This window comes from Ornithinimicrobium kibberense (assembly GCF_006519705.1).
GTDB lineage: Bacteria > Actinomycetota > Actinomycetes > Actinomycetales > Dermatophilaceae > Ornithinicoccus > Ornithinicoccus kibberensis.
On record NZ_VFXM01000005.1, the window covers coordinates 1 to 57,237 of the forward strand.

General features: G+C 74.3%; 52 protein-coding genes and 1 other RNA gene (1 of these 53 only partly in view). 18 read left to right on the plus strand and 35 right to left on the minus strand.

The genetic code is table 11. The features are described from left to right. From mobF to FJR00_RS05020, 4 genes are all read right to left on the minus strand, one after another. The coding region (gene mobF, locus FJR00_RS05005) for a MobF family relaxase (RefSeq protein ID WP_141337747.1) at positions 1–3,033 on the minus strand (3,033 nt) is incomplete at its 3' end. A 191-nt stretch (positions 3,034–3,224) separates the two neighbouring features. Next, positions 3,225–4,436 carry a tyrosine-type recombinase/integrase gene (locus FJR00_RS05010; RefSeq protein ID WP_141337748.1) on the minus strand — a complete coding sequence of 404 codons (1,212 nt, stop codon included), beginning with the start codon at positions 4,434–4,436 and terminating at the stop codon, positions 3,225–3,227. A 181-nt stretch (positions 4,437–4,617) separates the two neighbouring features. Then, positions 4,618–4,984: a transfer-messenger RNA gene (gene ssrA / locus FJR00_RS05015) on the minus strand. A 144-nt stretch (positions 4,985–5,128) separates the two neighbouring features. Then, on the minus strand, positions 5,129–5,548 hold the full coding sequence (locus FJR00_RS05020; RefSeq protein ID WP_181409498.1) for a CBS domain-containing protein: 420 nt from the start codon (positions 5,546–5,548) through the stop codon (positions 5,129–5,131). A gap of 140 nt (positions 5,549–5,688) precedes the next feature. Between FJR00_RS05020 and smpB the strand changes: the two genes are divergently transcribed. Then, positions 5,689–6,165 (plus strand): SsrA-binding protein SmpB, encoded by a 477-nt coding sequence (gene smpB / locus FJR00_RS05025; RefSeq protein WP_141337750.1) that lies wholly within the window; start codon positions 5,689–5,691, stop codon positions 6,163–6,165. Positions 6,166–6,180: 15 nt separating this feature from the next. Here the strand turns inward: smpB and FJR00_RS05030 are convergent, their stop codons facing one another. The 3 genes from FJR00_RS05030 to ftsE are packed head-to-tail and all read right to left on the minus strand — an operon-like array spanning position 6,181 to position 9,582. Next, complete coding sequence (locus FJR00_RS05030) at positions 6,181–7,938, minus strand: peptidoglycan DD-metalloendopeptidase family protein (protein WP_141337751.1); 1,758 nt, start codon at positions 7,936–7,938, stop codon at positions 6,181–6,183. Positions 7,939–7,966: 28 nt separating this feature from the next. Beyond that, on the minus strand, positions 7,967–8,890 hold the full coding sequence (gene ftsX, locus FJR00_RS05035) for a permease-like cell division protein FtsX (RefSeq protein WP_141337752.1): 924 nt from the start codon (positions 8,888–8,890) through the stop codon (positions 7,967–7,969). Beyond that, positions 8,887–9,582: a cell division ATP-binding protein FtsE gene (ftsE, locus tag FJR00_RS05040; RefSeq protein ID WP_075957073.1), complete on the minus strand. Its 696-nt coding sequence runs from the start codon at positions 9,580–9,582 to the stop codon at positions 8,887–8,889. The genes ftsX and ftsE overlap by 4 nt, the downstream gene beginning before the upstream one ends. Positions 9,583–9,883: 301 nt before the next feature. Between ftsE and FJR00_RS05045 the strand changes: the two genes are divergently transcribed. Further along, on the plus strand, positions 9,884–11,461 hold the full coding sequence (locus tag FJR00_RS05045; protein ID WP_337678382.1) for a M28 family peptidase: 1,578 nt from the start codon (positions 9,884–9,886) through the stop codon (positions 11,459–11,461). A 69-nt stretch (positions 11,462–11,530) separates the two neighbouring features. On the opposite strand, the gene FJR00_RS05050 is transcribed toward FJR00_RS05045, so the two are convergent. Then, positions 11,531–12,982, minus strand: coding sequence for an aldehyde dehydrogenase family protein (locus tag FJR00_RS05050; RefSeq protein ID WP_238330316.1), 1,452 nt, complete (start codon positions 12,980–12,982; stop codon positions 11,531–11,533). Positions 12,983–12,984: 2 nt separating this feature from the next. Next, a complete protein-coding gene (prfB, locus tag FJR00_RS05055) occupies positions 12,985–14,097 on the minus strand; it encodes a peptide chain release factor 2 (protein WP_075957069.1) in 1,113 nt (370 codons plus the stop codon). A gap of 63 nt (positions 14,098–14,160) precedes the next feature. Between prfB and FJR00_RS05060 the strand changes: the two genes are divergently transcribed. After that, positions 14,161–14,715 (plus strand): DinB family protein, encoded by a 555-nt coding sequence (locus FJR00_RS05060; protein ID WP_141337753.1) that lies wholly within the window; start codon positions 14,161–14,163, stop codon positions 14,713–14,715. A 13-nt stretch (positions 14,716–14,728) separates the two neighbouring features. On the opposite strand, the gene FJR00_RS05065 is transcribed toward FJR00_RS05060, so the two are convergent. After that, the gene (locus tag FJR00_RS05065; protein WP_337678383.1) at positions 14,729–16,285 is read right to left on the minus strand and encodes a beta/alpha barrel domain-containing protein; all 1,557 of its coding nucleotides are present in this window, start codon (positions 16,283–16,285) and stop codon (positions 14,729–14,731) included. 220 nt (positions 16,286–16,505) lie between these two features. Here FJR00_RS05065 and FJR00_RS05070 point away from each other — a divergent pair, with 220 nt between their 5' ends. Further along, positions 16,506–17,153 carry an arsenate-mycothiol transferase ArsC gene (locus FJR00_RS05070; protein WP_141337754.1) on the plus strand — a complete coding sequence of 216 codons (648 nt, stop codon included), beginning with the start codon at positions 16,506–16,508 and terminating at the stop codon, positions 17,151–17,153. A 39-nt stretch (positions 17,154–17,192) separates the two neighbouring features. Here FJR00_RS05070 and FJR00_RS05075 read toward each other — a convergent pair whose 3' ends face one another. From FJR00_RS05075 to FJR00_RS05110, 8 genes are all read right to left on the minus strand, one after another. Then, positions 17,193–17,858: an HAD-IA family hydrolase gene (locus FJR00_RS05075; RefSeq protein WP_238330317.1), complete on the minus strand. Its 666-nt coding sequence runs from the start codon at positions 17,856–17,858 to the stop codon at positions 17,193–17,195. A gap of 93 nt (positions 17,859–17,951) precedes the next feature. Next, on the minus strand, positions 17,952–18,395 hold the full coding sequence (locus FJR00_RS05080; protein WP_238330318.1) for a pilus assembly protein TadG-related protein: 444 nt from the start codon (positions 18,393–18,395) through the stop codon (positions 17,952–17,954). 11 nt (positions 18,396–18,406) lie between these two features. After that, on the minus strand, positions 18,407–18,808 hold the full coding sequence (locus FJR00_RS05085; protein ID WP_238330319.1) for a pilus assembly protein: 402 nt from the start codon (positions 18,806–18,808) through the stop codon (positions 18,407–18,409). Between the two features lie 56 nt (positions 18,809–18,864). Further along, positions 18,865–19,248, minus strand: coding sequence for a TadE/TadG family type IV pilus assembly protein (locus FJR00_RS05090; RefSeq protein WP_075957065.1), 384 nt, complete (start codon positions 19,246–19,248; stop codon positions 18,865–18,867). Then, positions 19,245–19,475, minus strand: a complete 231-nt coding sequence (locus tag FJR00_RS05095) for a hypothetical protein (RefSeq protein WP_141337756.1) — start codon at positions 19,473–19,475, stop codon at positions 19,245–19,247. The genes FJR00_RS05090 and FJR00_RS05095 overlap by 4 nt, the downstream gene beginning before the upstream one ends. A gap of 82 nt (positions 19,476–19,557) precedes the next feature. Beyond that, on the minus strand, positions 19,558–20,487 hold the full coding sequence (locus FJR00_RS05100; protein WP_075957082.1) for a type II secretion system F family protein: 930 nt from the start codon (positions 20,485–20,487) through the stop codon (positions 19,558–19,560). Next, positions 20,487–21,353, minus strand: a complete 867-nt coding sequence (locus tag FJR00_RS05105; RefSeq protein WP_141337757.1) for a type II secretion system F family protein — start codon at positions 21,351–21,353, stop codon at positions 20,487–20,489. Before FJR00_RS05105 ends, FJR00_RS05100 begins: the two co-directional genes overlap by 1 nt. Next, on the minus strand, positions 21,353–22,582 hold the full coding sequence (locus FJR00_RS05110) for a TadA family conjugal transfer-associated ATPase (protein ID WP_141337758.1): 1,230 nt from the start codon (positions 22,580–22,582) through the stop codon (positions 21,353–21,355). The genes FJR00_RS05105 and FJR00_RS05110 overlap by 1 nt, the downstream gene beginning before the upstream one ends. Before the next feature lie 206 nt (positions 22,583–22,788). Between FJR00_RS05110 and FJR00_RS05115 the strand changes: the two genes are divergently transcribed. After that, complete coding sequence (locus FJR00_RS05115) at positions 22,789–26,625, plus strand: FtsK/SpoIIIE domain-containing protein (protein WP_238330339.1); 3,837 nt, start codon at positions 22,789–22,791, stop codon at positions 26,623–26,625. Here FJR00_RS05115 and FJR00_RS05120 read toward each other — a convergent pair. Next, positions 26,591–26,983 carry a hypothetical protein gene (locus FJR00_RS05120; RefSeq protein ID WP_075957061.1) on the minus strand — a complete coding sequence of 131 codons (393 nt, stop codon included), beginning with the start codon at positions 26,981–26,983 and terminating at the stop codon, positions 26,591–26,593. The genes FJR00_RS05115 and FJR00_RS05120 overlap by 35 nt on opposite strands. Before the next feature lie 217 nt (positions 26,984–27,200). Further along, positions 27,201–27,983, minus strand: a complete 783-nt coding sequence (locus tag FJR00_RS05125; RefSeq protein WP_202876595.1) for a GNAT family N-acetyltransferase — start codon at positions 27,981–27,983, stop codon at positions 27,201–27,203. 114 nt (positions 27,984–28,097) lie between these two features. On the opposite strand from FJR00_RS05125, the gene FJR00_RS05130 reads away from it, so the two are divergent. Beyond that, on the plus strand, positions 28,098–28,682 hold the full coding sequence (locus tag FJR00_RS05130; protein ID WP_141337760.1) for a PGPGW domain-containing protein: 585 nt from the start codon (positions 28,098–28,100) through the stop codon (positions 28,680–28,682). 48 nt (positions 28,683–28,730) lie between these two features. Here the strand turns inward: FJR00_RS05130 and FJR00_RS05135 are convergent, their stop codons facing one another. The 3 genes from FJR00_RS05135 to FJR00_RS05145 are packed head-to-tail and all read right to left on the minus strand — an operon-like array spanning position 28,731 to position 31,640. Further along, entirely contained in the window at positions 28,731–29,297 is a 567-nt protein-coding gene (locus FJR00_RS05135) for a P-loop NTPase family protein (RefSeq protein ID WP_141337761.1), read from the minus strand. 4 nt (positions 29,298–29,301) lie between these two features. Next, the gene (gene miaB / locus FJR00_RS05140) at positions 29,302–30,834 is read right to left on the minus strand and encodes a tRNA (N6-isopentenyl adenosine(37)-C2)-methylthiotransferase MiaB (protein WP_141337762.1); all 1,533 of its coding nucleotides are present in this window, start codon (positions 30,832–30,834) and stop codon (positions 29,302–29,304) included. Positions 30,835–30,893: 59 nt separating this feature from the next. Continuing rightward, positions 30,894–31,640 carry a YoaK family protein gene (locus tag FJR00_RS05145; protein ID WP_141337763.1) on the minus strand — a complete coding sequence of 249 codons (747 nt, stop codon included), beginning with the start codon at positions 31,638–31,640 and terminating at the stop codon, positions 30,894–30,896. 129 nt (positions 31,641–31,769) lie between these two features. Between FJR00_RS05145 and FJR00_RS05150 the strand changes: the two genes are divergently transcribed. Then, positions 31,770–32,318, plus strand: a complete 549-nt coding sequence (locus FJR00_RS05150) for a DUF5709 domain-containing protein (protein WP_075957055.1) — start codon at positions 31,770–31,772, stop codon at positions 32,316–32,318. A 28-nt stretch (positions 32,319–32,346) separates the two neighbouring features. On the opposite strand, the gene FJR00_RS05155 is transcribed toward FJR00_RS05150, so the two are convergent. Both FJR00_RS05155 and recA read right to left on the minus strand, forming a co-directional pair. Next, positions 32,347–33,015 carry a regulatory protein RecX gene (locus tag FJR00_RS05155; protein WP_141337764.1) on the minus strand — a complete coding sequence of 223 codons (669 nt, stop codon included), beginning with the start codon at positions 33,013–33,015 and terminating at the stop codon, positions 32,347–32,349. Next, a complete protein-coding gene (recA, locus tag FJR00_RS05160; protein ID WP_377465730.1) occupies positions 33,015–34,061 on the minus strand; it encodes a recombinase RecA in 1,047 nt (348 codons plus the stop codon). Before recA ends, FJR00_RS05155 begins: the two co-directional genes overlap by 1 nt. A 313-nt stretch (positions 34,062–34,374) precedes the next feature. Between recA and FJR00_RS05165 the strand changes: the two genes are divergently transcribed. The 4 genes from FJR00_RS05165 (at position 34,375) to FJR00_RS05180 (ending at position 38,180) form a co-directional block, all read left to right on the plus strand. Continuing rightward, positions 34,375–35,178, plus strand: coding sequence for a YwiC-like family protein (locus FJR00_RS05165; RefSeq protein WP_238330320.1), 804 nt, complete (start codon positions 34,375–34,377; stop codon positions 35,176–35,178). A 113-nt stretch (positions 35,179–35,291) separates the two neighbouring features. Next, on the plus strand, positions 35,292–36,563 hold the full coding sequence (locus FJR00_RS05170; RefSeq protein WP_075957053.1) for an aspartate kinase: 1,272 nt from the start codon (positions 35,292–35,294) through the stop codon (positions 36,561–36,563). Between the two features lie 5 nt (positions 36,564–36,568). Continuing rightward, positions 36,569–37,678, plus strand: a complete 1,110-nt coding sequence (locus FJR00_RS05175; RefSeq protein WP_141337898.1) for an aspartate-semialdehyde dehydrogenase — start codon at positions 36,569–36,571, stop codon at positions 37,676–37,678. A gap of 31 nt (positions 37,679–37,709) precedes the next feature. After that, positions 37,710–38,180: a hypothetical protein gene (locus FJR00_RS05180; RefSeq protein WP_141337765.1), complete on the plus strand. Its 471-nt coding sequence runs from the start codon at positions 37,710–37,712 to the stop codon at positions 38,178–38,180. Positions 38,181–38,187: 7 nt separating this feature from the next. Here FJR00_RS05180 and FJR00_RS05185 read toward each other — a convergent pair whose 3' ends face one another. Both FJR00_RS05185 and FJR00_RS05190 read right to left on the minus strand, forming a co-directional pair. Continuing rightward, entirely contained in the window at positions 38,188–38,412 is a 225-nt protein-coding gene (locus tag FJR00_RS05185) for a DUF3046 domain-containing protein (protein ID WP_141337766.1), read from the minus strand. 9 nt (positions 38,413–38,421) lie between these two features. Continuing rightward, positions 38,422–39,348 carry an AEC family transporter gene (locus FJR00_RS05190; RefSeq protein ID WP_181409501.1) on the minus strand — a complete coding sequence of 309 codons (927 nt, stop codon included), beginning with the start codon at positions 39,346–39,348 and terminating at the stop codon, positions 38,422–38,424. 72 nt (positions 39,349–39,420) lie between these two features. On the opposite strand from FJR00_RS05190, the gene FJR00_RS05195 reads away from it, so the two are divergent. Then, the gene (locus FJR00_RS05195; RefSeq protein WP_141337768.1) at positions 39,421–41,265 is read left to right on the plus strand and encodes a carboxyl transferase domain-containing protein; all 1,845 of its coding nucleotides are present in this window, start codon (positions 39,421–39,423) and stop codon (positions 41,263–41,265) included. 59 nt (positions 41,266–41,324) lie between these two features. Here FJR00_RS05195 and FJR00_RS05200 read toward each other — a convergent pair whose 3' ends face one another. Together FJR00_RS05200 and FJR00_RS05205 are read right to left on the minus strand one after the other, a co-directional pair. After that, on the minus strand, positions 41,325–43,265 hold the full coding sequence (locus tag FJR00_RS05200) for an ABC transporter ATP-binding protein (protein WP_181409502.1): 1,941 nt from the start codon (positions 43,263–43,265) through the stop codon (positions 41,325–41,327). Then, a complete protein-coding gene (locus FJR00_RS05205; protein WP_141337769.1) occupies positions 43,262–45,214 on the minus strand; it encodes an ABC transporter transmembrane domain-containing protein in 1,953 nt (650 codons plus the stop codon). Before FJR00_RS05205 ends, FJR00_RS05200 begins: the two co-directional genes overlap by 4 nt. A 109-nt stretch (positions 45,215–45,323) precedes the next feature. Between FJR00_RS05205 and FJR00_RS05210 the strand changes: the two genes are divergently transcribed. From FJR00_RS05210 to FJR00_RS05235, 6 genes are all read left to right on the plus strand, one after another. Then, a complete protein-coding gene (locus tag FJR00_RS05210) occupies positions 45,324–45,524 on the plus strand; it encodes a hypothetical protein (protein ID WP_075957048.1) in 201 nt (66 codons plus the stop codon). A 25-nt stretch (positions 45,525–45,549) separates the two neighbouring features. Next, positions 45,550–50,463, plus strand: a complete 4,914-nt coding sequence (locus FJR00_RS05215; RefSeq protein ID WP_181409503.1) for an Lhr family ATP-dependent helicase — start codon at positions 45,550–45,552, stop codon at positions 50,461–50,463. 23 nt (positions 50,464–50,486) lie between these two features. Continuing rightward, positions 50,487–51,320 (plus strand): DMT family transporter, encoded by an 834-nt coding sequence (locus FJR00_RS05220; RefSeq protein ID WP_238330322.1) that lies wholly within the window; start codon positions 50,487–50,489, stop codon positions 51,318–51,320. Positions 51,321–51,393: 73 nt separating this feature from the next. Further along, the gene (locus FJR00_RS05225) at positions 51,394–51,972 is read left to right on the plus strand and encodes a peroxidase-related enzyme (RefSeq protein WP_075957045.1); all 579 of its coding nucleotides are present in this window, start codon (positions 51,394–51,396) and stop codon (positions 51,970–51,972) included. 30 nt (positions 51,973–52,002) lie between these two features. Beyond that, on the plus strand, positions 52,003–52,188 hold the full coding sequence (locus tag FJR00_RS05230; protein ID WP_141337772.1) for a hypothetical protein: 186 nt from the start codon (positions 52,003–52,005) through the stop codon (positions 52,186–52,188). A gap of 50 nt (positions 52,189–52,238) precedes the next feature. Next, complete coding sequence (locus FJR00_RS05235; protein WP_141337773.1) at positions 52,239–53,096, plus strand: DNA-formamidopyrimidine glycosylase family protein; 858 nt, start codon at positions 52,239–52,241, stop codon at positions 53,094–53,096. Between the two features lie 28 nt (positions 53,097–53,124). Here the strand turns inward: FJR00_RS05235 and FJR00_RS05240 are convergent, their stop codons facing one another. The 6 genes in view from FJR00_RS05240 to FJR00_RS05265 are tightly spaced (at most 41 nt apart) and all read right to left on the minus strand, a layout consistent with a single transcriptional unit that may run on beyond the window. Continuing rightward, a complete protein-coding gene (locus tag FJR00_RS05240; protein ID WP_141337774.1) occupies positions 53,125–53,589 on the minus strand; it encodes a rhodanese-like domain-containing protein in 465 nt (154 codons plus the stop codon). A 40-nt stretch (positions 53,590–53,629) separates the two neighbouring features. After that, positions 53,630–53,968, minus strand: a complete 339-nt coding sequence (locus FJR00_RS05245; RefSeq protein ID WP_075957041.1) for a helix-turn-helix domain-containing protein — start codon at positions 53,966–53,968, stop codon at positions 53,630–53,632. 3 nt (positions 53,969–53,971) lie between these two features. Continuing rightward, positions 53,972–54,541, minus strand: coding sequence for a CinA family protein (locus FJR00_RS05250; protein ID WP_141337775.1), 570 nt, complete (start codon positions 54,539–54,541; stop codon positions 53,972–53,974). Further along, positions 54,538–55,143, minus strand: coding sequence for a CDP-diacylglycerol--glycerol-3-phosphate 3-phosphatidyltransferase (gene pgsA / locus FJR00_RS05255; RefSeq protein WP_141337776.1), 606 nt, complete (start codon positions 55,141–55,143; stop codon positions 54,538–54,540). Before pgsA ends, FJR00_RS05250 begins: the two co-directional genes overlap by 4 nt. After that, a complete protein-coding gene (gene rimO, locus FJR00_RS05260) occupies positions 55,140–56,633 on the minus strand; it encodes a 30S ribosomal protein S12 methylthiotransferase RimO (protein ID WP_141337777.1) in 1,494 nt (497 codons plus the stop codon). Before rimO ends, pgsA begins: the two co-directional genes overlap by 4 nt. Positions 56,634–56,674: 41 nt before the next feature. Further along, a protein-coding gene (locus FJR00_RS05265) for an FtsK/SpoIIIE family DNA translocase (RefSeq protein WP_377465665.1) crosses the window boundary here: on the minus strand, positions 56,675–57,237 show its final stretch. The gene runs 2,347 nt beyond the window's last position; 563 of the gene's 2,910 nt are visible here — the last part of the coding sequence; its start codon lies beyond the right edge, outside the window — the gene reads right to left on this strand; the stop codon is at positions 56,675–56,677.

Below are 57,237 nucleotides of genomic sequence, written 5' to 3' on the forward strand. Positions count from 1 at the left end.
GCCGAGGATGTCGGTGAGCACCTGCCGCGGCTCCACCACGGTGTCCTGGACCTCGGGGCCGACACCGTCCAGCGAGGGGGTGGGCGTGTCCAGGTAGAGGTGGTTGGTCTGCCGGCCGCGGGAGAGGGCGACGTACAACGCCTGGCGGGTCTCGGTCCCGTTCAGGACGGTGTGGGTGGTGTCCACGGTGGCGCCCTGGGCGCCGTGGATCGTGCTGGCGTACCCCAGCTGGACGTGCTCGGCCACGTACTCGACCGGCAGAGTGAGCCGGCCCAGCCTGCTCCTGCGCCGGTCAGCCTGGCGCTCGACCAAGACGCCGCCGTCTTGCCGGACGGCGAGCACGTGCCACCGGTCCCCGTTCTTGACCCAGGACCCGTCCGTGTCGCGCAGATTTCGGTCGTTGCGTCGGGTCAGGATGGTGTCGCCGGCGCTGGCACGGGTGCCGTCGGCGAGGGGAACCTCTTGTCCTGGGGTGCTCACGGTGGCGTCGAGACGGTCCTGCCGGGCACGCTGATTGAGCTCTCGGACAGTGTCACGAGTCGCGGCCAGCAGCAGACTGCTCCGACCCGCATCCTTGTCGGCGTTCCAGGCTGCGTACGCCGCCTCGACCACGTCCCCGGTGTCGCCGGTGTGGATCCGTCCGTGGTCGAGGTAGTGGTCCAGGGCGGCGGGGTCTCCGTCGCGGATCGCGAGGGTGGCGGCGCCTTCGGAGGGGTCGGTGAACCGGTGCAGCTCCGTCAGGGTGGCGGTGGTGCCGTGCGCGTGGCCTTGCTCGGCCAGGTCCCGGAAGATCCCACCGGCGGCGACGGCGGCCAACTGCTGGTCGTCCCCGACCAGCCGCACGCTCCCACCGGCGTCAACCACGTGCCGGACCACGGCCGCCAGGTCGCGGGTACCGGCCATGCCTGCCTCGTCGATCAGCACCAACGTTCCCGGGGCGACCGCTCCAACCACGGCGGACGTCGTCCCGGTCTCCGGTGAGGCGCTGCCCGCGGGAGTGTGGTGGAGGTACTTGGCGAGGGTGTCGGCGTGGATGCCGGTGGCCTTGCCGAGCTCTTCGGCGGCGACCGCGGTCGGTGCCAGTCCGAGAACGGTGCCGCCGGAGGCTTCCCAGGCCCGGGCGAGTACGCGTAGGGCGGCGGTCTTGCCGGCGCCGGCCGGGGCGAGGGCGACCTGGACCCGGCACCCGCTCGTGGTCAGGTTGCGGATCATCGCCGTCTGCGACCGATCCAGGCTCGGACCGTCCGCAGACTGGTCGGCCAGCACTTCGTCCACGATGAGCGGGTCTGCCTGGCGGCCGTCGCGGCGCAGTCCCAGGGCGAGGAGCTCTTCCTCGGCAGCCAGGATCGCCTTCGAGGTGTAGGTCTGGCTGCCGTGCACCGTGTGGGCGGACTGCCCATCCGGGCGGCGCAGCACCCGCGGCTCGCCCAGCTCCGGCGGCACCCCGACCGGCACCGAGAAGCCCTGCAAGACCCACCGCTCGACCTCGCGTGCGTGTTCCTCGAGCTTGTCCAGGGGGACTTGGGCGGTGCGCAGCTGGCGGAGGGTCTCGGCGCGTACGTGCCACACCTGCCACGTCGCCCGCGACCCCTCCAGCACCTTCAGCACCCTGGCCGCCACCACCTGGGGACGCACGTCCCCACCACGTCCCTGGAGACGTCCCCGGAAACGTCCCTGCTGCCGCGTCCCCACCTCCTGACCTGCGACGATACACGCGTCTTGACCACGTCCCCGGTCGCCTCCCTTACTGGGTCCCTGGTCGCGTCCCCACCTGGCTCCGACCGCCGCGGCCACCACGTCGTCGGGGCTCTGATCATTGCGGGCGAGCACAACCGTAGCCTGCTCCCGCCAGGTCTGCCGTTGCTCGGCCTCGGAGCGCGGTTCGTGCTTGCCCGGTCGCGTCTCCAGGTTGGCCTGCTGCGCCAGCGCCAGCGACTCGACAGTCGTGGGCGTGCGACCGTGGTCGGCCCGGAAGGTGGCGGCGAGCTCGCGCTGCCGGGCCTCGATCGCTTGCCGCCGCGACGACCACGCGGACAGCAACCCGGGGTCGACGCCGTCGATCTCGCGGACCGGACGTTTGCCCTCCTGCCCTGGGCGGTCGGAGAAGGTAACACCGAGCCGGTCGACGAGGCCGGCTTCGAGGTGGGTGTTGTAGTGCTCAGACGCCATGACCTTGGCCTTGAACAGCATCCGCCCGTCCAGGGTCAGCCAGCGTCCCCCCTCCTCCGGCAGGGACTGGACCTTGTTGGAGACGACGACGTGGGTGTGCAGGTCCGGGTCCCCGGTGCGCGAGTCGCGGTGGTCGAACGCGGCCGCCACCAACCCGGTCACCGGCACCTGGCGGATGCCGCCCTTGCCGACACGGGTGAACGCCACCTCGCGCTCCAGCATCGCCAGCGTCGCGCGCACCGCACCGTGGTGCGCGGCCTCCACCTGCTCGGCGATCTCCGGGGAGGCGAGGGCCCACAGGGCCGAGACCGACTTCACCGGCGAGAACGTCAGGTCGAACCCCGCCACCGGCACCTGCGCCGGCCGCGACGCCCGCGCGATGAACCGGGTCAGCTCGGCCTCGTCCACGGGGGCGCGGCCATGCCGTTGCTCGAACGCCCTCTGGGCGACCTGGGTGCGGATCGCTGCCCGCTCCTCCGCTGGAATCGGCGCGTTCCACGCCAGCCCGCGGCTGGTGTTGTGCTCGCTGAACGCGCGGGCCGTGACCTGCCGCAGAGACGTGGCGTCGAAGGTCGGGAACGCCCGACCCAACCCGCCCCACCCCTTCGCGGCCGCCTCGGGCTCGTTAGAGCGGGGATGGCGGCCCTGCCCGAACAGCAGCTTCATCTGCTCCTCGGTGACCACGTCGCCGACCTTGAGGTCCAGCCCGGCCAGACCGGTGCCCAGCCAACGCCCGGGCGCCTCGCCCTTCTCCTCGTAGTAGGCGGCCAGGCCGGCCTGCCGGCGCTCGGTGGCGTCGTGCGCGGCGACCTGCTTCGTCAGGTACGTGTACCCACTCCCCGCGGCGAGCTTGTGCAACGTCATCACGCACACCACAGGCGGACCGAGCAAGCCCCCGGGGTCCACGAACTCCACCGAGTGCACCAGGTGTGTCCTCGATCTTCCTGTGGCAAGGCAGGCGGCAGGTGTGATCGACGCCGGGGTCGAGCGGTGTCGACCGGGCTGATCGAACCTCTCAGGTGCGCACCGGGGAGCTGGGTCCTTCGAGCGACGGCTCACATGTCGGGAGGTGCGGCATGCGGTGGGAGCGCGATGTCCCGGCTGAGGCGCTCGGTGAGCGCCCGGTCACGCTCGGCGGTGGCGTGTTGGTACCGCAGGGCGACGGAGACGTCGGTGTGGCCGCCGCGGTGGAGCAGCTCGGCGAGTGTGGCGCCCTGCTCGGCGTACTTGCTCAGGCCGGTGTGCCGGAGGTCGTGGAAACGAAAGCCTGGCCGGCCTGTCGCCTCGCGAGCGACTCTCCATGCCTTGTCCAGGGCGGTCTGGGAGACCCGGGCGCCGCGCAGCCCTGCCAGGACCGGTGCGGTGCGTCCTGCAGGGGTGTAGGCGTCGAGGTGGCCCCGGAGGGCAGGCAGCAGCGCCTCGGGGAGCGCGACCGTCCGGACGCTGTCTGCCTTCGGCGGTGTCAGCGCGTTGGCCTTGACGTTCCACTGCCGACGGACGTGGAGCACCGCCCGCCGGGGGTCGTCCAGCTGCTCCAGGTCTCGACGCTGCAGTCCCAGCAGCTCGCCGATGCGCAGGGCGCACCAGGCGGCGAGGGGGATGGCGATCTGCAGGTGCGGCGGCATCGCCTCGGTGAAGGCCCTCACCTGCTCCGGCGACGCGACGTCGCCGTGCTCGTCCTCGGGGCGCACGCGCCGGTGCTTGGGCGCGGCCGGGAAGGCGAAGCGCTCCAGTCCCCCGGCCTGCGCCTTCACGGCGGCGTTGAGCATGGACCTCAGCACGATCACGGTGTTGGGCGCCACGCCGTTGACGCGGGCACCAGGGTGTCGTCGGGAGGGGCGGCGGGCCAGGGCGGCGAGGTGCTCGGCGACACGCTCGCTCGTCAGGTCCACGAGCCTGACCTCCCCGAGCTCGGGGAGCACGTGGTTCCTGAGCACCGAGCGGTAGGAGACCACGGTCGCGCGCGAGCGTCGGGGGTCGTCCTCCAGGGAGGCCAGCCAGATCTCGGCCCACTCCCCCAGCGTCATCGCCTCGGTCTCGGCCCGCGCAGCGGCAGCCTGCCGCTCGGCGCGGCGCTGCGTCGGCGGCACGAACCTGCCTCGTGCGACGTCCGCCTTCGCGATGTGCAGGGCGGCCTTGGCGTCGGTGATGGTCTCGAAGACCCCCAGCGAGTGGGTCCTGCCCTCGTGGTCCATCCGGACCCGGTAGCGACCCCGGAACCGAATGATGCCGGGAGGCAACCGGGCTCTGGTGTCCTTCGTGCTCACGTCGTCAGCCTCCAGATCCGGCGAGGGTGTGTCAGCCCTGTGTCAGTTCTGTGTCAGTTTGGGTGGTCATCTGAGGCTACTCCTGACCACCCCTGTCCAGACGCACGAAACCCCCAGATCCCCGCCCTCATGCGGAATTCTGGGGGTTGACGTGCGACAGCCGCACGACGTGAAGGCACGGGAGTGGAGGTGGCGGGAATCGAACCCGCGTCCGTCGCCAGGAATCCAGGGCTTCTCCGGGCGCAGTGCGCTGTGGATTTTCTCGGCCCCAGGGCTCGCGCGCACACGTTCCCTGACAGGCCCAGTCACGTAGGAGTCCCGCGCCGTCCCGTGACGTGACGACGCAGCAAGTCCTCTAGCTGATGCCAGACACTGAGACGAGGACTAGCTCAGGCTGACAGACTTCGGGCTCGCTCAGGCGGCGAGGGCGAAGTCGCTGCGCTTGGAATTGGCAGCTATTGGTTTCGCAAGGAGCGTTGACGAGATGACCTTGCATCCTCGACCCGCTTCCCCTGAGACGCTGAACGACGTCGAAACCGATCACCCCCATGGGGTGCCTTCACGCTGTGCAGTTGTCAAGGTGCCCGTCCGCGACCCCTGGGGGTCACGGGCGGAACATCATCGTACGTGGGTCAACGCCACCGGGTCCACAGAGATTCCCCCGAGGGTGCGCCCCGGCGGCCGGTGGCGGGTCAGCCGCGCCCGTAGACCATCTGGACGAAGTGGGCGACCTTGTCGTCGGACACGTGGCGCGCCAGGTCGGACTCGCTGATCATGCCGACGAGGTGTCCGCCGTCCACGACGGGCAGCCGCTTGATCTGCTGGTCCCCCATCGTGTCCACGATGCGGTCCACCTCCTCGTCCGGGCCCACGGTGGAGACGATCCCCTGGGCGACCGATCCGACCGGCGTGGTGGTCAGGTCGACGCCCTCGGCGACACCGCGCACGACGATGTCCCGGTCGGTGACGATGCCGGACAGTGCGCCCTCCATTGACAGGACCGGCAGGGCCCCCACCCCGTGGTCGCGCATCACCGCGGCCGCGTGGGCCAAGGTCTGCTCCTCGGTGACGGTGTGCATGTCGGCGGTCATGATCTCGCGGGCGGTGCTCATCTCGCTCCCTTTCCACGGGGGTATGCGGTCTCGTACGTCCCACCCTGCCCCGCACCGGGGTCGGCGGCAACCGGACCCGGCGACGGCCGGCGAGAACCGGGGCGACCGCATACCTGCTGCTCACCTAGACTGGCCTGGTCATGCCCAAGGAGACCGGACGCAAGGTCGTCGCGAACAACAAGAAGGCCCGGCACGAGTACCTCATCGAGGACACCGTCGAGGCCGGCCTCGTGCTGACCGGGACCGAGGTGAAGTCGCTGCGGCAGGGGCGTGCGTCCCTCGTGGACGGCTACGCCACCTCCTACGGCGGGGAGCTCTACCTCGAGGGTGTGCACATCCCGGAGTACACGCAGGGCACGTGGACCAACCACTCGGCCCGCCGGCGCCGCAAGCTGCTGCTGCACCGCGACGAGATCGACAAGCTCGTCGCCAAGGCGGACCAGGCGGGGTACACGATCGTCCCGCTGTCGCTGTACTTCAAGGACGGGCGCGCCAAGGTCGAGATCGCGCTCGCCAAGGGCAAGAAGCTCTACGACAAGCGGCAGACGCTGCGGGAGCGACAGGACCGTCGCGAGGCGGAGCGGGCGATGTCGGCGCACCTGAAGCGGCACGGCTGACGGCCGACCGCTTCGTCAGAGCCAGGTGCGCGGATTGACCGGGGTGCCGTTCTCGCGGGTCTCGAAGTGCAGGTGGCAGCCGGTGGACGAACCGGTCGTGCCCTCGTAGCCGACGACCTGTCCGCGGCCCACCGACTGTCCCGGTGACACGGCGAAGCTCTGCAGGTGCAGGTAGGCCGTGGTCAGGTTGACCCCGCGCTGCACGCCGTGGTCGATCACCACGTAGTTGCCGCGGCTGTCGTCGTAGGGGGTGGAGTGCACGACCCCGTCGGCGGCGGCGCTGATCGGGGCCCCGCACCCGCCGCTGAAGTCGATGCCCGAGTGCAGGAGCGTGACGCCCAGGATCGGGTGCAGCCGCATCCCGAACTCGCTGGTCACCGCGCCCGCCACCGGCTGGGACAGGAACCCCGAGGACGACTGCGCCGCGACCTGGGTGACCTGCGCCCGGCGCTCCGCCTCCGCCTCCGCGGCCGCCTGCCGCTCCCGCTCCTGGGCGGCCTCGCGGTCCGCGGCCTCCTGCGCGGCCCGCTCGGCGGCCGCGGCCTCCTGCGCCGCCGCCTCGGCCCGCCGCCGGGCCTCTGCGGCAGCCTGCTCGTCGGCGCGGCGCTGCGCGTCGGCCTCGGCCTGGCGCTGCCGTTCGGCCTCGCGCTCGGCAGCCCGCTGGCGGGCCCGCTCGTCGGCCGCCTGCTGGGCCGCCGCTTCCTCCGCCGCCTTCCGCCGGGCCTCCTCCTCGGCAGCCTTGCGCAGCGCCTCCTCCTCGGCCTTCCGTGCGGCCTCGGCCTCGGCCTTGCGGCGGGCCGCCTCCTCGGCGGCCTTGCGCTCGGCCTCGGCGATCCGCTCCACCTCGGCCTGCTCGTCGGCCTTGAGCCCGTGCCGGGTCTCGGCCAGGTCGGCCAGCTCGGCGGCCAGGTCGTCGGAGCGCCGCTGCTCCTCCGTCAGCTCGGCGGCCACGCGGGCCTTCTCCTCCTCCAGGGCGGCCTTCTCCCGGGCCTGTCGTGCCTCGAGCTCTTCCAGCTCGGCCCGCACGGCGTCGGCCTCGGCGCGAGCCTCCTCCTTGGCGACGACCACGGCCTCGGCCCGGGCGAGCAGGTAGGCGATGTCGTCGCGCACCCCGGCGAGCCGGTCCTGCTCGACCACGTGCTGGGCCTCCTGGTCGGCCAGCGCCCGGATCTGCTGGTCCTGCACCCGGAGCACGGTGCGGGCCATCGACATCTCGTCGACCGCGTCCGACTCCCCGGAGAGGAGCTCGAGCGTGGAGGCGAGCGACCCCATACCACCCTGCTTGTAGCTCTCCCGGGCGATCGCCCCCACCGTCTCCCGGCTCTGCGCCTGCTCCGCCTCGTTGGCGTCGAGGCGCTCCCGGATCTGCTCCTCGTCCACCCGGGCCAGCCCCAGCTCGGTCTCGATGCGCCCGGCCTCCGCCTCCGCGTCGGCCAGGTCGGCCTCGGCCTCGGCCAGCGCCACGCGGGCCGCCTCCACCTGCTCGGTGGTCCGGTCGAGCCGTTCGCTGGCGGCCACGAGCTCCTCGCTCGTGTGGTCCAGCTCCTCGTCGAGCTCGGCGACCTGCGTGCGGGAGCGCTCCTCCGCCTGGCGCTTGCGCTCCTCCTCCGCCTCGACCCGCTCGATCCGGTCACGGATCTCGTCGAGGTCGTCGGCGAGGGCGGGGCCGGCGACCATCACGCTGGCCAGCGCCAGGGCGAGGACCCCGCGGACCCGGGTGGCTGCATACCGACGGCGTCCCCGGACCGGGGACTGGTGGACCGAACCGCTCATCGTGCTTCTCCTCGTGCTGTCCACGGGCTCAGACCCGCACGTGCCGGTGCAGGGCCAACCACGCGGTGACCACGGCCAGCAGGAGTGCCCCACCGACCAGGAACGGGGTGATCAGCCACAGGTCGCGCTCGCCGACCAGGCTGATCAGGCCGCTCTCCCCCGCGAGCAGCTCGGACAGGAACCCGGTGACGCCGTAGCGCACCGTGGCCCACAGGAGGCCGATGGCGAGCGCGGCACCGAGCAGGGTCGCCACGACGGTCTCCAGGATGAAGGGCAGGTGGATGGAGAAGGCCGAGGCCCCGACCATCCGCTTGATCGCGGTCTCCCGCCGCCGGGTCCAGGCGGTGAGCCTGATCGTCGTCGAGATGAGCAGGACGGCGCACACGACCATCGCCACGGCCAGCGCCAGCGCCCCGACGCTGAGGACCCCCAGGAAGGTGAACAGCTTGTCCACGACCTCGCGCTGGTCCTCCACGCTCTCCACCCCCGGGGCGTTCTCGAAGGCGGCCCGGATCACCTCGTACCGGCTGGGGTCGGAGAGGTTGACGCGGAAGGACTCCGGGATCGCCTCCTGGGGGATGGAGTCGATGACCGGACTGTTGCGGAACTGCTCGCGGAAGCGCTCGTAGGCCTCCTCGTTGGACTCGTAGAAGACCTCGGTGACCAGCGGGCTCAGGCCCTCCAGGTCCGCCCTGACCTGCTCGCGCTGCTCCTCGGTCACCCCGCCCTCGCTGCACGAGGCCACCTCGGTGGCTCCCGGGGTGCAGAGGAAGATCGAGACCTCGACCTTGTCGTACCAGAAGCCCTTGGCCGTGCTGACCTGCTGCTGGGCGAGCAGGCCGATGCCGAGGAAGAAGAGGGAGACCATCGTCACCAGGACCACGGAGACGACCATGGAGACGTTGCGGCGCAGGCCGTTGCCGATCTCGCCGAGCAGGAACCCCGGTCTCACGGCGCCACCACCTGCCGGTAGCCGCCCTCGGCCTGGTCGCGGACCACCCGGCCCTCGTGGAGCTGGACGACCCGCTTGCGGAACTGGTCCACGATCGAGGTGTCGTGCGTGGCCATGAGCACGGTCGTACCCGCCCGGTTGATCCGGTCGAGGATGGCCACGATCTCGCTGCTGGTGTCCGGGTCGAGGTTCCCGGTGGGCTCGTCGGCGAGCAGGATCGGCGGCTTGTTGACCATGGCCCGGGCGATCGCCACGCGCTGCTGCTCGCCGCCGGAGAGCTCGTGCGGCAGCCGGCGACCCTTGTCCTGCAGGCCGACGAGCGCGAGGGTCTCGGGCACCCGCTGGCGGATCTCGTGCCGCCGGGCACCGAGCACCTGCAGCACGTAGGCCACGTTCTGCGCGACCGTCTTGCCGGACAGCAGCCGGAAGTCCTGGAAGACCGTGCCGATCTGCCGCCGCAGCAGGTGCACGCGACGCTGCGGCAGCTCGCCGAGGTCGTGCCCCGCCACGAGCACCCGCCCGGAGGTGGGTGCCTGCTCCACGATGACCAGCCGCAGCAGCGAGCTCTTGCCCGAGCCCGACTGCCCCACCACGAAGCAGAACTCGCCGCGCGTCACGTCGAGGTCGACATCGCGCAGCGCCCAGGGGTCGCCCTTGGCGTAGCGCAGGCTGACGTTCTCCAGGGTGATCACGCGGACGGGCTCCAGGGGGCGGTATGCGGTGCTGCTGGGACTGGGGGGACGTGTGTGACGGGCGGGTGGTCGGCGATCACGGTAGCCGAGGGAGGCGGGTCGACCAAGGACCCTCGCCGGGACCGTCGGGATCGGGCCCGTCCGGGGTCGGGTCAAGGAACGGTCGTGACCGGGTAAGGCCTCGTTCAGGACTCGGTCAGGAGTTGGTCAAGACCCTGGAACCGGGGGCCGCGGGTGCCTACCTTGCGACAGGACCCGCGGTCGTTCCGCGGGCCTTCCCCCGTCAAAGGAGACGTACGACGTGAGCACCAGGGAGATCGACGACCGGGCCGCGCGGCCCGGCCGCAGGACCACCCGACGCACGCTGGCCGTCACGGCGACGGCCGCCGTCGCCCTCGCCGGCATGGGAGGGCCGGCCCTGGCCAAGGGCCCGGGCGGCGAGAGCAACGGCAACCCGAACACCAGCAAGAAGATCACCCAGGCGGTCGACGTCGACAACGTCTGGGCGCACCTGGAGGAGTTCCAGCGGATCGCGGACGACAACGGCGGGAACCGGGCAGCGGGCACGGAGGGCTACGAAGCCAGCGCCGAGTACGTGGAGCAGGTCCTGCAGGAGGCCGGGTACGAGACCGAGCGGCACCCCTTCAGCTACCCACGCACCCGGACCGTGGCCGAGTCGCTGACCGTCGAGGGCGAGTCCCTGGGCGTGCGGGTGATGTCCTACAGCCCGGCCACGCCCGACGGCGGGGTCACCGGCACCCTGGCGGCACCGGCCGTCGACCCGGAGGGCTGCGACGCGGCCGCCTACGGTGAGGGAGCCGACCTCACCGGCCAGATCGCCATCGTCTCGCGGGGCAGCTGCGCGTTCGCGGCCAAGTCGCTGGTCGCCGCCGCCGTCGGGGCCGAGGCGGTCCTCGTCTACAACAACGTTCCAGGCATGGTCAACGGCACCCTGGGCGAGCCCGACCCCGGCTACGTGCCCGCGGGAGGCATGACGCAGGCCGACGGCCAGGCCGTGCTCGCCCGGATGGCGGAGGGTCCGGTGGAGGCCACCGTGCAGCTGGAGACGGTCGACGAGGTGGTCAGCACCTTCAACGTGCTCGCCGAGACCTCCCAGGGCCGGGACGACAACGTCGTCATGCTCGGGGCCCACCTCGACGGTGCCCAGGAGGGCGCCGGCATCAACGACAACGCCACCGGGTCGGCGGCGATCCTGGAGACCGCGGTGCAGCTGGCCACGGTCAACAAGCTCAACAACACGGTGCGCTTCGCCTGGTGGGGCGGCGAGGAGGACGGCCTCCAGGGGTCGGACGCCTGGGTCGCCGACCAGTCCGACGACGAGCTGGCCGACATCGCCACCTACCTCAACTTCGACATGGTGGGCTCGCCGAACTACATCATCGGGGTCTACGACGCCGACGAGTCCACCTACGCGGCACCCGTCGAGGTCCCCGACGGGTCCATCGAGACCGAGGACGTCTTCACCGACTACTTCGACTCCATCGGGCAGCCATGGGTGGACACGATGTTCTCCGGGCGCTCCGACTACCAGCCCTTCATCGCGGCCGGGATCCCGGCCTCCGGCCTGTTCACCGGGGCCGACGGCACCAAGACGGAGGAGGAGGTCGAGATGTTCGGCGGCACCGCCGGCATCACCTACGACCCGAACTACCACACACCGGCGGACGACCTGTCGAACGTCAACCCCGAGGCCCTGGACATCATGGGCGACGCCATCGCCCACGCCACGCTGTCGCTGGCCCAGGACACCTCGGAGGTCAACGGCAAGCGCAGCGCCGGCAAGTCCGGCAAGCCGCACCCGCAGGGAGACCTGCCGACGGCGGACGAGGGGGACGAGGGGGACGAGGACGCCGCCTGAGGAGGCACGTCGCCGAGACCTCAGATCGCCGGCGGGCGGCACCCAGACCGGGTGCCGCCCGTCGGCACGTCAGCCGCGCCGGACCAGGCCGCGCAGCTTCTGCATACCCTCCCGGACCACGGCGGCCGGTCGCGCGGCCCGGCCGGGGGCGGTCGCGGCGGCGACGAGCCGGCCCTTGAGCCCGTCGAAGGGCGGGTAGAGCACCCGCAGGGTGTCCGGGCCCAACGGCTTGTCCAGCACCGACCGGTGGTGGCTGAGCTCCTCGACCGACGCCCGCCCGTGGTAGCTGCCCATGCCCGAGGCCCCCACGCCCCCGAACGGCAGCTGGGCCGCGCCGACGTGCACCACGGTGGCACCGAACGCCATGCCGCCCGAGGTGGTGCGGCGGGTGAACGCCTCCCTGACCTCCTCGCGCTCGGAGAAGACGTAGAGCGCCAGCGGATGGTCGCGCGAGGCGATCTGCTCGATGGCCTGCTGGTGGTCCGCCACGGTGATGACCGGCAGGACCGGGCCGAAGATCTCCTCCTGCATGATCGGTGCGTCCGGGTCGACGTCGGCCAGCACCGTCGGGGCGAGGTAGCGCTCGTCGGCGTCGTGCTGGCCGCCGACGACCACGGTGCCGCCGGCGCCCTCGAGCAGCTCGACGAGCCGGGCGTGCTGCCGTGCGTCGACGATCCGCCCCAGGTCCGGGCTCCTGCGGGGGTCGTCGCCGAAGAACTCGTGCACCGCCGCCACCAGCTCGGCCAGCAGGCGGTCCCGGGCCGTGCGGGTGACCAGGACGTGGTCGGGGGCCACGCAGGTCTGCCCGGCGTTGGTGAACTTGCCCCACACGATCCGCCGGGCGGCCGCGCCCAGGTCCACGGTGTCGTCGACGAACGTCGGCGACTTGCCGCCCAGCTCGAGGGTCACCGGCGTGAGGTGCTCGGCCGCGGCGCGCATGACGATGCGCCCCACCCGGCCCGAGCCGGTGAAGAAGATGTGGTCGAACCGCTGCTCCAGCAGGGCGGTCGTCTCCTCGACGCCGCCGGTGACGACCTGGGCGACGTCGGAGGGCAGGTACAGCGGCACCAGGCGCTCGACCAGGGCGGCGAGGCGGGGCGTGTGCTCGCTGGGCTTGAGCACCACGGTGTTGCCGGCCGCCAGGGCCCCCGCGACCGGGGAGGCCAGCAGGTTGAGCGGGTAGTTCCACGGCGCGACGACCAGCACGACGCCCTTGGGCTGCAGCTGCACGTGGGCCCGGGCAGGTCGCAGGGTCAGGGGCAGCGACACCGGCCGGGGCGCGGTCCACTCCTCCAGGTGGGCCAGCAGGTGGTCGATCTCCTCGACGCTGACGTAGGTCTCGGTCAGCCGGGCCTCCAGCCGCGGCTTGCCGACGTCCGCGGCGACGGCCTCGACCAGCTCGGCCTCGTGCTCGACGAGCAGCCGGCGCAGCGCGCCCAGCTGGGCGCGGCGCCAGTCCAGGCCCGCGGTGCTCCCCGAGGTCACGGTATGCCGCAGCGCGGCGAGGTCGGGCCCGCTCACGGTCAGTCCTGCGCGCGTTCCTGGCCGCGCTTCCAGCGGATGCCGGCCTCGATGAAGTCGTCGATCTCGCCGTCGAAGACCGCGTTGGTCGATCCGACCTCGTGCCCGGTGCGCAGGTCCTTGACCATCTGGTAGGGGTGCAGGACGTAGGAGCGCATCTGGTCGCCCCAGCTGGCCTTGACGTCGCCGGCCATCTCCTTGCGCTCGGCGGCCTCCTCGGCCTGCTTGAGCAGCAGCAGCCGGGACTGGAGCACGCGCAGCGCGGCGGCCCGGTTCTGGATCTGGCTCTTCTCGTTCTGCATCGAGACCACGGTGCCGGTGGGGATGTGGGTCATCCGCACCGCCGAGTCGGTGGTGTTGACCGACTGCCCGCCGGGGCCGGAGGAGCGGAAGACGTCGATCTTCAGGTCGTTCTCGGGGATGTCGATGCTGTCCGTGGACTCGATGAGCGGGATGACCTCGACGGCCGCGAAGCTGGTCTGCCGACGCCCCTGGTTGTCGAACGGGCTGATCCGCACGAGCCGGTGGGTGCCCGCCTCGACCGCCAGGGTGCCGAACGCGTAGGGCACCTTGACCTCGAAGGTGGCCGACTTCAGCCCGGCCTCCTCGGCGTAGGAGGTGTCCAGCACGGTCGTGGGGTAGTCGTGCCGCTCGGCCCAGCGCAGGTACATCCGCATGAGCATCTCGGCGAAGTCGGCCGCGTCCACGCCCCCGGCGCCCGCGCGGATCGTCACCACGGCCTCGCGCTCGTCGTACTCCCCGTTGAGCAGGGTGCGCACCTCCAGCTGCTCGACGTCCTTGCGCAGCCTGGCCAGGTCGCGCTCGGCCTCCACCATCGTCTCGGCGTCGCTCTCCTCCTGGCCCAGCTCCACCAGCGCCTCGAGGTCGTCGATCCGGGCGTCCATGCCGGTGACCTTGTCGTGCTCGGCCTTGGCGCGGGACAGCGAGGAGGTCACCTTCTGCGCGTGGTCCACGTCGTCCCACAGGTTCGGCGAGGACGCCTCGGTCTCCAGCTCGGTGATCTGCTCCTGCAGCCGGTCGAGGTCGGTGACGTCCCGCACCGACGCCATCGTCGCGCGGAGCTGCTTGATCTCGTTCTCGAAGTCGACTGCCACGAGGGTCAAGCCTACGCGCTCGGACCGGGCGGACCGACCCGCCCACGACATACCCTCGGGCCCATGGAGCAGAACCGGACCGACGACCAGGGTCGACCGGAGCCACCGCTGGTGGCCGACGAGGCGGCCACGCTGCTGGGCTTCCTGGAGTTCCAGCGCGCGACCTTGGGGTGGAAGACCCGGGCCCTGGACGAGACCGGACTGCGGCGCAGGCTGGACGCCCACCCCTCGCGGCTGACGCTGGGCGGGCTGCTGAGCCACCTGGCCTGGGTGGAGGACTTCTACCTCGCCTCGGGCGCCGCCGGCACACCGATGCCGGAGGAGTGGCAGCGCTCCGACGACGGGTCCGACTTCGTGCGGGCGTGGACCTCGGCGGACACGCTCCCGGCCGACGAGGTCAGGGCCCGGTGGGAGCGCTCGGTGGCCCGGTCCCGGGCGGTGGTGGCCGACCTCCTGGGGCGCGGCCCCGACGCCCTGGACCGGACCTACCCCGCCTGGGACGGCCAGGAGCAGGTCACCCTGCGGTGGCTGCTCACCCACCTGGTGGAGGAGTACGCCCGGCACAACGGCCACGCCGACCTGCTGCGGGAGCTGGTCGACGGGCAGACCGGGGAGTGACCGGCGGCGCCTCTCAGGCGATGGCCACCAGGCGGCCCGACGCGGAGGTGGCGACCGCCTCCTGCAGGTAGGACAGCGCCTGCCGGGCCGTCCACCCCTCGGGGTGGCGCTGGATGAGCACCTGCGCGCCCTCGAGGTCCTGCCCCAGCGTGACGAGGGTGTCCTCGACGTAGCCGTCCTTGCGGTGCTGCCCCAGCCCGATGTTGGCCATCAGCCCGTTGCACAGGCACTTGCGTCCGACCGTGTCCTCGGGCTCGCCGCCCTTCTTGAGGTACATGTGCACCGGCTCGGAGGCGCAGCGGTAGCCGATCTCGCCGTCCTCGCGCTCGTAGGGCTGGCGCAGGTAGGACAGGTCGCACAGGCGCGGGCGGGCCTCGTAGACCTCGACCTGGCTGGCCGTGCCCTCCAGGGTGGCCACCTTGAAGGGGAAGCCGGTCGGGCTGGCGCGCGGGTCGTTGCGCACGTCCAGCTCCCCGGCCCGGAGCCGGTCCAGCATCTGGGCCCGCACGCCGTCGGCCAGGCCGGAGTCGGTCGACATGGCGAACAGCGTGCCGACCTGGACGCCGACGGCGCCGGAGGCCACGGCCTCGGCGACCCGCTCGGGGGTCCCGAAGGCGCCGGCGAGCCAGAACGGCAGGCCCAGCGCGGCCATCTTCTCCAGGTTGGCCTCGTCGCGGGCGCCGTAGACGGGCTCGCCGTGCTCGTCGAGCTGCATCCTGCCGCGGGGCGGGGCCGAGTGACCGCCGGCCGGAGGACGCTCGACGACGAAGCCGTCGGGCCGGATGTCCGGGTCACGGTGCAGGTAGGACGCGAGCTGGTCGACCGAGACGATCGCCAGGAAGTCCGGCCGGACCAGGGCGGGCAGGTCCTCCCCCAGCAGGTCGACCGGGTCGACCTCGACGTGGCGGCGCAGCGTGCCGCCGGCCACGTCGGCGCTGATCCGTCCGGGAGTCCCGGCGGCCAGCGCCCGCAGCAGGGCGGGGATCTCCCGCGGGATGCCCGCGCCCATGAGCACGTAGTCGACGCCCGCCAGCATCGCGCCGAACAGGGCGGTCGGGGTGGCCATCTGCACCTTCTCCAGGGCGTTGATGCCCACGAGGCCGTCGTGCCCCTCCTTGGCCAGCCACACCTCGGCGAAGTTGCCGAGCACGCCCAGCTCCTGACCGGCGCGCGCGGTCTGCAGCGTCAGCTTGGGGATCGGCTTGTAGGGCGTGTCCGGGCGGCGACCACCCTCGATGAAGTACTTGCCCAGCACCCGCTCGACCATCGCCTGCGAGGGGAAGTGCGCGAGCGCCCGCCGGTAGTGCCCGCCCGGGTCGCCGTCCTGCAGCACGCGGGAGAGGACCGCGTCCATCGCGGTGCCGGACACGACCCCGAGGTGGCCGGCGGTGGAGACCTGGCGCGCCAGGCGCCACCCGGAGACGGCCACCCCCATCCCGCCCTGGATGACGACGGGGCGGCGCCGCCCGGTCCCGCCCGGTCCCGGCTGGGCGGCGGGCTCGGGCGCGCCTGAGGGCGCGGCGGGGGCCGGCTCGGCAGGACGGGGGTATGCGGCAGCGACTGCGGGCATGCGGGGGGTCACCTTCGGGTCGGGTACCTACGCAGGCGTAGGTTTCGGTTCCGTAGGTTACGTTAACGTAGGTCGCCGGGGCCTGTCGCCCCCGACGACGGGGCCCGACGGAGCGGACTCCCTCTCGCGAACCTCCCACCTGCTGACCGATCCTGGCGTACACTTGGTGTTCACCAGTTGTTCACCTGACCGGAGGTGCGACATGCAGGCGCGCAGCCCCATGTACGAGCACACCCTGCGCCGGGTCCAGCGCGACCTGACCGAGCGCTTCGCCGCAGGCTTCAGCGCCGAGGAGGTGGCCGAGGTGGTCGCCCGGGGGCGGCGGCAGCTGGAGGAGAACGGGCGCCACCCCGAGTTCATCCCCGCCCTCCTGGAGCACTGGGCCCGCGACGAGCTGCTCGCGACCGCCCGCGCCGAGGGTCGGCCGCTCTCCCCGCTGCCCAAGCTGCTGTTCGTGTGCGAGCACAACGAGGGCCGCTCGCAGGTGGCGGGGGCCCTGGCCGAGCACCTCTCCGGCGGGCGGGTGCTCGTGCGGTCGGCCGGCGTCCACCCGACGGGCCGGCTCAACCCGCACGCGGTGACCGTCCTGGCCGAGCGGGGCATCGAGCTGCGCAACCCCCTTCCCCAGACCGTGCACGCCGACGCCCTCGACGCCGCGGACGTCATCGTCCTCATCGGCTGCTGCCAGGAGGAGGTCGACCACGCCGGGCGTCGCGTCGTCCGCTGGGACGTCGACGACCCCTACGCCCAGGACCTGCAGACCGCCCGGCGCATCGCCGACGAGCTGGAGAAGCGGGTCCGCGCCCTCCTCGCGGACCTCGAGGTGCCGGTCGTCGACGGTCGGGAGACAGCCCGGGCCGCGTCCTGACGGTCGTGGAGCACCTGCCCCGGACGTGACCGACCGGGGTCAGGCCAGCTCCACCCGCACGCCGTGCTCCACGAGCCGGAAGGTGACCTGCGACAGGTCTGGCACCACGGCGTCGGCCAGGGGCGCCAGCTCGTGGACCTCGCTCGTCGTGGTCACCGCGAGGGTGGCCGCCCGGGCCGCCCGACCGGCCTGCAGGCCCGCCGGTGCGTCCTCGACGACGAGGCAGCGGGCCGGGTCCACGCCCAGCTTCCGCGCGCCCAGCAGGAAGGGCTCCGGGTCGGGCTTGCCCCGGGTGATGTCGTCGGCCGTCACGAAGGCCGCCGGCGGTGTCAGCCCGGCGGCGTCCAGCCGCAGGACGGCCAGGTCGCGACCGGCCGAGGTGACGATCGCGGCCCGCCCGCCCACGGCGGCGAGCGCGTCCCCGGCCCCCGGCAGCGCGACCACGCCCTCGGCGTCCTCGAGCTCGCGCCGGTCGATGTCGGCCGTGGCCGCGTCCACGTCCAGGTGGGGCGCAACCCTGGACACGATCCCCCGGCTGGGCACCCCGTGGAGGCCGACGAGACGCTCCAGGGGGATGCCGTGGTGCTCGGCCCAGGCGGTCCAGGCCCGCACGACGGGCCCGCGGGAGTCGATGAGGGTGCCGTCGTTGTCGAACAGGACGGCCTCGAAGACGGTGGTGGTCAGGTCGACCGTGGTGGGAGGCACCGGGTCATTTTCCCAGGCGCCGACGGGCGGCTCGAACCGCGCGGGCCGCGCGGGCCGCGCGGGGACGGCATACCTCCTGCGAGGCGTCACGAGTCAAGGTTCGAGGTCGCTGCGGGCCCTCGAGGTGATGGTGATCGGCACCGAGCCCCCGAAGGTCGAGAGCACCGGGGTGAGGACCGGGATCCGGGCGCCCCCGGTGAGCACGACCACCGCCGTCCGCCCGTCCGGCGTGCCGGTGCCGGGTGCGACCTGCCACCCGGTCAGTCGGGACGGCAGGCTCCGGGAGGCCAGGTGGGCCTGGGCGGCCTCGGCCACTCCGGCGCTGGTGAGCGGGACCCCCGAGCCCACGCCCGAGGAGTAGGCGGTCGCCTCGTCCAGCGCGTCGCTGGCGTCCAGCGCGGCCGCGTCCGCGGCGTCGAGCAGGTGGATCCGCGCCAGCTGGACCGAGGTGACGCCTACGACCCCCAGGACCACGGAGAGCGCCACCGCGACCATGCCGACCAGCAGGATGCTGACCTGCCCGGCCTCGGGATCCACCCGTCCGGCTATCATCCTCGCGTCCGGAACTCGTCGACGGGCTCGGTGTGCCGGGCGGTGAGCCGGACGGTCGAGGGGACCCGGCCGATCATGAAGTCGGGCACGAGCGGCAGGGGCACCTCCACGACCGCGTCCACGACGACGGCACCGCCCGGCTCCAGGCAGCCGGGCCCGCCGCAGGCCAGGCCCAGCCGCAGGTCCCCCGGGGCGAAGCCGTGCGCCTGGGCCACCAGGCCGGCCGCCGCCTCGGCCCGCCCCGCAGCCTCGTCGACGGAGTCGGCGGTCACGTAGCTGCGCCCCGCCTCCCTCGCCCCGGCCGTGACGGCGTAGGCCCCCGCCTGGACGCGTCCGACCGTGCCCACCAGGTAGAACAGCGGCACGACCAGCAGCACGAGGAGGAAGGCGACCTCCACGGTCATCGATCCTCGGTCCGGCGCCCAGGCGCGGCCGGACGACCCCGCGGAGCCGTTCACTGGTCCTCCGCGTAGGCCTGCCCGGTGACCACCATCCGGTCGGCCGGGCCGAACGGGCCGAGCACGGGGAGGGCCATCGAGGCGCTGACCTCGACGACCTGCACCCCGTCGGCGGCGGTGCGCCGGGCCGACACCGCCACCCCGCTGGTGCCGGGGAGACTGTCCCGGAGGAGCTCCCGGGCCCGGTGGGCGCCGTCCTGCGGCCCGGCGTCGGCCCGGGCACCGTGGCGGGCCCCCTCCACGACGTGGGCGGTCGCCGTGTTGTGCAGGTGCAGGGCGAAGGCGAGCTGGACCGCCGCGAGCAGGAGCACCGAGACCATCCCCGCGAGGAGGGCGAACTCGGTCACGGCGGCGCCCCGGTCCGACGGGCCCCCGGTCACGTCCCGACGCTGGTCACGGCGGTGGTGAACAGCTGGGTCAGCAGCGGTTCGGCGACGAGCCACAGGGCCGCCACGAGACCCGCCGTCATGATGGTGATGAGGACCCAGCCGGGGACGTCGCCACGTTCCGGCTCGGCGGCCCACGCACGCACGCGGTCCGCGAGCGCACCTCCGGCGCCGACGGACCCCGGGCTGCCGGGGCTGCGGAGGGTGGTGGATCGCTTCATGGGTTCGTTGTCCTTCTCTCTCGGTCGTCCGCACGGCGGCGGCTGTGGTGGTGTGCCGTCGGGGTGGCCCGACGGGGCGGGTCTACAGCGTGATCTGGAGCATCGATGCTCCGGGGAAGACGGCGAACAGCACGGTGACGGGCAGCACGAGGAAGACGACCGGGACCATCATCGTGATCTCGCGGCGACCACCCTCCTCGATGAGGGACTGGCGGGCGGACTCGCGTGCGTCGGCGGCCTGGGCACGCAGCACCTCCCCCAGCGGCGTCCCCCGCTGGATGGCCACGACCAGGCCGTCGACGAACCGGGTGATCGGCCCCAGCCCGGTGCGGCGCCCGAGGGCCTGGAGCGCCTCGGGCAGCGGTGCTCCCGTGCGCGCCTCGGCCAGGCAGATCTCCAGCTCGGCGGCGAGGTCGCCGGAGGAGAGCCGGGTCACCCGCTCCAGCGCCTGGACCGTGCCCTCGCCGGCGGTGACCGACAGGGCCAGCAGCTCGGCCACGGCGGGGAACTCGGCCATGATCCGCCGTTCCCGGCGCCTCGCCGAGCGGGTCAGGGCCGTGTCGCGCAGCACGACCCCGCCCAGGAACGCGCAGGCGACGAGGACCGTGAGGGCCACGACGCTGGCTCCCCTGGTCCACCACAGCACCGAGCCGAGGGCTGCCGCCAGCACGCAGGCTCCGATCCCCCAGAGCACCTGCTGGGTGCGGAAGGCCTCGACGTCGGCGGGCAGGCCTGCCCGGTGCAGCCGTGAGCGGACGGACCCGGTCCCGCCGAGGGCCCGGTCGAGCAGGGTGGCCGCGCGGCGTGTCAGGGGGGCGGCGACGTCGGCGAGGCGCCAGGGCCGGGGATCGTCGAGGCGCAGGAGCCGGGAGCGTCGGGGCGCGCGGTCCAAGTAGGGCTCGATCCGGTCGGCCAGGTCCACCCGCCGGTTCACCGGCAGCCCGGCCCAGAGGAGCAGGACGCCGGTCCCCAGCCCCAGACCGAGGACCGCGCCCCACCACGCCGGCAGCATCACCGCAGCACCCGCTGTTCCTGGGGCAGCCGCCCGATCGTGAGCATGAGCCGGTAGGCCAGCACGCTCGCGCCCGCACCGACGGCGAGCACGACGGCGCCCGCCGGCGTGCCGTAGGCCTCCAGGGTGCTGCCGCGGGTGGCCAGGAGCAGGAGCACGGCCCAGGGGGCGGCCATCGCCATCCGGGCGGCGTTGACGGTCCAGGACTGCCGGGCCTCGAGCTCGGCCCGCGCCCGGGCGTCCTCCCGCAGGAAGGAGGACAGTGCGCGGAGCACCCGCCCCAGATCGGTGCCGCCGACGTCGCGGGCCAGCCGGAGGGCCTCCACGAGCCGGTCGGCCACGGGGTCGGAGAGCCGTTCCTTGAGCCGGTCGAGGGACTCGGAGAAGCGGCCGGTCGCCCGGTAGTCGTGGCCGAACTCCAGGAACTGGGGACGCAGCTCCTCGGGGCCTCGCTCCCCGAGCTGGACGAGCGCCTCCGGCAGCGCGAGCCCGGCCCGGACCGCGGAGTGGACGTGGTCCACGACATCCGGCCACACCTCCCGCAGGGTGCTCCGACGGGACCGGGCACGCCCGCGGACCACGGCGAAGGGCGCCCACGCGGCCATCACCGCGAAGCACAGGCTGACCGACCACACCCGGGTCAGGGCGTAGGCCAGCAGCAGCACGAGGAGCGCCACAACGACCGTGGAGCCCAGGAAGGTCCTCGGTCCCAGCCCTCGGATCCCGGCCAGGACGATCTCGTCGCCCAGCCGGTCCAGCCGGTTCTGCCCTGCGGCGGGGGCAGGCGCCACCTCCCGGGGCCAGAACGACCACCAGATGCTCGCCAGGCCCAGGCCGAGCAGCAGCCCCCAGAACGCCCCCGCCATCAGCCCCTCCCCAGGAGCCGGCCCAGGTCGTGGCCCGCCCGGGCGAAACGGTCGGGGTGCGGCGGGAACCCGTCCCCACGGACCAGGTCCTGCCCCACCCGGACGAAGATGTCGGCCGTCTCGACCACGTCCCCCTCCACCCGCCCCGGCAGGGCCACGATCTCGCGGACCCTCCGGTGACCGTCGGCGTCCATGCCCAGGTGCACCACCAGGTCCACCGACGAGGCCACCGTGGGGACGACGAAGCCTGCCGACACGTTGGACCCCGCCAGGAGGGGCAGGGTGCACATCTTCGTCACGGCCTCCCGCGCGCTGTTGGCGTGGACCGTGGCCATGCCCGGCAGCCCGCTGTTGAGGGCGATGAGCAGGTCGAGGCTCTCCTCCTGGCGGACCTCGCCGACGACGATGCGGCCCGGCCGCATCCGCAGCGCCTCCTTCACCAGCCGCCGCAGAGGCACCTCGCCGGTCCCCTCGAGACCGGCCTGCCGGCACTGCATCGCGGCCACGTCGCGCTGGTTGATCTGCAGCTCGAAGACCTCCTCGCAGGTCACCACCCGCTCGTGGGGAGGGATGGCGGCGGCCAGGCAGTTGAGCATCGTGGTCTTGCCGGCCTGGGTGCCCCCGGCCACCAGGATGTTCAGGCCGCTCGCCACGGCGGCCGCGAGGAAGTCGGCGGCGGCCTGCGTGAGGCTGCCGAGGCGGACCAGGTCGGACAGGTCGTCAGCGGCGACGACGAACTTGCGGATGTTGACCGCCCAGTGCCGGCGGGTGATGTCCGGGATGACCACGTGCAGACGGCTGCCGTCCGGGAGGGAGGCGTCCACGAACGGGCTGCTCAGGTCGACCCGGCGCCCCGAGCTGCGCAGCATCCGCTCGACGAGGTCCCGCACCTGCTGCTCGGTCAGGAACGTGGGCGTCAGCTCCGGACGGCCGTGCCGTGCCACGAACACCTTGTGGGGCTCGTTGATCCAGATCTCCTCGACCGAGGGGTCGTCCAGGTAGGGCTGCAGCGGTCCGAACCCGGCCACCGACTCCAGCAGCGCCCGGCGCACCTCCCGCCGGTCGCCGAGGGGCTCTAGCCCCCCGAGGAGAGCGCGCTCGTCGTACTCGTCCAGCACCTCGCCGATGAGGTCCCGGACCTCCAGCTCGTCCTTCGTGGGATCGAGCCGCCGACGGCGGATCAGTTCACGCACGTCCTCCTCGAGGGCGTGCACTGCGGTGGCCTGCATGGACTGCCTCTCCCCCTGTCGCTCGCGAACGTCGTCCCGGGGCCACCGGCCCACGCGCGGACCATGCGACCAACCACGGGCCTCGACTGTAAAGAGGTTTTGCCAAAGCCTGACCAAACCCGAACCGAATCTGTGGACGACGCCGCGCCTGTGGACGGCCGGCCCGGCGGACGCCGCGCCGACGCCACCATGTCCCGGTGCGAGCGATGATCACCCTGCCGGGCCGCCGGGGACCCCGGTACGCCGTGGTCGAGGGGGCGGACGGGGTCACCGCGGCGCAGGTCCACGCCCAGCTGGGCTGGCCGGGTCCCGTGCCGCCGTCCGACCAGCCCCTGCACGGGTATGCCGTGGGGGCCCCGGTCCCGGCTCCCCCACCTCCCCTGCCCAGGGTCGTCGTCGCCGACGGCCCGGACGCGGGGGCGGGCGTTCCCCTGGTGCCCGGTGCCTGGGTGAGCGTGGGCCGGGACCCCTCGTGCGACCTGACGATCCACGACCGGAGCCTGTCCCGGCGCCACCTGCGGGTCCGCCTCGACCGTGACGGTGTCGTCCTGGACGACCTGGGGTCGACGAACGGGCTGCGCTGGTCCCCCGGACGCGAGGACGATGACGGGACGCGCCGCTGGCCGCCCGGGTGCGACCTGATCGTCGGCGGCTCCCGGCTGAGGCTGCTGACGCGGACGGGCGCCCCGGCGGCCGTGCGCCCCTGGGGCGGCCGCTCGCTCGTCAGACCGTGGCCGCGCACCGTCCCCGACCGACCTGGTGCGGACCTGACGACCCCCTCGCCGCCGGAGCCACCGGTCGTGCACCCGCCCAGCGCCTGGGCCTGGGGGCTTCCCCTGGCGGCCTCCGTGGTGCTCGCGGCGGTCCTGCGGATGCCGTTCCTCCTCCTCTTCGGACTGATGGCGCCGGCGATGATGCTCGGCCACCACCTGGGGGAACGGCGCAGGGCCCGGGCCGAGCACCGGGCGGCCTGCGCCCGGCACCTCGAGGACGTCGGCGCGGTGGCCCGGGAGCACCGGCGCGCGACGGAGGCCGACCTGGCCCGGCTGCGGTCCCGGCACCCCGGCCTCGGCGGGGTCGTCGCCACCCTGCTGCCGACCGTCTCCACCGAGCTGTGGGCCAGGGCGACGGAGCCGCTCGAGGTGGTGCTCGGCCGGTCCCGGTGCGCGTCGGCGGTGCGCCTCGACGGCCGAGCGGGCGTCCACGACGACGCGCCGCTCGTCCTCGACCTGGGCAGGCCGCTGGTCGTGGTCGGACCGTCCCCGCTCCGGGACGGCCTGGTCCGGTCCCTGCTGCTGCAGGCGGCCACGACCCATCCGCCGTCCGCCCTCGCGGTGCTGCTCGACCCCGACGCGACGCCGCCCGGGCCGTGGGACCTGCTCGCCTGGCTGCCCCACTCCCGCCCGGCGTCGCAGGATGGACCCCTGCAGCTGCGGTGGGGCCAGGACGTGGCCCTGGTCGACGACGTCCGGGACGCCCCTGCCGGACACGCCCGGGTGGAGGTGCGCGACGCCACGCACGCCGTCCTGCGCCGGCCCGGCGACCCCGACGTGCCGTTCCTCCCGACGATGCTCGACCTGCCACGCGCCCGCCACCTGGCGCGCGTGCTCGGCGGCCATGACGAGGACCTCCCCGTGGAGGCGGGCGCCCCGGGCGCGGGGGACGCCGCGCTCGGTGACCTCCTCCCCTGGCCGTCCGGGGCCGCCGACGTCCGGCGAGGCTGGGCCGCCTCCGGCGACCCCCCTGGTCTGCCGGTGCCCGTCGGCACCGACGGGCAGGGCCGCCCGGTGGCCGTGGACCTGGTCCGGGACGGCCCGCACGCGCTGGTGGCCGGGACGACGGGTGCGGGCAAGTCCGAGCTGCTCCGCACGCTGGTGGCCGGGCTCGCCCTGACCTGTCCCCCGTCCCGGCTGGGGGTGCTCCTCCTGGACTACAAGGGAGGCTCCTCGCTGGGTCAGCTGGCGCGGCTGCCGCACGCCGTCGGGCTCGTCACCGACCTGGACCCCTACCTGGCGCAACGCGTCCTCGTCTCCCTGCAGGCCGAGCTCCGGCGCCGTGAACGGGTGCTGGCGGAGGCCGGCCTGCGCGCGGTGGTCGGGGCCGACGGACCGGTCCCCCGGCTGCTCGTCGTGGTCGACGAGTTCCGGGTCCTGGCCGAGGAGATGCCGGACTTCCTCGGCGGGCTGGTGCGCGTCGCGACCGTCGGCCGCAGCCTGGGCGTGCACCTCGTGCTGGCCACCCAGCGTCCGGCCGGTGCGGTCACCCCCGACCTGCGGGCGAACGTCAACCTGCGGGTGGCCCTCCGCGTCCGGGACGTGACCGACAGCCTCGACGTGCTGGAGGTTCCGGACGCCGCGCACCTGCCCGAGGACCGCCCCGGCGCCGCGCTGCTGCGGACCGGCGCCGGACCGCCTCGCCGCTTCCAGGCCGCACCGGTCGGACCCCCGCGACGAGCGGGAGGCCAGGACGCGCAGGACGTCCTGACCTGCGGCAACCCTTCCTGGGCCGCCGTCCGGGAGGTGCCCGACGTCTGGACCGGTTGGCGGGCCCTGACGGGCGCGGACGCTGCCGTGCGGGCCGGGGACCACGCCGACCAGGCGTGCTCCGACCCGGTCGAGGACCTCGTCCCCCACCTGCGCCGCGCCGCGGAGGAACCGTCCGGGGACGCCATTCCGGTCGGTCACGCCCGGGCGGTCTGGTGCCCGCCGCTGCCCGACCGGCTCGACCCGCCGGACCCAGGCACGTGGGCGCTCGCCGACCGGCCCGAGCAGCAGTCCCGGGAGGCGCTGACCTGGGGCGCCACGGAGCACGTCGCCCTCGTCGGGGCACCCCGCAGCGGACGGACGACGGCGGCGCGGGCGCTCCTCGCCGCGGCCGGTCCGGTCTGGGTCTACGTCGTCGACCCGGCCCGGGGCCTGGACGGCACGGAGGTCGCCCGGCATCCCGGGCTGCGTGCGTGGGTGGGACCGGACGACCCCGCGCACGCAACCGCGGTGCTCCGTGCCCTCTGCCGGACCGTCGAGCGACGCCGCCAGGAGGACCGGGCCGGGAGCTCGCCCGTCGTCGTCGTGGTGGACGGGTGGGACCGCTGGGTGCAGGAGCAGGAGGACTGCGGTCACGACGTGCGCGACCTGACCCAACGGCTCCTGCGGGACGGGCCTGCCGTCGGGGTCTCGGTGATCCTCACCGGCGACCGCCAGCTGGTCGCCGGAACGGTCGCGCGGCACGTGCCGGAGACCTGGCTGCTGCCGACCCACGACCCGACCGACGTGGTGGCCGCCGGTCTTCGGCCGGCGCAGGTGCCGGGGCAGCGCCCGCCCGGCCGGGCCGTGCGGACCCGGGACGGGCTCGTCGCCCAGGTCGTCCTCCCCTCGGCCGGCGGGCACGACGTGGAACCGCCCCGGGGCGATCCTCCGCCGCGCCTGAGGCCGCTCCCGCGCCACCTCCCCCCGGACGGACCGTGGGCCGTCGGCGGGGACGAGGCCGCAGCGATCCCCCTGCCCACCGGGTCCGCGCTGGTGCTCGGTCCCCCGGCCTCGGGGGTGACCCATGCCCTCGCGACGTTGGCCGGCACGGCCATGCCCGGCGGTGGGACACGCACGGAGGCGGACGGCGAAGGGACGCGGGACCTCCTCCACGCCGGCGTGCTGTGGGTCCCCGGACCTGGTGCCTGGGACGAGCAGGACCTGTCCGTGGCCCTGGACGGCCCGGTCGCCACCGTGGTGCTGGACGAGACGCACCTGCTCGTCGGCTCACGGACCGAGGAGGTCGTCCTCGACTGGGCCGCGCGCACCGGTGGACGGCTCCTCGTCGGCGGGGAGCTGACCGCGTGCGCCTCATCCTTCCGCGGGGCGGTGCCCTTCGTGGGCCGCCACCGGACCGGCCTGGTGCTCCAGCCGTCGCGGGCGGGTCACGGCGCACCGCTGGCCGTAGACCTGCCCACCGGGGACGTCCGCGTGCCCGGACGGGGCGTGCTCGTCGTGCGCGGCCGGTGCACCCGGGTGCAGGTCAGGGCGCCGGACGGGCCTCCAGCCGTCCCATGAGGAAGGCGGCCGCGACGGTGGTCGCCCCGACGGCAAGCACGAGGGCGGCCAGCCACCAGGGGGCGAACTGGAACATCGCGATCCCCAGGGGCACGAGCAGGAAGTTGGCCGCGATCGCCGGCGCCTGGGCGCGGGGGTGCCGGGCCCACAGGCCCTTGGCCGTGTAGGCCAGGCCGAGGACGAAGACGACGATCGTCACGACCGACATGATGACGATCATCAGGTCCCCCTCGCCGATCGCCAGCTCGTAGAGGTAGAACGCGGCGATCCCGGCCAGGACGAGGGCCTCCAGGGCCACCAGGGCGGCCGCGACCTGCCCGGCCGAGCGCTCACGGGGGGTCGGGTCGGCGGCGCTCACGCCGCCCATCGTAGGCGCGCCTCCGCCGCCGCCGGCGCCCCTGCGCGGTGCTCCGCGGAGCAGCCCCGCCTCACCTGCAACAGGAAGCCGTTCCTGGAGCGGGGAGGAACCCGCTGCAGGAGCCGGAGGCCGCTGCAGGTCGGGATCGAGAGGACGCCGTGCGCGACGGCGACTCGTCGCGGCCGGGCGGTCACGGCCGAGCGGCCAGGCCGGGCGGTCACGGCCGGCGGGCCAGCACCCGCGTGTGCAGGCGCTGCCCGAACCGGTACCCCAGCCGGTCGTACAGCCGCAGGGCGTCGGCGTGGTCGGCGTACACCCCCAGGGTGCTCACCCCGTGCGAGCGCAGCGACCACCGGGTCAGCTCCACCGTGAGCGCCTCGCCGAGACCGGCCCGGCGGTGGGCCGGGTCGACGACGATCCCGGCGAGATGGGGCACGCCCGAGGCCAGCCGGTGCACCGCGCCCACCGCGGTCAGCCCGCCCCCGGCGCCCCGGGCCCCCAGCCACAGCTCGGCGTAGCCGCGGCCCGGCAGCCCCTCGAAGGTGGGGTTGTGCCGCCGCCCGAACTCCTCGATCTCGGCGGCGTCCGCCCGGTCCTCCAGCTCGACGAGGTGGTGGAGGGGAGGATCCCGGCGGGACCCGGCGGACTGCGGGTCCTCGGTCGTCCACAGCAGGTCCCACACGCCCGCGCCGTCCACGGCATACCCCGGGGGCGGTGCCAGGGCCCGCCCGGGCTCGGTCGAGAACCACTCGGGCGAGACGCCCTGCTGCCGCGCCACGTCGGTGAGCACCGCCAGCGCGGCGGTCTCCGCGTCCTGCGGCGCGTCGGGGGCGACCACCGCCAGACCGCCCCAGTGCCGTCCCCCCGGCCGCCAGGGCGTCAGCACCGCCCAGCCGTGGCGCCCCACGACCCCGACCGCCGTCGGACCGGTCGTCCAGCGGAGGAAGGCGTGCCCGCCGGCCCGCGCGCGCAACCCCTCCCGGTCGGTCTGCTCCCACACGGGCAGCAGGGTGCCACAGCGACCGTCCTCGCCGCCGGGCACCGGCACCGGCGGACGGGGCCCCGCGGACGTCACGCAGGACGCACCCAGGAGGGGCGGCTAGGCTCGACGGTCGTGCACGCCACCGCCAAACGCCTCCTGCTGGAGGTCCTGGGCTGGATCCTCCTGGGCGTGGGGATCCTGGCGCTGTTCCTGCCCGGCCCCGGCATGCTCATGACGCTGGGCGGGCTGGCGATCCTCTCCAGCCAGTACGGGTGGGCGCGGCGGCTCATGGAGCCGGTCCGGGTCAAGGCCTGGCGGGGTGCGGCGGAGGGCGTGGAGACCGTCCCCCGGATCGCCCTCTCGGCGCTGGTCGCGCTGGTCATGATCGGCGTCGCCGTGCTGTGGCTGTGGAGCCCGCCGGCTCCCGGCTGGTGGCCGGTGGCGGAGCGGTGGTGGCTCTTCGGCGGCCCTGCCGTGGGGATCACGATGATCGTCTCGGCCGTGGTCGCGCTGGCGCTGCTGGGGTATGCCGCGCGCCGCTTCCACCGCCACCCCGCCGCGGTGGCGGACGTGCTGCGGATGGAGGAGCGCTACCGCGCCCGTCGGCGGCACCGCGTCGAGGCCCGCAGGCGGTTGCGGCGGATGCGCACCACGGGGGTCCCGGTGCCCACGCGGGTGCGGCGTCGCCGGGCGGACGCCGTGCGCGAGGGAGGCTGACCCCCCCCCCCAACGGGCGGCCCTCCACCGCACCTGGGACGCCCGGCCTCACCTCGGTCCGGCCGGCCGGACCTCCTCCAGGACCCGCTCCAGCTCCCGCGGACGGTGCACGACGAGGACGGGGACGCCGTCCTCGGCCTGCTCCCAGGCCCGGATCTGGGCGGTCTTGCGCGGGTAGGACCGGAAGTGCCAGCGCAGGATCGAGTCGCCGGAGAGGATCTGGCGCAGGTCCTCCACGTTGCCGTTGCACACCGGTGTCCGGGTCGCCCAGCGGACCGCGGTGCGGCGCACGAGCCGGGCCAGGCTCAGCCACCGCGGGTAGTCGAGGGCGAGGACCACCTGCGCCCGGGGCACCACCACGTCGCGGAACGACCCGTAGGCGGTGTCCAGGACCCAGTCCTCACCGGCCGCGACACGGGCGGCGATGGCCCGCTGCTCCTCCACCGTCCGCATCTGCCAGCCCGGGAGCCAGCCGATCTCGTCGTCGGCCAGGTGCACCGGCAGGCCCAGCCGCTCGCCCAGGGCGAGGGCGGCGGTGGACTTGCCCGCCCCGGTCACGCCGTAGACGAGGACCCGACGGGCGGCGGCCAGGTCCTCGACGGACGCGCGGGGCATCCGCTCAGTCCAGGACCCCGCACGCGGGCACGGCGGCCGGCTGCGGGGCGGGGGCACCGACGGTCGGTATGCCGAGGCTCACCGCCGGCTTCCTCGTCGCCCCGGGGGTGCCTCCCTCCTGCAGCGCCGCCCAGGCGTCGCCGCCGCGGGTGCGGCGCACCGCATACGTCCCGCCGCGCACGCCGGAGTCGGCGAGCAGGTGATGCGGGGCGCCGTAGGTGACCTCGACGGTCACGGCGTCCCCCGGGCGGGGCCGCTCGGCCCCCTGGGGCACCGCGAAGTGGACCAGGCGGTTGTCCCGGGCCCGCCCGGACATGCGCTCGGTCTCGGCGTCCTTGCGACCCTCCCCCGGCGCGACGAGGACCTCGACCTGCCGGCCCTCGAGCTCGCGGTTCCCGGCCCAGGAAACCTCCTCCTGGACGGCGATCAGCCGGTCGAAGCGCTCCTGGACGACCTCCTTGGGCACCTGGTCGGCCATCGTCGCGGCCGGGGTGCCGGGGCGGACGGAGTACTGGAAGGTGAACGCGCTGGAGAACCGGGAGGCGCGGACCACGTCGAGGGTGGCCTGGAAGTCCTCCTCGGTCTCGCCGGGGAAGCCGACGATGAGGTCGGTGGTGATCGCCGCGTCGGGGATCTGCTCGCGGACCCGGTCGAGGATGCCGAGGAACTTCTCGCTGCGGTAGGAGCGGCGCATCGCCCTGAGCACCCGGTCCGAGCCGGACTGCAGGGGCATGTGCAGGCTGGGCATGACGTTGGGCGTCTGCGCCATCGCGGTGACGACGTCGTCGGTGAAGGCGGCCGGGTGCGGGCTGGTGAAACGGACCCGCTCCAGCCCCTCGACCTCGCCGCAGGCACGCAGCAGCTTGCCGAACGCCAGCCGGTCGCCGAACTCGACGCCGTAGGTGTTGACGTTCTGCCCCAGCAGGGTGATCTCGACCACGCCCTGGGCCACGAGCGCCTCGACCTCGGCGAGGATCTCGCCGGGGCGGCGGTCCTTCTCCTTGCCGCGCAGGGCCGGGACGATGCAGAAGGTGCAGGTGTTGTTGCAGCCCACCGAGATGGACACCCACGCGGAGTATGCGGAGTCGCGCCGGGTCGGCAGGGTCGAGGGGAAGACGTCGAGGGCCTCGAGGATCTCGACCTCTGCGGCCTTGTTGTGCCGGGCCCGGTCCAGCAGCGCGGGCAGCGAGCCGACGTTGTGCGTGCCGAAGACCACGTCGACCCAGGGGGCGCGCTCGACGATGCTCGAGCGGTCCTTCTGCGCCAGGCACCCGCCGACGGCGATCTGCATGTCCGGGTTGGCCTGCTTGGCGGGGCGCAGCTGCCCCAGGTTGCCGTAGAGCTTGTTGGCGGCGTTCTCGCGGACCGCGCAGGTGTTGAACACGACGACGTCGGCCACGTCCGGCCGCTGCCCGGAGGGCAGGCTGGCCAGGTCGACGTAGCCCGCCGTCTCGAGCAGCCCGGCGAGGCGCTCGGAGTCGTGCACGTTCATCTGGCACCCGTGGGTGCGCACGTCGTAGGTCTTGAGGGTCTCCATACCGTTCTCCAGGGTAACCGCGGTGCCGGTCGCCACGGACCCTCCGCCGGTCACGCGGGTCAGCGACGGACGGGTGCCGGCGTGGCGGGGGCGGACAGCAGGGGCGGGACGGCGATCGTCAGCAGCAGCGCGGCCGGGACGAGGAGCACCACGACCCCGGCCGCCAGGTAGCCCAGCGCCCCCATGACCCCACCGAGGAAGAACAGGCCCACGAGCGTGGCGTGCATCCGCAGCCGGTCCAGGTCGGCGCGGACCGGGGAGGACCCCTCGAGCCGGTTTCGGTAGACCCCCTTGCCCAGCTCGATGCCGATGTCGGTGACCATCCCGGTGACGTGCGTCGTGCGGATCGTGGCGTCGGACACCTTGGTGATGAGGGCGTTCTGCAGGCCCATGACGTAGCCCAGTGCGGCCACGAGAGGCCAGGGCCGCTCCGTCCCGGGCCCCAGGTCGGTCAGCGCCCCGATGAGCAGCACCAGCACGGCCTCGGTGAGCAGCACGAGCGCGAAGCGCCGGTCGTGCCAGCGCTCGCGGCGGCGGGCCCAGTGGAACTGCAGGGCCGAGGTCATCGCCCCCAGGACGAAGGTGGTCAGGGCGAGCAGGCCGATCGCCACGACCGCCCACCCGCCCAGGACGAGGTGGTCGGCCACGCTGGCGGTGATGCCGGTCATGTGCGAGGTGTAGAAGCCCACCGCGACGAACCCGACCGAGTTGAGCACGCCGGCCGTCCAGGCCAGGTGGTAGGCCAGGTGGCGGTTGACCCGGGGGGAGCGCGCAGGCCCGGCCAGCTGCCACACCCGCCACGCCATCTGCGACTCCTCGTGCGGTCCCGCCCGCGGGGACCTCCGCGTCCCGACTGTAGGGGAGCCTCCCACGACGACCCGTCGCAGGGTCGTAGGATGAAGGTCCGAGGAGCACCCGTCAGCGAAGGAGCGGCGATGATCCACAACGATCGCGAGAGCATCGGCGACGAGCTGGGCGTCTGGAGCGTCGACGACGAGGATCAGCTGTCCGCCGGAGACACGCTCGACGGGGACGGGGACCCCCTCGACCGCGGCTACACGGCCCCGGACCGCCTGCACGGGTCGGTCGCCTACGGCGTGACGGCCGACGAGCAGCGCGGCGACGAGACCATCGACCAGCGCATCCGCCAGGAGGAGGCCGACCCGTGGTCGGCCTACGGCGCCCCCGACAACGAGTCCGGCCTGGACCGCCCCGAGGAGGACATGCTCGGCGGCGAGGACGAGGACGCCGTGCCGGCCGGGCGTGACTACTACGGCGGCGAGGGGGGCCGGATCGGACGTCTGGTCGCCCCCGACGAGGGACTCTTCCCCGACCGTGAGGCCCGCCTGGTCGCGCGCGAGGGACGGGCCACGAGCTGGGACTCCCCGGAGGAGTCGGCGATGCACTACACCGACGGCGAGGACGAGGACCTCACCGAGGAGGAGTGGACGCCCGGGAACCCCTCGGGCGACGAGGAGGAGTAGCAGTCCCCTCCCCCGGTCGCCCGGGACGTCAGTCCCGGCGGTTCTCCGGCAGCTCGTCGAGTGCCTCCCGCACCACCTGATAGGCCACCCCGGGCCCGTAGCCCTTGCGCGCCAGGAAGCCCGCGAGCCGACGGGTCTGCACCTCCCGGTCCAGCCCACGCATCGTCCGCAGCCGCCGGGCCACCAGCTCCCTGGCCTGCTCCTTCTCGCGCTCGGGGTCGACCTCCTCGAGGGCGGCGTCGACCACCTCGTCCGGCACGCCCTTCTGCCGCAGCTCGTGCCGCAGGGCACCGGCCGCCAGGCCCTTCGTCTCCTGCTTGGACCGGACGTACATCTCGGCGTAGGACTCGTCGTCGACCAGCCCCACCTCGGTCATCCGGTCGAGCACCCGCCGGGCCACGTCGGACTCGCACCCGCGGTCGCGTAGCTTGTCCTCCAGCTGGCGGCGGGTGCGAGGTCCCATCGCCAGCTGGCGCAGCACGATGCGGCGGGCCACGGCGTGGGGGTCCGGGTCGGACCCGCCCGCCCCCCGGCCGCCGTCGGCGGACGACGCCGGGGACCGTGGCCCGGCCACCTCGCCCGGGCCGGCGCCGTCGGCGGACGAGGGCCGCGGGCTCAGCCCGGAGGCGCCGGCCAGGGACTCCGCCTCGCTCAACGCCCTCCGGGCCGCGGACAGCCGGTCCGCGTCGGCCGGCATCAGAAGTCGACCGGGACCTCACCGGTCACCGGGTCCACCCCGTCCGGCAGGTCCTCGGCGGTCTGCTTGGGCACCCCGATGCCGAGCTTGGCCTTGATCTTGCGGTCGATCTCGTCGGCCAGGTCCGGGTTGTCCTTGAGGAACTGCCGGGCGTTCTCCTTGCCCTGGCCCATCTGGTCGCCCTCGTAGGTGTACCAGGCGCCGGACTTGCGCACGAAGCCGTGCTCGACGCCCACGTCGATGAGGCCTCCCTCCCGGGAGATGCCCCGCCCGTAGAGGATGTCGAACTCGGCCTGCTTGAACGGCGGGGACACCTTGTTCTTGACGATCTTGGCCCGGGTGCGGTTGCCGACCGCGTCCGTGCCGTCCTTGAGGGTCTCGATGCGGCGCACGTCGATGCGGACCGAGGCGTAGAACTTCAGCGCCTTGCCACCGGTCGTGGTCTCGGGCGAGCCGAACATCACGCCGATCTTCTCGCGCAGCTGGTTGATGAAGATCGCGGTGGTGCCGGTCGTGCTGATCGCCCCGGTGATCTTGCGCAGCGCCTGCGACATCAGCCGGGCCTGCAGGCCCACGTGGCTGTCCCCCATCTCGCCCTCGATCTCGGCCCGCGGCACGAGCGCGGCCACCGAGTCGATGACGATGATGTCGATGGCGCCCGAGCGGATCAGCATGTCGGCGATCTCCAGGGCCTGCTCGCCGGTGTCCGGCTGGCTCACGAGGAGGGCGTCGGTGTCCACGCCGAGGTTCTTGGCGTACTCCGGGTCGAGCGCGTGCTCCGCGTCGATGAAGGCCGCGATCCCGCCGGCCTTCTGGGCGTTGGCCACCGCGTGCAGCGCGACGGTGGTCTTGCCGCTGGACTCCGGGCCGTAGATCTCCACCACGCGACCGCGCGGCAGACCACCCACGCCGAGCGCGACGTCGAGCGCGATCGACCCCGTGGGGATGACCCGGATGGGCGGGCGGTCCTCGTCGCCCAGGCGCATGACCGAGCCCTTGCCGTGCTGCTTCTCGATCTGCGCCATGACGGCGTCGAGAGCCCGCATCCTGTCGTTGCCGGCGGCTGCCGGCGATGCCGTCCTCGTCGTGGCCTGGGCCATGTCCGTGCTCCTTCGTTGCTCGTGGTGGGCGCGCCTGCCTTCGACCGACCTCCGGCCGCCGCCCCCTCGCGGGGGTCTCGTCCCGTGTCCTGTCAGACGCTAGGTGCCGCCACCGACAGACCCGCACGCCCACGCCATACCCTGTGGGCGACCGCCTCCGTCGGGAGGACCATGGGGACGAGCGTAGTCGAAAGTCTGTACGAACCGGGCGAACCTCCTGCGCGTGTCCGGGCCACGTCGCCTCACTACACTGTGTCGTATGAACGCGCCGCCGACCGCCCCCGCCGTCCGCCGGACCAGGCCCGCGGCCGCCCGGCGGACGCGACGCCGTCGCCCGCCCGGCTGGGTGCCCAACCAGCACGGCGCCTGGGCGATGCTCGCCGCCCCCCTGCTCGTCGGCACGCTGGCGACCGGACCACGCTGGCCGCACCTGCTGCTGACGGCCTTCTGGTTCGCCGGCTACTTCGCGTTCTTCGCCACCACCCTGTGGCTGAAGTCCCGTCGCCGCCCGCGCTACCTGCCCCCGGTGCGGGCCTACGTGGCGACCGCGACGGTGCTCGGCCTGCTCCTGCTCCTGCTGGAGCCGACCCTGGTGCGCTGGGCCCCGCTGTTCGCCGTCCCCCTCGGCGTCGGGATGGTCGCCTCCGCCACCCGGCACGAGCGCGCCCTCCTGGCCGGGCTGGCCACCGCGGCCGGGTCCAGCCTCATGACCGTCGTCGCCTACGACCTGGGCCCGGGCGACCGGTGGGCTGCGGCCTGGACGCTCACCGCCGTGCTGGCGGCCTACTTCGCCGGCACCGTCTTCTACGTCAAGAGCGCGATCCGGGAGCGCGGCAACACCGGCTTCCTCCTGGTGTCGGTCGGCTACCACCTGGTGCTGGCCGTCCTCGCGCTCGCCCTGCTGCCGGAGCCGGCCCGCGTGCCGTTCGCCGTCCTCGCGCTGGTCCTCGCCGCCCGCGCCGCCCTCGTGCCGCGGCTGGGCTGGACCCCTGCCCGGCTGGGCGTCGGCGAGATCGTGGCCACCCTCGTCGTGGTCGTGCTGGCGCTGGCCACGCTCGCCTGACCCTTCCGCGGCGTCAACGAACGACGGGCCTCTCCCCTACACTGGCTGCCAGTCCGGGACCCCCGACGCCGACGTCACCCCGTGCTCCCCCTGCCCCCTGCCCAGGAAGCACCATGGCCCTGCTCGTGATGAAGTTCGGCGGATCCTCCGTCGCCGACGCCGAGGCGATGCGCCGCGTCGCCCGCCGCGTGGTCGCCGCCCACCGCTGCGGCGACCGGGTCGCCGTCGTCGTCTCGGCGATGGGCGACACCACCGACGAGCTGCTCGACCTGGCAGCCCAGATCGCCGACGGCCCGCCGCCCGAGCGGGAGCTGGACATGCTGCTGTCCGCCGGCGAGCGCATCTCCATGGCCCTGCTGGCGATGGCCATCCAGGACCTGGGGGTGCCGGCCCGCAGCTTCACCGGCGCCATGGCGGGGATGCGCACCGACACCTCGCACGGCCGCGCCCGGCTGCTCGACGTCCGGCCGGACCGCGTCCGGGCCACCCTGGAGGAGGGTGGCGTCGCCATCGTCGCCGGTTTCCAGGGCATCTCCACCGACGACGACATCACCACCCTGGGCCGCGGCGGGTCGGACACGACCGCGGTCGCCCTCGCCGCCGCGCTCGACGCCGACGTGTGCGAGATCTACACCGACGTCGACGGGCTCTACACCGCCGACCCGCGGATCGTGCCCACCGCGCGACGGGTCACCCGGCTGACCATCGAGGAGACCCTTGAGATGGCCGCCCACGGCGCCAAGATCCTGCACCTGCGGGCGGTGGAGTACGCCCGCCGCTTCTCCGTCCCGCTCCACGTCCGCAGCAGCTTCTCCGACCAGGAGGGCACCTGGATCCTCGTCGGCCGACCCCTCACGGAGGACACCATGGAAGAACCGATCATCGCCGGCATCGCCCACGACCGGTCGCTCGGCAAGGTCACCGCGGTCGGGATTCCCGACCGCCCCGGGGCGGCGGCCGCCGTGGTCGGCGCGGCCTCCCGCGCGGGCGTCTCGATCGACATGATCGTGCAGAACGTCTCGACGTCCGACGCGGCGACCTCCGACATCTCCTTCACCATCCCCGAGACCGACGGGCCGACGACCGTGGCCGCGGTGCGGGCGCTGCAGGACGAGATGGGCTTCGGCGACGTGCTCTACACCTCCCACGTGGGCAAGCTCTCGCTCGTGGGGGCCGGGATGCGGTCCAACCCGCAGGTCGCCGCCCAGCTGTTCGCGGCCCTGGCGGACGCCGGGGTGAACATCGAGATGATCAGCACCTCCGAGATCCGGATCTCGGTGATCTGCGACCAGTCCGACCTCGAGGACGCCGTCCGGGCGGTGCACACGGCCTTCGGGCTGGACGCCGAGGACGAGGCCGTGGTCTACGGCGGGACGGGTCGGTGAGCGCCGTGGCACGCCACCTGCACGTGGCCCTGGTGGGGGCGACCGGACAGGTCGGCGCGGTGATGCGGCGGCTGCTGTCCGAGCGCGACTTCCCCGTCGCTTCCGTGCGCTACCTCGCCTCCGCCCGCTCCGCCGGCACCGAGCTGCCCTGGGACGGGTCGGCCAACGGCCTCGAGGGGTATGCCGAGGCGCGCCGGATCGTCGTCGAGGACGTGGCCACCGCCGACCTGACCGGCATCGACGTGGCCCTGTTCTCGGCCGGCGGGTCCGCCTCGAAGGAGCACGCCCCCCGCTTCGCCGCCGCCGGTGCGGTCGTGGTCGACAACTCCTCCGCCTGGCGGATGGACGAGGCGGTGCCGCTGGTCGTCAGCGAGGTCAACCCGCAGGACGTCGAGCTCGCGCTGGGCCAGGGCGGGTCGCGGATCGTGGCCAACCCCAACTGCACGACGATGGCCGCGATGCCGGTGCTGCGCCCGCTGCACGCCGAGGCCGGTCTCGAGCGGCTGCGGGTGGCCACCTACCAGGCCGTCTCCGGGTCCGGGCTGGCCGGCGTCCGGGAGCTGGCCGACCAGGTCCGCGCGGCCCTGGCCGGCGAGGAGCCGGTCGAGTCGCTGACCCACGACGGGTCGGCGGTGACGCTGCCGGAGCCGACCGCCTACGTGGCCCCGATCGCGTTCAACGTCCTGGCCATGGCAGGGGACCTCGTCGAGGACGGGGAGACCTCCGAGGAGGTCAAGCTGCGCAACGAGTCCCGCAAGATCCTCGGCGTCCCCGGGCTGGCGGTGTCCGGCACCTGCGTGCGGGTGCCGGTCTTCACCGGGCACAGCCTGGCCGTCCACGCCGAGTTCGGCCGCCCCGTCACGCCCGAGCGGGCCACCGAGCTGCTCGGCCGGGCCCCCGGGGTCGAGCTGGCCGACGTGCCGACGCCCCTGCGGGCCGCCGGGCAGGACCCCTCGTTCGTCGGCCGCATCCGTGTCGACCGGTCCGTGCCGGACGGGCGGGGCCTGGTGATGTTCGTGGCCAACGACAACCTGCGCAAGGGGGCGGCCCTCAACGCCGTCCAGATCGCCGAGCTGCTGCTGGAGCACGACCTGGGCGGGCCGGCCAGCGGATGACAACGGTGCTGCGGGCGGCCACAGTGGGAGCATGACCGACACCCCCAGCACCGCCCTGACCGAGGACGAGCAGGCGCTGGTCAAGCGCTCCGCCTACGGTGCCATCGCCCTGGTCTCCCGCTCCGACCCCGGCTTCCTGGCGATGTTCAAGGAGTCGATGGCCGGGTCCAGGGCGTTCCAGGAGGCCCCGCCCGGCGTGCAGGAGCTGCTCCGCGAGGGCGGCTTCCCCACGCCGGTCACCGGCTCGCCCGAGGAGGTCGAGCGGACCGTCCTCGACGAGCTGTCCCGGGCCGTCGACGTGCTGAGGGCCAAGGCGCCCGCCCAGGCGGAGGGCTACCGGGACGTGGTCCTGGCCGCGGCTGACCGGGTCGCGCAGGCCTCCGACGGCGTCGCGCCCGAGGAGCAGGAGATGATCGGGCGGATCAGGCAGGCGGTCTCCGGGGGGCTGGCCGGCGACCCGCCCGTGGGGGACGCGGCCGCGGACGCACCGCGGCAGGACTGAGCCCGACCTAGGAACGGCTCCGCCGGCGGTCGGGCAGGTGGTGGTGCTCGGGCGGCACGTCGAGGTCGCGGACCACGGCCCGCCACACCTGCCGGACGGGTTCGCCGTCGGCCAGCGCCTGCTCGACCGTGCGGCTGCCCAGCGACCCCAGGGCCTGGTCCTGGGCGACGAGCGCGGCATACCCCTGCCCGAACTCCTGCTCCATCAGGGCCCAGAACTCGCTCAACCGCACCCCGTCAGCCTACCCACCGCCGAGCAGCGCCACGACCAGCACCATCGCCGGCGCCGCCAGCACGGTGGTGGCGAAGACGCTGTCCCGCGCGATGTCCTCACCCCGCCCGTAGGCCACCGCCAGCACGAAGACGTTCTGCGCCGTCGGCAGCGTGGACATGACCACCACGGCCAGCACCTCGGGGCCGGGCAGGCCCATGAGGGGGCCGGCGACCAGTCCGGCGACGGCGGGCATGAGCCCGAGCTTGAGCAGGACGACGGCACCCAGCTCGGCGAGGTTGCCCCGCCCGCGCGGCACCGGGGACAGGCGCAGCGAGATGCCGAACGCCAGCAGCATCCCCGGGATCGCCAGGCCGCCGACCAGCTCGGCCGGCCCGCGGACGACGGGCGGCAGGCTCACCCCCGACAGCGCCACCGCGAGGCCGAGCAGGCTGCCGATCGTCAGCGGATTGGTGACCGGGGAGCGCAGCAGCCGCCCCACCGACACCCGGCCGGACTGGCTGGCGTCCAGCGCCGCCAGCCAGGCCGGCTGCAGGACGAGCAGCTGCATGAGGATGATCGGCGCCGACCAGGACGGGTCGCCCAGCACGTAGATCGCGATCGGCAGCCCCAGGTTGTTGGAGTTGACGTAGCTCACGCTCATCCCGCCCATGAGGGCGTGGGTCAGGCTGCGGCGCAGCACCACCCGGGCCAGGAGGAGGTATGCCGCCGCCGTCACCACCACGCCCGCCACCGTCGCGACGAGGAAGCCGGAGAAGATGACGCCCACGTCGGCGTCGGCGACGACGAGGAAGAGCAGCGCTGGCGAGCCGACCCAGAAGGTGAGCCGGGCGAGCACCTGCTGCTCGGTGCGGCCGAAGAGACGCGTGTGCGCGAGCAGCCAGCCGACCGCGACGACCGCCGCGATCAGCCAGAAGCCCTGGAGGACGGCCGCCATGCCGGGCATTATCGCCGGGGCCGACCCGTTACCTGTCAGTAGGGTCCTCCGCCCGCTGCTAACCTGCGTGGAATGCGCGATCCGGGCCGCCCCGACCACGGCGAGGACCACGACCTCCACGACGACTACGTCACCGGCGACGGTGGCGTCACGCCCGACCTGCTCGACCTGCGCCCCCGCCCCGCCCGCACCCTGGCCTCGCTCTTCGAGCGGCGCCCGGGCCTGAACCCGACGGAGGCCGTCCGCGCCTTCATCGGGGCCGTGGGGCTGCAGGAGCGCTACGGGCACCTGCGGGTCGTCGACGACCTCATCGGGCTCCAGCGCCGGGTCGGGGACACGATCGAGCGCTACACCGACAAGCTGACCAGCGCCGAGGCCCGCAGCGGGTCCACCGAGTCGGCGAAGTTCGGCATCGGGCACTTCGGGGACCAGCGGGCCGTCGTCTACGTCGTCGACTGGGCCTTCTTCGCCGGGTCCCTCGGCGAGGTCGCGGGCGAGAAGTTCGTGCAGGCCGCCGAGCTGGCCGAGCGCGAGAAGCTGCCGCTGGTGAGCATGGGGGCCTCCTCCGGGGTGCGCCAGCACGAGAACGTGCTGGGCCTGATCCAGATGCAGCGGATGGCCGCGGCGGCCAACAAGTTCCAGCACACGACCAACCGGCCCTATATCAGCGTGCTGGCGGGCCAGGTGTGGGGCGGCATGTCGGCCAGCGCCGTCCCCGCCGCGGACCTCATCGTCGCCCTGGAGGGCACCGACTACGGGTTCGCCGGGCGGCGGGTCATCGAGACCTTCGAGGGCAAGGAGGTCCCCCGGGGCCTGCAGAGCGCCGAGGCCAACTACCTGGACCGCAACGTCGACGTCCTCGTCAAGGACGTCGACGAGCTGGTCGAGCTGCTCACCCGGCTGTTCGCGGCGGGCCGCTCCACCTCCCGCATCCGCGACCGGCGCCGGGCCGACGACCGGGGCACCGAGGGCACCGGCCGGGAGATCGCCGTGGGGCCGGAGGGCTTCTCGGCCGCGCTGTGGGACCGTCAGGTCGTCGAGCGTCGGGTCCACCTGCCCCGGGACCGCCGCGACCGGGGCCGCGCGACGGCCGGGGAGACCCTGCTCGCCCGCTACAACGAGATCGCCGCCGGGGCCGGCCGGCTGGACACCGAGTTCCTGCTGCGCACGGTCTTCGACTCGGCGGTGCCGTTCTACAACCACGTGCGCTTCGACGAGGACACGATCTACCCGCACGTCGTGGCCGCGCTGGCCACGATCGGGGACCACTCCTTCATGGTGGTCGGCGACCAGCCGTCCTACCGGATCAGCGGGGACTACGTGGGCAAGCGCCCGCCCAACCCGGGCCCGGAGGACTACGAGTACGCCGTGCGGATGATGGACGCGGCCGAGCGGTGGGAGCTGCCGGTCGTCTTCCTCACCGACACGCTGGGTGCGCTGCCGACGATGGCGGCCGAACGGCGCGGCCAGTCGCGGGCCATCGCCCAGTGCATCAAGCGGGCCGCCTCGCACCCCTACCCGACCGTCGCGGTCATCACCGGGGCGATGGGCAGCGGCGGCGGGCTGGCCACGACCCCGTTCGGCCGGCACACGGTGATGTTCGACAGCGCGCTCGGCTTCGTCTCCGAGCCGCGCTCGACCGCCACGATCCTCTACAACGTGGCCAACCCCTCGGTCGAGCAGGTGGCGATGACGCTGGAGACGATGAAGGCCTCGGCCGACGACCTGCGCGCCCAGGGCCTGGTCGACACCGTCCTCGAGGACGGCGACCACCCGCGCGCCACGGCCCTGGCGCTGCGCGCGGCGGTCGTGGAGGGCTACAACGAGCAGCACGGGCTGAGCCCGCGCCGGCTACGGCAGAAGGCCGACGACCGGCTCCGGCCGCGCACCCTGGGCAAGCTGTCCTCGGGCGACTGACCCCGGCCGTCCTCGTCACCCGCCGCCTCCTCCCACGGGGCCGCCGCGCCGGGGCCGGTTCAGCTGGTCCAGGCGCGCCAGAGGGCGGCGTACTCCCCCTCGGCGGCGACGAGCTCGTCGTGGCTGCCCAGCTCGACGATGCGCCCGTCCTGGACGACCGCGATCCGGTCGGCGTCGTGCGCGGTGTGGAGCCGGTGGGCGATCGCCACGACCGTGCGGCCGGTGAGCAGCGCGTGCATCGAGCCCTCGAGGTGGCGGGCGGTGCGCGGGTCGATGAGGCTGGTCGCCTCGTCGAGGATGAGCGTGTGGGGGTCGGCCAGGAGAAGCCGGGCCAGGGCGACCTGCTGCGCCTGGCCGGGGGTCAGCACGTGGTGCCCGGACCCCAGCACCGTCCCCAGCCCGGCCGGCAGGGCCCGGACCCAGGCGGCGGCGTCCACGGTGGCCAGCGCACGCCATACCTCCTCGTCGTCGGCGTCCTCCCGCGCGAGGGCGACGTTGTCGCGCACCGTGCCGCGGAAGACGTGGTGCTCCTGGGTGACCAGGGCCACCCGGCGGCGCAGCTCCTCCAGGGGCAGGGCGACCAGGTCCACGCCGCCGACGGTGACCGAGCCGGTCCGCGGGGCGTGGATGCCCGCGAGCAGCCGGCCCAGGGTGGACTTGCCCGACCCGGAGGGGCCGACGACCGCCAGCCGCTCGCCGGGCCGCAGCGCCAGGTCGACGCCGTGCAGGACGTCCTCGCCCTCGCGGTAGGCGTAGCGCAGGTCGCGGCCGGTGAGCTCCTCCCCGTCGGGGCGCTCCGTCCCCGGGGTGCGGTCGGGCGGGACCTCGGCGATCCCCAGCAGCCGCGTCGTGGAGGCGATCCCCACCTGCAGCTCGTCGACGACCCCGACGAGCCGGTCGAAGGGCCCGTAGAAGGTCTCGATGTAGAGCATCGCCGCGGTGATCTGCCCGAGGGTGACCACCCCCCGGGTGTAGAGCAGGGCCCCGATCCCCAGGGTGACGACCCGGGGCAGGGAGAAGGCCAGGTCCATGACGACGAAGAGCACGTTGCGCAGGACCAGCCCGTAGCGCTCGGCCTCGGCGCTGACCTCCACGTCGTCCCGTGCCGCCCGGCGACGTTCCTCCTGCAGCCCGAGGGCCTCGACGGTCCGGGCCCCCTCGACGGTCTCGGTCAGGGTGCTGCCGATCCGGCTGTAGGTGGCGCCCTCGAGCAGGTATGCCGCGGGCGCCCGGCGCAGGTAGCGGCGCACCTGCTCCAGGGACAGGGTGGCGGTGACCAGGGTGGGCAGGGCCAGCAGCCAGGAGTTGACCACCATCGCCACGACGGTCAGCCCCAGGGTGACCACGCCGATGACGAACTCGGGCAGGGCCCAGCGCACCGCCCGGCTCATGGACGCGACGTCCCGGGTGACCCGGGTGACGAGGTCGCCGGTGCCGGTCGACTCGACCGTGCCCAGCGGCAGCCGCAGGACGGCGCGCACGACGTGCTCACGGGCCTGGGCCAGCACGTCCTGGCCGAGCACGGAGGCCAGCCACTTGGCCAGGTGGGTCAGCACGGCCTGGGCCACGAGCACCCCGGTGACGACCGCGACGAAGGTGCCGACGGTCGAGGAGGACGGGGCGCCCCCGGCGTCCACGACCGCGTCGACGAGCCGCCCGAGCAGCAGCGGCACGGCGAGGGCCGCGGCCGCGGCCAGGCCGTTGGCGAGCACGACGAGCAGGAAGAGGGGCGCCCGCGCGCGCAGCAGGCCGGCCAGGTAGCGCAGCACGGTCGGCGTCGGCGCCACCGGCAGGCCCCGCTCCGGCGACAGGGCCGTGACCAGGTGCTCCTCGGCCCGCCGGCGTCGCAGGTCGTGCCGCTGCCACAGCGCCCGGTGGCGCTCCCGCAGGCCGGCCGATCCCGGGGGCGGCGGCTGCAGGGCCTGCGGCACCGCCGGACCGTCCTCACGCCGGTCCGCCCAGGTGGCGGCCCGGTCCGACGGGGCGGGGGTGGTGCTCACGGCGCCTCCTGCGGGGTCGCCGCGGGAACGGTGGCCGGGACGTCTGCAGGGTCGCCACGCAGCACGGTGCGCCGGTAGCCCTCGTGCCCGGCGACGAGCTCCTCGTGGGTGCCGGTGGCCACCACCCGGCCGTGGTCGAGGAGGGCCACCTCGTCGGCGTGGTGCAGCAGCAGCGGCGAGGCGGTGACGACCACGGTGGTCCGGCCGCGTCGGTGGTCCGGCAGGCGTCCGGCGACGAGGGCCTCCGTGTGGGCGTCCACCGCGGAGGTCGGCTCCACGAGCACGAGCACCGGGGCGTCGGCGGCGAGGGCCCGGGCCAGGACCAGCCGTTGCCGCTGCCCGCCGGACAGGCCGCGGCCGCGCTCGTCGAGCCGGCCCTGCCACCCGCCCGGCAGCACGTCGTAGACGTCCTCGGCGGCCGCCGCCCGCAGTGCGGCCTCGGCGGCCGCGTGGTCCAGCCGGGCGTGCGGGTCGACCGCCTCCTGCAGGGTCCCGGAGAACACCTGCGCGCCGGTGTCGCTGACGAGCACGAGGCGACGCACCTGCTCCAGCGGCAGCTCGGCCAGGTCGACCCCGCCCAGGGTCACCCCCCAGGGACCCTGCGCCAGCTCCTCGTCGGAGCGCTCCAGGTCGGCCCGGGCGACCTCCCTCTCCCGCCGGGCCAGCGTGCGGGCCCGCCGGCCCCCGCCGGTCTCCTCGTCGTCCTCCTCGGGGACCCCGTCGGTGGCGGGCAGGTAGCGGCCGAGCCGGTCGGCCAGGGCGGCGGCGTCGTCGGGCACGGCGGCGACCACCATCGTCAGCCGGCCGGGCCGCACCCGCAGCCCGGAGGCGGCGTCGACCAGCTCGCCCCGGCCGAGCCGGGCGAGCTGCTCCTGGGGAGCCGGGTCCCGGCGCGGCCAGGGGTCCGGGGTCCCCAGGACGCCCACGGTGCGGCGGGCCGCCACGACGGACCGGGTCAGCTGCTGGGCGGCCTCGAAGACCACCCGGATGGGCTGGACCAGGAAGAGGGCGTAGCCGAGGAAGGTCACCAGCTCGCCGACCTGCAGGTCGCCCGCCCGCACCCGGTCGACCCCCAGCACCATGAGCGCGACGACGAAGAGGCCGGAGAGCAGCACGCCGACCGCCTCGACGAAGGCGCCCCAGGCCCCGGCCCGCACCCCGGCGTGCCGGACCCGCTGGCTCTGCCGGGCGTAGTTGTCGCCGAAGGTGCGCTCGCCGCCGATGCCCCGCAGGATGCGCAGGCCGGCGACGATGTCGGTGGCCATCGAGGTCAGCTCGGAGTCGCGGGACCGCTCCCGCGTCTGGGCCGCGGACAGCGGACGCAGCAGCACGGAGGAGACGACCACCAGGAGGGGGGCGACCAGGAGGACGACCAGCCCCAGCGGCACGGACACCTGGAGGACGATGACGGCGACCAGCGCGTAGGCCACGACGTTGCCGACGAGCCGGGAGACGATCTCGACGAAGTGGCCCAGCTGCTCGCCGTCGCTGCCGTTGACGCTGAGGACCTCGCCCGTGGCCGCCCGCCGGGGCAGCACGTGCCCCAGGCGCGCACCCTGGTGGGTCACCAGGAAGGTCTGGCCGTAGGAGGCCACGAGCCAGGAGCGCACGACGACCGTGTGGTAGAAGGCGCCGCTCGCGCCGCCGACGAGGGTGACGACGAGCAGCACGAGCAGCCAGAGCACGAGCCGCTCCTGGTCGCCGGCGAGGACGCCCTCGTCGAGGGCCCGGCCCAGCACCCAGGGCGTCAGGGCCGCGGGGAGCATCCACAGCAGGCTGCACAGGCAGGCGGCCAGGATCAGGTCCGGCTGCTGCCGCAGCACCCACCACAGCAGGCGCAGCGGCCCGCGCGTGTCCGGCACCCCGATCGTCGTGGTCGGGGCGTCGGAGGAGGACGCGGTGCCGGCCGGGGCCGTCCAGGCCGTCACCGTGGGAGGGAAGTCGCGCATGGCGAGGAGCAAGCCTAGGCCCGCGGGTCGGCGGGCCACCACAGGTTTTCGCCCGCCCCAGGGGGGTGAGAGGATGGACGCGCCCGCACCCGCACCGTGGAGGAGACCCGTGAGCACTCGTCAGGACCTGGCCTGGTGGCAGAAGCTTCTGGTGACCGCGAAGCTGTGGCGCCCGCCGCACCGCACGCTCCACCACGAGGTGCGCGACATGGAGCGTCCGGTGCCCCCGCCCGTGACCGGTGCGCACGGCAACCGGGTGGTCACCGCCACCCGTCGCCGGCTCGTCCCGCAGAGCGACGACCAGGTCTGAGACCTCCCCGTGGCACAGTGATCCGGTGACGCCGGACGCCACCACGGTCCTCGACCGGTTCTCCACCGCCACCCGCGCGTGGTTCGAGGCCTCCTTCCGTGCGCCCACGCCCGCCCAGGTGGGCGCCTGGGACGCGATCAGCCGGGGTGAGCACACCCTGGTCGTCGCCCCCACCGGCTCGGGCAAGACGCTCTCGGCCTTCCTGTGGGCGATCGACCGGATCGTCGCCGACCCCCCGGACCGGCGCGACGGAGCAGGAGCCGGCCGCTGCCGGGTGCTGTACGTCTCCCCCCTCAAGGCGCTCGCCGTCGACGTCGAGCGCAACCTGCGCTCCCCGCTCGTGGGCATCGGGCACGCGGCGACCCGGCTCGGGCAGCCCTCGCCCGCGGTGTCCGTCGCCGTCCGCTCCGGCGACACCCCCGCCGCCGAGCGGCGCGCCTTCGCCAAGGACGGCGCGGAGATCCTCATCACGACGCCGGAGTCCCTCTTCCTGCTGCTCACCTCGCAGGCACGCTCGGCGCTCGCGGGCGTCGAGTCGGTGATCGTCGACGAGGTCCACGCCGTCGCGGGCACCAAGCGCGGCGCCCACCTGGCCGTCACGCTCGACCGGCTCGACGCCCTGCTGGAGCGGCCCGCCCAGCGGATCGGGCTGTCCGCGACCGTCCGCCCGGTCGAGGAGGTCGCCCGCTACCTCGCCGGCGGACGCCCCGTCACCACGGTCCAGCCGCCGTCGACGAAGCGCTGGGACCTGCAGGTCGTGGTCCCGGTCCCCGACATGTCCGACCCGGGGGCGGCCGAGCTGCCCGGTCGCCGGGACGGCGCCCCGGCCTCCCGGGCGACCGCGAGGGACCTGGCCGACCGTCCCGACGACTGGGCCGACCCCGTCGGCACCGGGCCGGTCCTGCCCGACCTCGACGGCGAGGCGGGCGAGGTGTGGGAGCCGGCCGTCGACCCCGAGGAACGGGCCTCCATCTGGCCGCACGTCGAGCGTCGCGTCGCCGACCTCATCGAGCAGCACACCTCCACGCTGGTCTTCACCAACTCCCGCCGGGTCGCCGAGCGCTTCACCTCCCGGCTCAACGAGGACCGGGACGAGCGGCAGGCCCCACCGACGGCCGACGGGGCGGACGACGACGGACCCTCCCCCGCCGCGCCCGCACCCCATACCTCACGTCCGCCGGCCCAGGTCATGGGCCAGGCCGGCTCGTCGGGGTCGGCTCCCCCGGTCCTGGCCCGCGCCCACCACGGGTCGGTGAGCAAGGAGCAGCGCGCGGTCATCGAGGACGCGCTCAAGACCGGGCAGCTGCCCGCCGTGGTCGCGACCAGCAGCCTGGAGCTCGGCATCGACATGGGCGCGGTCGACCTCGTCGTCCAGGTGGCCAGCCCCCCGAGCGTGGCCTCCGGGCTGCAGCGCGTGGGGCGGGCCGGGCACCAGGTGGGGGCCGTGAGCGAGGGGGTGTTCTTCCCCACGCACCGGGCCGACCTCGTCCAGACGGCCGTCGTCGTCGACCGGATGCGTGCGGGCATGATCGAGCAGCTGCGCGTCCCCGCCAACCCCCTCGACGTCCTCGCCCAGCAGGTCGTGGCGATGGTGGCCATGGACGAGTGGCCGGTCGCCGACCTCTACGAGCTGGTGCGCCGGTCCGCCTCCTTCGCGGCGCTGCCGCGGCCGCTGTTCGAGGCGGTGCTCGACATGCTCGCCGGGCGCTACCCGGGCGAGGACTTCGCCGACCTGCGCCCGCGGGTCGAGTGGGACCGGGTGAGCGACACCCTCACGGCCCGCCGCGGTGCCCAGCTGCTGGCCGTCACCTCCGGCGGCACCATCCCCGACCGGGGCCTGTATGCCGTGATGCTCGCCACCGGCGAGGGCCCGGGCCGGCGCGTGGGCGAGCTCGACGAGGAGATGGTCTACGAGTCGCGGGTCGGCGACGTCTTCACCCTGGGCACGACCAGCTGGCGGATCGAGGACATCACCCACGACCAGGTGCTCGTCACCCCGGCGCCCGGGCAGATCGGCCGCCTGCCGTTCTGGAAGGGCGAGGCGCAGGGCCGCCCCGCCGAGCTCGGGGCGGCGGTCGGCGCCTTCGTGCGCGAGACCGCCGGGCTGCCCCCCGACGCGGCGCGGGAGTCGCTCACCGCCCGCGGCCTGGACCCGTGGGCCGCCGACAACCTCGTCACCTACCTGCAGGACCAGCGGGAGGCCACGGCGCACCTGCCCGACGACCGGACCGTGGTGGTGGAGCGCTTCCGGGACGAGATCGGCGACTGGCGGGTGGTCGTCCACTCGCCGTGGGGGCGGCCCGTGCACGGGCCGTGGGCGCTGTGCCTCGCGGCGCGGATGCGCGAGCGCTACGGCACCGACGTGCAGGCGCTCGCCGCCGACGACGGCATCGTGCTGCGCCTGCCCGACCTCGGGTCCTGGGACGAGTCCGACACGCGCGTCGACTCGCGGGAGGAGCAGGCCCGGCTCGACGCGGAGATCGCCGAGCTGCTCACGCTCGACGCCGACGAGGTCCCCGACCTGGTGACCCAGGAGATCGGCGGCTCGGCGCTGTTCGCCTCCCGGTTCCGCGAGTGCGCCGCGCGGGCGCTGCTGCTGCCGCGACGCAACCCGGGGAAGCGGCAGCCGCTGTGGCAGCAGCGGCAGCGCTCGGCCCAGCTGCTCGAGGTCGCCTCCCGCTACCCCACCTTCCCGATCGTCCTGGAGGCCGTCCGGGAGGTCGTGCAGGACGTCTACGACGTGGAGGCGCTGGTCGGGCTCATGCGCCGGATCGCCGGCCGCGAGGTGCGTGTGGTCTCGGTCTCCGGCGCCTCGCCGTCGCCGTTCGCGCGGTCGCTGCTCATGGGCTACGTCGCCCAGTTCCTCTACGAGGGCGACTCGCCGCTGGCCGAGCGCCGGGCGGCGGCGCTGTCGCTGGACCCGGCGCTGCTCGGCGAGCTGCTGGGGCGCGGCGAGGGCGCGGCGCTGCGCGACCTGCTCGACCCGGAGGTCGTGGCCCGGACCGCGGCCGAGCTGCAGCGGCTCACGCCCGAGCGGGCGGCCCGCGACGCCCAGGACGTCGTCGACCTGCTGCGGGTGCTGGGCCCGTTGTCCACCGACGAGGTCGTGCAGCGCGCGCAGGAGGAGGTCCGCGGGAGGGTGCCGGCCTGGCTCGCCGAGCTGGCGGAGGCGCGGCGCGTGATCGAGGTGCGGATCGCGGGCGAGCAGCGGTGGGCCGACGCCCAGGACGCCGCCCGGCTGCGCGACGCGCTCGGCACGGCCATCCCCGTGGGGGTTCCTGCCGCCTACCTCGAGGGGCTCGAGGACCCGCTGGGCGACCTGGTCGTGCGCTACGCCCGCACGCACACGCCGTTCACGCTGGCCGACCTGTCGGGCCGCCTCGGGCTCGGCGCCGCGGTGGTGCGCGACGCCGTCCGCCGCCTGGTCTCCTCCGGGCGGGTCGTCGAGGGGGCCCTGGTGCCCCACGGCACGGGGCACGACGACCTGTGCGACGCCGAGGTGCTGCGGCTGCTGCGCCGTCGTTCCCTGGCGGCGCTGCGCCAGGAGGTCGAGCCGGTCCCCCAGGCGACCTACGCCCGGTTCCTGCCGCGCTGGCAGGGCGCGACCGGGCTGGGCTCCGGCGGCGGGGAACGGCTGCGCGGGGTCGACGGGGTGCTGCGCACCGTGGAGCAGCTGGCCGGCGCCCGGCTGCCGGCCTCGGCCCTGGAGTCCCTCGTCCTGCCCGCCCGCGTGCTCGACTACTCCCCCGCGCTGCTCGACGAGCTGATGACGGCCGGCGAGGTCCTGTGGCAGGGCCACGCCAGCCTCCCCGGCGACGACGGGTGGGTGTCCCTGCACCTGGCGGACACGGCATACCTCACCCTGGCGGAGCCGGAGCCGCTCGAGGGCGACGCCGCCGCCCAGGTGCTGGAGCTGCTGGAGCGGGTGCCCGGGGGCGCCTACCTCTTCCGCTCCCTGTCCGACGCCCTCGGCGCGACCGACGACCAGGCGCTCCTGACCACCCTGTGGGACCTGGTGTGGTCCGGCCGGGCGACCGCCGACACCTTCGCCCCGGTGCGCGCCCTGCTCGGGGGTGGCCGGACCGCGCACCGGGCCCGTCGGGCCCCGGCCCGCGGCGGACGCTGGTCCCGCTCGTCCGTGGCGCTCGCCCAGCGGCCCTCCCGGCCCCCGATGCCGGCGCGCTCCGGACCGCCCACCGCGACCGGACGCTGGTCCCTCCTGCCGGAGGTGGAGGGCGACGCGACGGTGCGCGCCCTGGCCACCGCCGAGCAGCTCCTGGACCGCTACGGCGTGCTCACCCGCGGGTCGGTCGTGGCGGAGGGGATCCCCGGAGGGTATGCGGGCGTCTACCGGGTGCTCGCGACCGCCGAAGAGGCCGGTCGCGTGCGTCGCGGGTACGTCGTGGAGGGCCTGGGCGCGGCCCAGTTCGGCACCGCCGGCGCGATCGACCGGCTGCGGGCCCTGGACCGCGAGGACGAGCAGCCCGGCCGCTCCCCCGACGTCGTGCTGCTGGCCGCCACCGACCCCGCCAACCCCTTCGGGGCAAGCGTCCCCTGGCCGGACCGGGCCGCCACCGCGTCGCCCGACAGCGGGACGAGCCCGCCCGCGCAGGACGCCGGCGAGGCGACCACGACCCACCGGCCGGGGCGCAAGGCAGGGTCGATGGTGGTGCTGGTCGACGGTGCGCTGGTCCTCTACCTCGAGCGGGGCGGACGCACCGCGCTCACGTTCCCCCCGCCGGCACACCTCGACCCGGCAGCGGTCTGGCCCGGCGTGGCCGGCGTCCTGGTCGACGCGGTCCGGTCCGGGGCCCTGCGGGCGTTGACCATCTCCCGCGTCGACGGCGGCCCGGCGCTCGGCTCGTCCGCACCGCTGGCGGCCGCCCTCGTGGAGGCCGGTTTCCACACCGCTCCGCAGGGGCTGCGCCTCAGGCGCTGAACGTCCGTGGTCGAACTCCTCCCGTGACTCGACACGCCGGCGCGACCGCCGCCGTGCTCTCGGCGGGAGGTGCGGCCGCGCTGTGGGGCACGACCGGCACCGCGCGGGCTCTCGGCCCGGACGGCGCGGACCCCGTGGCCGTGGGCGCGCTGCGCATCCTCCTGGGCGCCGCCGTGCTCGCCGTCCTGGCGGTGTCGACCCTGCGCCGCCCGACGACCCGACGGGCGCGGCCCGGTCGGCTCCCCCTCGGGGTCGTGATGCTCCTCGGGGGCGTGTGCGTGGCGGCCTACCAGGCCTTCTTCTTCGTCGGCGTCGACCGGGCCGGGGTGGCCGTCGGGACGGTCGTGGCCCTGGGCACCGCCCCTGCGGCCACGGGGGTGCTCGGGCTGCTGCTGGGTGAGCGGGCCAGCCGCAGGTGGGTGCTGGGGACCGCCACCGCGGTCGTCGGGGTCGCCCTCCTCGTCGCCGGGGCCGGGGTCGCCGACCGGTCCGTCGACCCTCCTGGTGTCGCGGCCGCCCTGGGTGCGGGCGTCTCCTACGCCGGCTACACCGTGGCCGCGCGCACCCTGCTGCTGCGTGGTGCGCGCGGCATCGTGGTGATGGCCGCCTTCTTCGGGGTCGGTGCCGTGCTGCTGGTCCCCGTCCTGCCCGGGGCCGACCTGTCGTGGCTGGGCACGGCACCCGGCGCCCTCATGGTGCTGTGGCTCGGTCTCGTCGCCACGGGGGTCGCCTACGTCCTCTTCCAGCGGGGTCTCGCGGTCCTGCCCTCGGTCTCGTCGCCACGCTCTCGCTCGCCGAGCCGGTCACCGCCACCGTGCTGGGCGTGCTGGTCCTGCACGAGCACCTCTCCCTCCTGACCGCCGTCGGCGTCGCGGTCGTCCTGCTCGGGCTGGCCCTGACGGCGCGGCGCCGGTCGCCTAGATTGGCGCCATGAGCAGCGTCGCCGACCCGTCCGTCTCCGCCCTCCCCCTTCCCGCCCGAGAGGACGTGCCCGAGGGCGTGCGTCGGCTGTGGGACAGGTCGCGGGAGGTGTTCGGCTTCGTCCCCCACGTGTTCGTCGCCCAGGCCTACAACGGCGAGCAGTTCCAGGCGTGGTGGAACTACTTCAACCTCCTCGTCAACAAGGAGGGCCACCTCACCAACGCCGAGCGGGAGCTCCTGGCCGTCGTCGTCAGCGGCCTCAACCGCTGCACCTACTGCGCCGTGTCCCACGGCGCCGCGCTGCGCCACCACACCCAGGACCCCGTCACCGCCGACCTCGTGGCGGTCAACTGGCGCCAGGCCGACCTGTCCGAGCGGGAGGCCGCGCTCTGCGCGTACGCCGAGAAGCTGACCCTCACCCCCGCCGAGGTGACCCCGGACGACCTCGGGCCCCTGCGCGCCGTCGGGCTCGACGACCACCAGATCCTCGAGGCGGTCCAGGTCATCGGCATGTTCAACATGACCAACCGCATCTCTACGGCGCTGGCGATGGTGCCGAACGTCGAGTACCACTCGCAGGCACGCTGACCGGCCGACCACGGCGGGGATCTGGTCGCTGTGGCCCTCGCGGTCTGCCTCCTCGGCCTGCGCGCCGAGCGGCGCCTGGTGCACCTCTGGCAGGCCGTCGAGGCGGTCCGGGAGGCGCTGGCCTACGACGTGCTGCCCGTCGACGGGGTGGCCGACCGCCTCGCCCTGGTCGACAGCGCCGGCGGCCGCCGGTGGCTCCTCGACCGGGTGGTCTGACCCTCACCTGACCTACGGTGTGCAGGTGAGCAGCACCGGAGACGGACGACGTGCCCGAGGGTGACGCCGTCTGGCGGACCGCCCGCCGCCTGCACGGGTCGCTCGCCGGGGCGGTGCTCGAGGGCAGCGACCTGCGCGTGCCCTCGCTGGCCACGACCGACCTGTCGGGCCGCCGCACGGTCGAGGTGGTGCCCCGGGGCAAGCACCTGCTCCACCGGGTCGAGGGCGGCCTCACCCTGCACAGCCACCTGCGGATGGAGGGCTCCTGGCGGGTCCACCCGGTGGGGCGGCGGCACGCCCTGGGCCGGGCGCACACCGTCCGGGCCCTGCTGTGGACCTCGGCCCGGGTGGCGGTCGGCGACTCCCTGGGCATGCTGGACCTGGTCCGCACCACCGAGGAGCACCGCGTGGTCGGGCACCTGGGACCCGACCTGCTGGACCCCGCCTACGACGCGGCGCAGGCGCTGGCGAACGTGCGGTCCGACCCCGGGCGGACGATCACCGAGGCCTGCCTGGACCAGCGCAACGTCGCCGGGATGGGCACGATCTTCACCGCCGAGCCGCTGTTCCTGCACGGGATCGGCCCCTGGACCCCGGTGGGCGAGCTGGCGGAGACCCAGGTGGCCGAGCTGCTCGCCACGGCGCGCCGCCTCCTCGTTCTCAGCTGCCGGGTCGGCCGGACCACCGTGACGGGGAGGGCCGACGTAGGTGCCGACGACGCCTGGGTCCACGGGCGGGTCGGACTGCCCTGCAAGCGGTGCGGCACCACCGTGCGGCTGGCCCCGGTCGGCAGGCAGCCGCAGCAGCGGGTGATGTTCTACTGCCCGACCTGCCAGGGAGGCCTGGCACCCACCGACGACGGTGCCCGGCAGACGCCGCTGGGCCACGGCCGGCGCAGCTACGGCTAGCGCGCTCCGGCCGCCCCGGTCCGGCCGCTCAGCCGGTGACGACGGGCAGGCCGGCCGCCTGCCAGGCGCCGATCCCGCCCTTCAGGTGGGCGACGTCGGAGAAGCCCTCGCCGACCATCGCGGTCAGCGCCTGCCCCGACCGGTTGCCGGACTGGCAGTAGACCGCGTAGCGCTCGTCCCGGTCCAGCTCGCCGATCCGCTCCTGGAAGTCCGCGGACTGCAGGTCGACGTTGACGGCGCCGGGCAGGTGTCCCTGGGCGAACTCCGCCGGCGTCCGCGCGTCCAGCACGACGGTCCCGTCCTCGGCCACGCGCTCGGCGAAGGCGTCGACCCCCAGGTCGGGACCGGCCTGGTCGGCCTGCGACGAGACCGCGCTGGTGGCCGGGGCGGGGACGTCCTCGGCCGTCCCACCTGCGCAGCCCGCGAGGAGCGCGGCGACGGGGGCCAGGACCAGAAGGCGACGGACGGCGGGGCGACGGGCGAGGGAGCGCATGCGCCCATTATACCCCCAGGGGTATGCGGTGAAGGTCGCGTCAGGCGGCGGGGACGACCTGGTCGCGCCGGCGGCGCACCTGGTCCTGGCGCAGCGGACGGGCCAGGCCCTCCGTCAGCAGGGCGGTCATCTGCGTGTCGGCCGCCTCGGTCAGGCTGATCCGGTCGGCGACGTCGGAGAGCATCTGGGACAGGGGCAGGTCCAGGGCCCGGCAGATGGAGGCGAGCAGCTCGGAGGAGGCCTCCTTCTCCCCCCGCTCGATCTCGGAGAGGTAGCCCAGGGAGCAGGAGGCCTCGGCGCTCACCTCGCGCAGGGTCCGACCCTGGCCCTGACGGCGCTCGCGCAGGACGTCACCCAGCTCACGACGCAGCAGCACCATGCCTCAACCCTCCTTCGCATCCTCCGACGACCGGATCTCTACCGTACCCGCCCCCACCGACAGCTGCCGAACGACCTGCTCGAGCAGCTCCAGCACCTGCGTCACGGTCGCGTCGCGGACCTGCCGGCGAGAGCCCTGCAGGTGCAACGCCCGGTGCACCTGCCCGTGTTCCCCGACGACCGCCACGTGCACCGTCCCCACCGGGTGCCCCTCGCTGGGGTCGGGCCCGGCGACGCCCGTGGTCGCCAGCCCCCAGTCGGCACCGAGCAGCCGGCGCGCGCCGTCGGCCATCGCCAGCGCGCAGGGGCCCGACACCGCCCCGTGGGCCTCCAGCAGGGCGGCCGGCACGCCCAGCACGTCACGCTTGACCCCGGTGGCGTAGGAGACCACCCCACCTCGGACCACCGTGCTGGACCCCGGGACCTCGGTGAGCGCCGCGCAGACCAGCCCCCCGGTCAGGGACTCGGCGGCGGCCACGGTCTCCCCCCTCCCCCCGAGCAGCTCCAGCACCCGCGCGGCGGCACCGGGGGCCGGGCCGCCGCAGGACCCCGACCCGTCGGCCCCCGTGCTCACGACGTGCGACGTGGTCGGAACGCCTGCCACACGTAGTCCACCCCCGTGACGACGGTGACGACCACCGCGGCGTAGGCCATCCACATCCCCAGGGTGCCGAGCAGGCCTCCGACGGGCACGAGCAGCAGGGTGATGGCCAGCGCCTGCAGCACGGTCTTGAGCTTGCCCCCCTTGCTGGCGGGGATCACGCCCCGACGGATGACGACGAACCGCATGAGGGTGATGCCGACCTCGCGGACCAGGATGACCACCGTGATCCACCACGGCAGCGCCCCCACGAGCGACAGCCCGACGAGCGCGGTCCCGGTGAGGGCCTTGTCGGCGATAGGGTCCATCAGCTTGCCGAAGTCCGTGATCAGCCCGTCGCGACGGGCGAGGAAGCCGTCGACCCAGTCGGTCGCGATGGCGACGACGAAGACGAGGGTGGCCCACCACCGCCAGGCCGCGTCCTCCCCGCCGTGGGCCAGCAGCAACCAGCCGAACAGGGGCACCATGAGGATGCGCAGGACCGTCAGGGCGTTGGGCACGTTCCAGGGCGAGGCCTGCGGCGCCGCGGCGGCGGTGGCCACGTCCGGACCGTCCGGGTCGTGCGGGCCGATCACGGGGCCTCCTCGCACGGCACGGCCACGAGGTCGACCCCCTCGGTGGCGACCACCCGGGCGGTGACCAACGAGCCGACCGCCACCTCGGGCACGGCCCCGTCCGCGGACTGCAGGTAGGTGACCCCGTCGACGTCCGGTCCCTGCTGGCCCGCCCGACCGACCAGCCGGCCGTCGTCCTCGTCCAGCGCCTCCACCAGCACCTCCACGGTCGTGCCGACACGTTCCTCGGCCCGCTGGGCCGTCAGCTCCTCGACGAGTGCGCTCACCCGCCCGACGCGCTCCTGCACCGTCGCCTCGTCCAGCTTGCCGTCGTACCCCTCCGCCTCGGTGCCGTCCTCGTCGGAGTAACCGAACACGCCGACCACGTCGAGGCGCGCGGCCTCGAGGAAGGCGGTCAGCTCGGCCAGGTCCTCCTCGGTCTCGCCGGGGAAGCCCACGATGACGTTGGTCCGGATGCCCGCCTCCGGCACCCGGGCGCGCACCTGCTCCAGGAGGGTGAGGAAGCTCTGCCGGTCGCCGAAGCGTCGCATCCGCCGCAGCAGCGGCCCGGAGGCGTGCTGGAAGGAGATGTCGAAGTAGGGGGCCACCCCGGGGGTCCCGGCCATCGCGTCCAGCAGGTCGGGACGGATCTCGGCCGGCTGGAGGTAGGAGACGCGGACCCGGTCGATCCCCTCGACGGCGGCGAGCTCGCCGAGAAGCCCGTCGACGAGGCGCAGGTCGCCCAGGTCCTTGCCGTAGGAGGTGGTGTTCTCGCTGACGAGGAACACCTCCCGCACCCCGCGCTCGGCCAGCCAGCGGGCCTCGGTCAGGACGTCCTGCGGGGGGCGGGAGACGAACGCGCCGCGGAACATCGGGATGGCGCAGAACGCGCACCGCCGGTCGCAGCCGGAGGCCAGTTTCAGGGGCGCCCAGGGGCGTCCGTCCAGCCGGGCGCGGACCACCCGGGGGCCGCTGGGCGGGGCGACCTGGGACAGTGGGGCGCCCGTCTCGTCCCCGGCGGGTCCGGGCGAGGGCGCCGCGACCTGCTGGTGGCCGGGCAGCGACGGCGTCGGACCGGAGGTGTGCCGTGCCGCCGGTGCGAGCGGGAGCAGGGTGCGCCGGTCACGGGGAGCGTGGGAGGCGGGCCGCTCGCCGGCCAGGATCCGACGCAGGTGGCCCGACATGTCGGTGTAGGAGTCGAACCCCAGGACGGCGTCGGCCTCCGGCAGCTCGGCGGCCAGCTGCTCGCCGTAGCGCTCCGCCATGCAGCCCACGGCCACGACCTTCTGCGTGCGTCCGGTCCGCTTGAGGTCGTTGGCCTCCAGCAGCGCGTCGATGGAGTCCTTCTTGGCCTGCTCGACGAAGCCGCAGGTGTTGACCACGGCGACGTCCGCCTCGGCCGCGTCCTGCACCAGGGTCCACCCCTCGGCGGCGAGGCGTCCGGCGAGCTCCTCGGAGTCGACCTCGTTGCGGGTGCAGCCGAGCGTGACGACGGCGACGGAGCGGGACATGCCCGCCAGTCTACGGTCGGCCGGGACGCCGGCCCGCCTGCTCAGTAGCGCTCCCTGCCTCCGCGGTCGGTCAGCCCCCAGGCGTCCTCTGACTCCTCGTCCTCGGCCTCCTCGACCCGGCTGCCGGAGACGGGGTCCCCGTCGTAGGCGGGGTTGCGGCCGATCACCGGAGGCGTCGGCTCGGCCCCGGTCTCCTCGTCCCAGGCCTCGTCCACCGGCCCGCCCTCGTCGACGACCTCGGCCGCGAGGGCGTCGAAGGGGGCGCTGTCGGTCTCCGGCTCGGGCCGCGGCGGCGGGTCGTCGCCCCGCAGCAGGGCGAGGGTCTCCTCCATGTCGTCGGGCTTGACGAGCACGTCGCGGGCCTTGGAACCCTCGGACGGGCCGACGATGCCACGGGACTCCATGAGGTCCATCAGGCGGCCCGCCTTGGCGAAACCGACCCGCAGCTTGCGCTGCAGCATCGACGTCGAGCCGAACTGCGTGGTGATGACCTGCTCGGCGGCCTGCAGGAGCAGCTCGAGGTCGTCGCCGATGTCCTCGTCGACCTGCTTCTTGGCGGGGGCGGCGACGACCTCCTCGACGTACCGCGGCTGGAGCTGGCCGG

Coding starts and splice junctions, on each gene's coding strand:
- FJR00_RS05165 (WP_238330320.1), top strand. CDS start 34,375: ATGAACGCGCCGCCGACCGCCCCCGCCGTCCGCCGGACCAGGCCCGCG.
- recA (WP_377465730.1), bottom strand. CDS start 34,061: ATGCGGGCTCTCGACGCCGTCATGGCGCAGATCGAGAAGCAGCACGGC.
- FJR00_RS05180 (WP_141337765.1), top strand. CDS start 37,710: ATGACCGACACCCCCAGCACCGCCCTGACCGAGGACGAGCAGGCGCTG.
- FJR00_RS05095 (WP_141337756.1), bottom strand. CDS start 19,475: ATGAAGCGATCCACCACCCTCCGCAGCCCCGGCAGCCCGGGGTCCGTC.
- FJR00_RS05190 (WP_181409501.1), bottom strand. CDS start 39,348: ATGGCGGCCGTCCTCCAGGGCTTCTGGCTGATCGCGGCGGTCGTCGCG.
- miaB (WP_141337762.1), bottom strand. CDS start 30,834: ATGGAGACCCTCAAGACCTACGACGTGCGCACCCACGGGTGCCAGATG.
- FJR00_RS05155 (WP_141337764.1), bottom strand. CDS start 33,015: ATGCCGGCCGACGCGGACCGGCTGTCCGCGGCCCGGAGGGCGTTGAGC.
- FJR00_RS05240 (WP_141337774.1), bottom strand. CDS start 53,589: ATGCGCTCCCTCGCCCGTCGCCCCGCCGTCCGTCGCCTTCTGGTCCTG.
- FJR00_RS05145 (WP_141337763.1), bottom strand. CDS start 31,640: ATGGCGTGGCGGGTGTGGCAGCTGGCCGGGCCTGCGCGCTCCCCCCGG.
- FJR00_RS05225 (WP_075957045.1), top strand. CDS start 51,394: ATGAGCAGCGTCGCCGACCCGTCCGTCTCCGCCCTCCCCCTTCCCGCC.
- FJR00_RS05065 (WP_337678383.1), bottom strand. CDS start 16,285: ATGCCCGCAGTCGCTGCCGCATACCCCCGTCCTGCCGAGCCGGCCCCC.
- FJR00_RS05110 (WP_141337758.1), bottom strand. CDS start 22,582: ATGCAGGCCACCGCAGTGCACGCCCTCGAGGAGGACGTGCGTGAACTG.
- FJR00_RS05170 (WP_075957053.1), top strand. CDS start 35,292: ATGGCCCTGCTCGTGATGAAGTTCGGCGGATCCTCCGTCGCCGACGCC.
- FJR00_RS05100 (WP_075957082.1), bottom strand. CDS start 20,487: ATGCTGCCGGCGTGGTGGGGCGCGGTCCTCGGTCTGGGGCTGGGGACC.
- FJR00_RS05245 (WP_075957041.1), bottom strand. CDS start 53,968: ATGGTGCTGCTGCGTCGTGAGCTGGGTGACGTCCTGCGCGAGCGCCGT.
- FJR00_RS05030 (WP_141337751.1), bottom strand. CDS start 7,938: ATGAGCGGTTCGGTCCACCAGTCCCCGGTCCGGGGACGCCGTCGGTAT.
- FJR00_RS05060 (WP_141337753.1), top strand. CDS start 14,161: ATGGAGCAGAACCGGACCGACGACCAGGGTCGACCGGAGCCACCGCTG.
- smpB (WP_141337750.1), top strand. CDS start 5,689: ATGCCCAAGGAGACCGGACGCAAGGTCGTCGCGAACAACAAGAAGGCC.
- FJR00_RS05105 (WP_141337757.1), bottom strand. CDS start 21,353: ATGGCGGGGGCGTTCTGGGGGCTGCTGCTCGGCCTGGGCCTGGCGAGC.
- FJR00_RS05020 (WP_181409498.1), bottom strand. CDS start 5,548: ATGAGCACCGCCCGCGAGATCATGACCGCCGACATGCACACCGTCACC.
- rimO (WP_141337777.1), bottom strand. CDS start 56,633: ATGTCCCGCTCCGTCGCCGTCGTCACGCTCGGCTGCACCCGCAACGAG.
- FJR00_RS05150 (WP_075957055.1), top strand. CDS start 31,770: ATGATCCACAACGATCGCGAGAGCATCGGCGACGAGCTGGGCGTCTGG.
- FJR00_RS05195 (WP_141337768.1), top strand. CDS start 39,421: ATGCGCGATCCGGGCCGCCCCGACCACGGCGAGGACCACGACCTCCAC.
- FJR00_RS05135 (WP_141337761.1), bottom strand. CDS start 29,297: ATGCCCCGCGCGTCCGTCGAGGACCTGGCCGCCGCCCGTCGGGTCCTC.
- FJR00_RS05070 (WP_141337754.1), top strand. CDS start 16,506: ATGTACGAGCACACCCTGCGCCGGGTCCAGCGCGACCTGACCGAGCGC.
- FJR00_RS05205 (WP_141337769.1), bottom strand. CDS start 45,214: ATGCGCGACTTCCCTCCCACGGTGACGGCCTGGACGGCCCCGGCCGGC.
- FJR00_RS05115 (WP_238330339.1), top strand. CDS start 22,789: ATGATCACCCTGCCGGGCCGCCGGGGACCCCGGTACGCCGTGGTCGAG.